The following is a 55,904-nucleotide window of genomic DNA, read 5'->3' as shown; positions in this document are numbered from 1 at the left end:
GAGCGGCCGTGGGCCCACCAGGTCGCGGCCGCGTCCGCGGCACACACCGGACGGCACGTGGCGATCGCGACCGGCACGGCGTCCGGGAAGTCGCTGGCCTTCCTGTTGCCGGTGCTGGCCGCCCCGCCGCGCTCGACCGCGCTCTACCTGGCCCCGACCAAGGCGCTGGCCCACGACCAGCTGCGCTCGGCCACCGAGCTCGGCATCGACGGCTGGCGGGTGTCGACGCTGGACGGCGACTCCGACCCCGACGAGCGCCGCTACGCCCGCGACTTCGCCTCGTACGTGCTGACCAATCCCGACATGCTGCACCGGTCGATCCTGCCGAACCACGCCCGTTACTCCCGGCTGCTCGGCCGGCTGACCCACGTCGTGGTCGACGAGGCGCACCGCTACAAGGGGGTGTTCGGCGCGCACGTCTCGGCGGTGCTGCGCCGGCTGCGTCGGCTCGCGGCCTCCTACGGGGCGTCGCCGGTGTTCGTCTGCGCGTCGGCGACGATCAGCGAGCCGGACGCCGTGGCCGCCAGCCTCATCGGTGCCGACGACGTGGTGGCCGTGACCGACGACGGATCGCCCGCGCCCGCCCTCGACGTGGTGCTGCTCGAGCCGACCCCCTCCCTCACCGAGACCGCGGCCCGACTGCTGGCCGGCCTCACCGAGGACGGGCAGGCGATCGCCTTCACCACGTCGCGCGTGCAAGCGGAGCTGGTCGCGATCCGGGCGCGGGAGCTGTCCTCGGCGCCCGAGCGGATCGCCGCCTACCGCGGCGGCTACCTCGCCGAGGACCGCCGCGACCTGGAGGCCGCGCTCTCAAGCGGACGGCTGCGGGGGGTGGCGTCCACGAACGCGCTCGAGCTGGGCATCGACATCGCCGGCATGGACGCCGTGGTCACCGCCGGCTTCCCGGGCACCCTGGCCGCCTTCTGGCAGCAGGTCGGCCGCGCCGGCCGGGCCGGGCGCGACGCCATCGCCGTGCTCGCGGCGCGCGAGGACCCGCTCGACGCCTACCTCGTCGCACATCCCGAGCTGCTGTTCGACCGGCCGGTCGAGCGCACGGTGGTACCCACCGACAACGCCTACGTGCTGGGCCCGCACCTGTGCGCCGCGGCCCAGGAGCGGCCGCTGACCGAGGAGGACGCCCAGTGGTTCGGCCCGTCGACGGTCGCGCTGGCCGAGCGGCTGGCCGCCCAGGGCGCGTTGCGGCGCCGCACGCGCGGGTGGTTCTGGACGCACGCCGCACGGGCCGTCGACGCGATCGACCTGCGCTCCATGCAGGGCAAGGCGGTCGAGGTCGTGGAGGCCGCGACGGGCCGCGTGATCGGGCAGGTCGACCCGTCGGCCGCCGACCGGATCCTCCACCCCGAGGCGATCTACGTGCACCAGGGCGAGACGTGGTTCGTCGACGAGCTCGACCTGGGCGACCGGGTGGCGCTGGCGCACCGGTCGAACCCCGACTGGTTCACCCAGGCGCAGTCGGTGGCCTCGGTGCGCGTGCTCGCCGAGACCGCCTCCCGGCCGTTGGGCCTGGGCACCCTGCACGTCGGCTCGGTGGAACTCTCGAACCAGGTGGTCGCCTACCTGCGCCGCGACGCCGAGTCCGGCGAGGTGTGGGACTCCACCCCGCTGGAGTTCCCCGAGCGACGGATGGTCACGCGGGCCACGTGGTGGACCGTCCCCGACCGGGTGCTGGCCTCCCTCGTCGATGTGACCGGGACGGCGCTGCTCGACCTCGGCGGGGCAGCCCACGCCGCGGAGCACTGCGCGATCGGCCTGCTGCCCGCGTTCGTACCCTGCGACCGGTGGGACATCGGAGGGCTGTCGACCGTGCTGCACCCCGACACCGGGGAGCTGACGGTGTTCGTGCACGACGGGCTGCCCGGCGGATCGGGCATCGCCGACCGCGGGTACGAGCTGGCCGAGCCGTGGTGGGGCGCGACCCTGCAACGGCTGCTCCGTTGCCCGTGCGAGGAGGGCTGCCCCGCCTGCGTCGTGTCCCCCAAGTGCGGGAACGGGAACAACCCCCTCGACAAGGCCGGCGCCGCCGGGCTGGTCGCGCTGCTGGTGGGGCCAGGGACCCGTTGAGCCTCCCCGAACGGTGGCCTCCTGGCGTGTACCCTTGCCCGAGTGTCGGAGGGCATGTCCCGCAACTTCCTTGCGCGCTTGTGGCGCTGGTGCGCCATCGTGGTCATGGTGGCGGCGACCAGCGCTGCGATCGTGCTCGCCCTGGAGGCCACGACCGCCAAGTCCTACGGCTGGTGGACCACGGAGTACCTCCTGCGCCTCGGCCCGGACACCCTGCTCCTCAGCACCGCGCTCGTGGCCGTCGTCGTCCTGGGCTGTTCGGCCTGACCGGCCGCCTGCGCTGGGCGGTATCCCTCGCGGCGATGGTGGGCGTCCTGGTGGCGGCGGTGAACCACTTCAAGATTCGCTTCCGGGGCGAGCCCCTGTACCCGTCGGACTTCGCCTACGTCGGCGAGGCCGAACTGCTGATCAGCTCAGTCGGGGTCTGGACGGCCGTGGGAGCCCTCGGCGCTCTCCTCCTGGTGGGAGTCCTGGCCTGGGGCGGGGTCCTGCTGCTCGGCCGCCTCTTGAGGATCCCACCGGCCGCCGGGACCGACGTCCCACGGTGGGTCTGGGCGCTCCGTGCGGGCACCGTGCTCGTCGCCGCCGCCCTCTGCCTCCTCGTGGCCGGATTCAACTCCGCGGGGAACCCCGTCAAGCAGGCCTACGAGCGCGCCGGCGCCGGCTGGGTCGCCTGGAGCCAGAACGAGAACTACCGCCTCAACGGTTTCCTCGGCGGCTTCCTGTTCAACATGCCGTCGGCCCCCATGCCCATGCCCCAGGGGTACACGCGCGAGGTGGTGCTCGAGAGCTACCCACCCGGTGCGGAGCCGCCCCCCGACCTGGAACGGGATCTTCGCCTGTTGCAGTACGACCTCGCCGTGGGGAACGCCTGGGCGACCGACCTCGCCCTCTCCGTCCCCGAACCCTGATCGACGGACCTCCCGCCTACCCCGGAGCCCCCGTCACCACGCCCGCGTTGGCCCGCGCCGGGAACCAGTGGTCGGCACCGGCCAGGCGGAGTGCCGCACGCACCTCGACCGTCACCACGAACTCCACCTCGTCGCCTGAAACTCGGCACGCCACGACCTCGGCGCCGTTGCCCCTGGCCGACGACCGGGCCGCCGCGCACGCGTCCGCGTTGTCGGCCTGCGCCCGCGCCCCGGCCAGGGCGGCCAGGTCCGCCGCCCCACGGACCCGCTCGCCCGTGGCCCGCGCGACCCCGGCCAGCACCAGCAGGGCGGCGACGCCCGCCACGACGAGGACCGCCACCGTCACCAGCAGCGTCGCGCTCCCCCGCTGGTCGCGCTTGCCTCCCCGGGTCACCGCTCCTCCAGGACCTGCGCCCGGGCCACCAGCGGCCAGCTCATCGAGCCCAGCCTCAGGTGCCAGGTCACCTCGACCACGGACGCCCCGCCCTCACGCCGGCCCACCACCTGCGCCCCCGCCGGGGCGTCGGCCGTGGCACGCGCCACCGCGGCCGCGTCACCGCGGGCGGACTGCCGGGCCACCTCGTTCGCCGTCACCTGGCACTGGCCCAGCACGAAGGCCGCCCCGCCGACGAGGATCGCCAACGCCAGCGCCCCCGCCAGGAACAACGTCGCGAAGGCCGTCTCCACGGTCACCATGCCGCGATCACCCCTGTGCATCGGTCCTCCTTCCACGACCCGTGGGGCCGGACGCCGCGCGCCCGGCCCCACAGCCCCTCCCCGGGCCTAGAACTTGATCGGGATCGGCAGCTGGAAGGCGCTGGTGATCCAGCCCAGCAACGCCTTGAACAGCCCGCTCAGGAGCGCCTGGAACGTGTCGGTGTTGATCGCCACGACGATCGCGCCGATGAGCACGATCACCACGATGACGCCGAGCGCGTACTCGACGGTGGCCATGCCGCGCTCGCGCAGCCGGTCACGGGTGGGGAGCGGGGTCGCCTCGACGGGGGCGATGAGCTTGTCGGCCATGGTGCTTCCTTTCGTCACGTGCCGCCCGAGTGCGGCTCGACCCAGACCTTGGGCGTCGGCGCCCGGGCCGGTGCACCGGATTCCGGGCCCTGTGGACAACGCCCGGGGGCGATGCCTGCCTGTGGATGAACTCACGGGAGGAAGGCGGTGACGAGCGAGCCGAACAGGGGCACGACGCCGAGCGCGATGAAGGCGGGGAGGAAGCACACCATCAGCGGCACCACGCTCTTCACGCCGGCGGCCCGCGCGCGCACGAGGTCCTCGGCGGCTGCCTCCCTGCGCGCGTCGGCGGCGTGTTGCCGGAGCAGGCCGGCCAGGCCCAGCCCCGAACGCACCGACCTGGCCAGGTCGCGCCCGACCTCGCGGTACCCCGCCACCGACGACAGCGACGCCCATGCCTCGGCCTCGTCGAGGCCCAGTTCGATCCGCTGCAGCACCCCGCGCAACTCGTCGGCCACCGGCCCCGTCAACACCGAGGCCACGACACGCAGGGCCGTCCGGGTCGGGCGTCCGGCATCGAGGCAGACGGCGAGCAGGTCACACACCTGGGGCACCGAGGCCCGCAGGGCCCGGTCACGGTCCACGGCCGCGCGCCGTGGCAGCACCGCACGGAGCCCGTCCAGCACCCCGGCCGCCCATGCCGACCACCGGTCCCGCCGCTCGGGCCCCAGCCGGGCCAGCGACGGCACCGGCACCGCCCACCACACCGCCAACGCCGCCGCGACGGCCGCCAGCCCCACCATCACCGGCCGCCCGAACGCTCGGCCACGGTGTCGATCCACACCACGCCGGCACAGGCCAGGGCGACGCCCACCTCCAGGGACGCCCACCCCAGCGGGGACGCCGTGAGGAACGCCACCGGGTCCCCGCCCAATGCGAAGCCCAGACCCAACCCGACCAGCGGCAGGCCCGCCATCACCCGCCCACCCAGCCTGGCCGCCGACAGCTCGGCGTCGACCACCCGGGCCACGTCCTGCTCCGCCGCCAGCCGGGCGGCCGCCGCGTCGACGGCCCCCACCAGGGACGCCCCGGTCCGCACCGAGACCTCCCAGGCGGCCGCTAGGTCCGACAGCCCCTCGTGGCCGGCCGGCCCGAGCGAGCGGCGCAACGCCGCCGGCACCTCGCCGCCCGCACTGAACTCGGCCGCGGCAACCTGCAACACGGGGGCATCCTGGGCCGCCTCGACCAGGGCCGTGCCCGGCACGCGCCCGACGCGCAGGAGCCCCGCCACCAGCTCGCCGGCGTGGACCACCTCCGCCCGCCGCCGGGCTCGGGCCGCCCGCGCCGCGCGCCGGACGGCCAGCAGCACCACGCAGCCCACAACCTGGGCGACCGCGAGCGCGACCGCCGCTCCCCACGGCCCGCCGAGCACCCCGGCCGCCACGACGACGGCCGCCGTCGCGAGCGCCGCCAGCCCGACCCGCGGAGCCGCACGCCGGGGCCGCACCACGGCCGGCCGGCTCGCCAGGCGCCCCAGGCCCTCGGACGCCCCGGGCACCAGCCACCACGCCGCCAGCCCCGCGCACAGGGCGGCCACCCACGCCATCACGGCAGCCACCCCGCCACCCGGGGCCACGCCGGCCCGCGTTCCTCGCGCCCGTCGGCCGTCCAGGACACGGCCGGGGTGGCGGTGACCAGCCCGTCGGTGCCGGCCGCCAGGACGGCGACCTGTTCCACGAAGCGCCGGCCCGACCGGTCCCGCCGCACGTGCACGACCGCATCGAGGCCCGCCGCGGCCTGCGCGTGCAGGGCGTGCCGGGACAACCCGCCCAGCGCCCCGAGCGCCTCCAGCCGGGCGGGCACCGCGCCCGCGCTGTTGGCGTGCACCGTGCCGCACCCGCCCTCGTGCCCGGTGTTGAGGGCCGCGAGCAGGTCGGCGAGCTCGGCGCCGCGGACCTCGCCGACGACCAGCCGGTCGGGGCGCATGCGCAGCGCGTTGCGGACGAGGTCGGTCAGCGTCACCGACCCGACCCGCTCGGCGTTCGCCGTGCGGCCCTCGAGGTGCACCACGTGGGGGTGGTCGGGCGCGAGCTCGCGGGAGTCCTCGACCACGACGATCCGCTCGTCGGCCGGCACCTCCCCCAGCATCGTGGCGAGCAAGGTCGTCTTGCCCGACCCCGTCCCGCCCGAGACCAGGCAGGCGGCGCGGCCGGCCACCATGCCCCGCACCAGGTCGGCCCCCAGCGGCGTGAGGGATCCCCGCGCCACCCAGTCGTCCAGCGTCAGGCGCACGCGCGCCGGCACGCGCAGCGACACGCAGGTACGGCCGGCGATGCAGGCCAGCACGGCGTGCACGCGGGTGCCGTCGGGCAGGCGCGCGTCCACGAAGGGCGAGGCATCGTCCAGGCGGCGACCCACCAGTGCCGCAAGCCGCACCGCCAGCCGGCGCACGGCCTCGTCGTCGGCGAACCGCACCCCGCACAGCTCGAGGCCCCGCCCGCGGTCGAGCCACACCTCCTCGGGGCCGTTGACCAGCACGTCCGTCACCCCGGGCAGGCGCAGCAGCTCGTCGAGCGGCCCGGCCCCCTCCGACTCGCGGCGCAGCGCGTCCACCGTGTCCAGCACCGAGGTGTCGCTGACGACGTAGCCCAGCCAGCCGAGCGCCTCGGCCACCTCGGCCGGCCGCGCCACCTGCCCCAGGGCGCTCAGCCGGGCCCGCACCTCGTCCAGGTCAACCGACATCGCTCGCCTCCTGCCACACCCGGTCGAGCACCCGAGCCACGGCCCTCCCCCAGCGGGAGCGCCCGCACCCCGGCTGCTCGCCCGCCTCGGCGTCGGCGGCCACGCGACGGTCGGTCGGCACGTCCCCCCAGCAGGGCAGCCCCACGGCGTCGGCGACGACCGTGGCGGGCGGCCCGCCGGGGGCGCGGCGCACGACCACGCCCGCACCGCTCCCCTCCAGACCGGCCGCGACCCGCGCCGCGGCGGCCACGGCCCGCACGCCGCCGCCGGCCAGCAGGACCGTCGCCTCGGCGCCCCGCACCGCCTGCCGCACGGCGGGGAGCGGGACGCGACCGGGATCCAGCAGCACGAGCTCGTGGTGGCGGCCCAGCGAGCCCAGGACCGCACGCACCGACTCGACCGTGAGCGCCCCTTCGTCCGGCCCCCGCCCCATGGCGACCACCGTGACGCCCTCGACGACGGGCAGCACGCCCCGCACGTCGCCGACCTCGCCGCGCGCCCCGAGCAGGCGCGGCCAGCGCCACCCCGGCGCCCGTTCCGCACCCAGCACCAGGTCGAGGCCGCCGCCCAGCGGGTCGAGGTCCACCAGCGCACAGGTCAGGCCGCGGCGCACCGCGGCCAGGGCCAGCCCCGCCGCCAGCGTGGACGCCCCCACCCCGCCGGACCCGCCCACGACCGCCACCGTCCGGGAGTCCGGCCCCGCGTCGGCGGCCAGCACACCGCCCAGCCAGGCCGAGCCCTGCGGCAACGGGATCACCTCCGCCCCCAGCGGCATCGACCACGTGCCCAGCTCGACCGGGTCGAACCCGACCAGATAGACGTGCGGTCGCCGGTGGGGGCCGGTCGAGGCGAGGGCCGCGGCCCGATCGCCCCCGACCAGCACGATCCGCGCGGACGGCCAGCGCGCCAGGGCGCCGTCCACGTCCACGACGCGCACGCGCAACCCCAGCGCCGCGGCGGTCGCCTCCACGGCGTCCCGCAGCGGCCCGTCGGCGGTCACCAGCAGCACCTCGTCGTCCCTGTCCACGCCCGGACCTTGGGCCGCGACGCCCGACCCCGCGCACCCGATCCGACCGCTGTGGACAAGTCGTGGCGTCCATCCACAGCCGCCGACACCCCTTGACATACGATCGGGCCCATGACCGCTTCCACCCAGCCCGCGTTCCCGCAGGCCGCGCTCGAGTGGCTGGCCGCGGCGTCCGACGGTCACCCCCTGCCCACCCCGCGCGTGCTGCTGCTCGGCCGGTCCGCGGCCCCCCTGGGTGCCGCCCTCACCCGGACCGGCGCGGACCTGGTGGCCTGCGACACGAGCCGGGCCGGCGTCCGGGCCCTGCTGAACCGCGCCCCGCGCGCCCTGCCCACGGTGGCGGCGGCGGAGCACCTCCCGTTCGCGGCGATGGCGTTCGACGTCGTCCACGTCCACCAGTCGCTGCACGACCTCGCCGAGGGCGCGCTGGCCTCCATCGCCCGCGCCCTCGCCCCGCACGGGCACCTCGCGGTCAGCTACACGGTGCGCGACGACTCGGTCCCGTGGGTGCGCCGGCTCACCGCCCTCCTGCGCGACGTCGACCCGCAGGCCATGGCGGGCGCCTACGGCACCGAGAGCATCGACCGGCTCGAGGGGTCCACCTTCTTCGGCGAGGTCGAGCAACGCAGCCACCGACTCTGGGTGCCCATCAGCCGGGTCGACCTGCTCGGCATGGTGGCGCGCCGGTTCCCCGACCTGGAGCAGGACCGGCTGAGCCGGCTCATGGCGGACGTGGGCGAGCTCTACGAGTCGTCAGCGCGCGTCCCCGAGCCGCTGCTGCTGCCCTATCGCGTGGCCTGCTGGCGCGCCCGCGTCGACCACTCCGAGTTCACCTCGCAACTGGACGCCCCCACGGAAGGCCTGCGCATCCGATTGTGACGCCCGCTAGCATGACCGGTAGCCGACGGGGAGGAAGTGGAATGGCAGAGCCGCAGATCGGTGAGGTCATCAAGGACATCACCGCGGACGTCCAGACCATCATCAAGGGCGAGATCGAACTCGCCAAGGCCGAGATGATGCCGCAGGTCAAGCGCGCCGGCATCGGGGCGGGCATGTTCGGAGCCGCCGGCTACTTCGCGATCCAGGCCGCGACCCTGCTCTTCATCTGCGGCGGCCTCGCGCTGAGCGCGCTCTACCAGGGCGTCGTCCCGATCATCTGGGCGTTCACCCTGGGCTTCCTGACGATGGCCGTGATCCTGTTGGTCGTCGCCGGCATCCTCGTGCTCATCGGCAAGAACAAGGTCAAGGTCAGCGCCCCCGAGCGCACGATCGCCGAGGCCAACCGCAGCATCGAGGCCGTCACCGGGGCGGTCGACCAGGCCAACGCCAACGTGCGCGCCATCGTCGCCGGCGCGCCGCGCACCACGCCCGAGGTCAGGCCCTGAGCCGGTAGACCCGCGCGTCCCACGGCGCCAGGGTCTGGAGGTCGGTCCCGGGGTGGACCGACGCCACCAGCAGTTCCGCGTCCTCGATCGAGGGCAGCTCGGCCATGGGCACCCTCGCGGCGTGCGAGGACATGTTCGCCACCACCAGCAGCCGCTCGTCGCCGAGCGTGCGCGTGAACACCCACAGCTTCTCGTCCTCGGGCAGCAGCAGCTCGAACGCGCCCATGCGCACGACCTCCAGCTCGCGCCGCAGCGCGATCAGCCGCCGGTAGTGGGCGTACACGCCGTCGGGGTCGGCCACGTCGTCGGCCACGTTGACGGACGCCGTGGTGGCGTTGAGCGGGAGCCACGGCGTCCCGGTCGTGAAGCCGCCCTCGGGCGTCCAGGGCATCGGCGTCCGGGCGTTGTCGCGCCCCATCGCTCCCAGCCCGGCGAGCACCTGCTCCTCCGGGACCCCGGCCTCGAGCGCCTGCCGGTGCAAGCCCACGGCCTCGATGTCGCGGTACTGGTCGATCCGGGTGAACCCGGCGTTCGTCATGCCGATCTCCTGACCCTGGTAGACGTACGGCGTCCCCTGGTGCAGGTGCAGCACCGTCGCGAGTGCCTTCGCCGAGGCCACCCGGTGCTCGGGTGAGTCGTCGCCGAACCGGCTGACCGACCGGGGCTGGTCGTGGTTCTCGAAGTACAGCGAGTTCCAGCCGTCCTCGGCGAGGCCCTCCTGCCAGCGGGCGAGGTTCTTCTTCAGGTCGGGCAGGTGCAGCGGGATCGGGGTGAGCTTGCCCCCCGCGTGGTCGAGCGAGACGTGCTCGAAGGTGAACACCATGCCGAGCCGGTCGTGCTCGCGCGCGGTGTACTCGCGGGCGTGCTCGAGGTCGCAGGCGACCATCTCGCCCACCGTGAACAGGCGCTTCTCGGTGATGCCGACCTCGCGGTTCATCTCCTCGAGGAACTCCACCAGGCGCGGGCCGTTGGCCACGCGCTCGATCTCGAAGCTGTAGGGGTCGCCCGGGTTCACGGCGCCGTCGGCGAGCGGGTGGGTCTTGCTGATCAGGTTGATCACGTCCATGCGGAAGCCGTCGACGCCCCGGTCGACCCACCAGCGCATCATCGCGTACACGGCCTGCCGGACCTCGGGGTTCTCCCAGTTGAGGTCGGGCTGCTTGCGGCTGAACAGGTGCAGGTAGTACTCCCCCGACGCCTCGTCGAACGCCCAGCCCGAGCCGCCGAAGAACGAGCCCCAGTTGGTGGGCTCGGCCCCGGGCGTGCCCGGCTCGAACCCGTCCCGCGCGGGGCGCCAGAAGTACCAGTCCCGCTTCGGCGAGGCCGGGTCGCGGGACTCGACGAACCACGCGTGCTCGTCGGAGGTGTGGTTCACCACCAGGTCCATCACGAGCTTCATCCCGCGCGCGTGGACGGCCTCGGTCAGCTCGTCGACGTCGGCCAGCGTGCCGAACATCGGGTCGATCGCCTGGTAGTCGGCGATGTCGTAGCCGTTGTCGTCCTGGGGGGAGGCGAAGATCGGCGAGAGCCACACCACGTCGACGCCGAGCCCGGCGATGTGGTCGAGGTGGTCGATGATGCCCCGGACGTCGCCGTACCCGTCCCCGTCGCTGTCGGCGAAGGAGCGTGGGTACACCTGGTAGACGACGGAGCTGGACCACCACGGAGTCGACGGGTTCATGACGCCATCTTGGTGTTCCGCGACGAAAATAGCCAGTGACAAGGCCCACCACGCGGGCATGACACAATCACGGGGACACGTCCCCCTGCAGGAGGTCCGCCACGTCCCGCCGCCAGCCCCGCACCCGGTCCACGTTCCGGGTCACCGGCGTGCAGTACCACGCACCGCGCAACGACCTCGCGGGGTCGCTCGCGCTGGGGCAGCGGATCGTGCGGGAGGCGGCGGCCGCTGGGGCCGACCTGGTCCTGTTCCCCGAGATGTGGTCCACGGGCTACGCGCTCCCGATCGACACGTCGTTCGCCACCCCGGTCGACGGGCCGTGGGTGGCCGGCTTCCGCGAGACGGCCGCCGAGCTGGGCGTGGGGGTCGCCGTCAGCCTCCTGGCCGAGCACCCGGGCGGGCCGACGAACACCACCCTGGTCATCGGACGCCGGGGCGAGCTCCTGCTCCGCCACGACAAGGTGCACACCCTGCGCTACGACGCCGAGGCGGCGCTGACCGCCGGGACGGGGTTCGCGACCGCCACCTTCGACGGCGTCGAACTGGGGGTGATGACCTGCTTCGACCGCGAGTTCCCCGAGAGCGCCCGCGAGTTGATGCTGGCCGGCGCCGAGGTCGTGCTCGTGCCCAACGCGACCGCGTGGAACCCCGTGCGCGCCCACCAGCTCGAGGCGCGCGCCTTCGAGAACATGATCGCGATCGCCTCGTCGAACTATCCCGGCGACGGGTGGGGCCAGTCCTCGGCCTACACCCCGATCGTGTTCGACCTGGACGGACGCCCCCTCGACCCGCTGCTCGCCAAGGCCGACGCGCGCCCGCAACTGGTGCCGTTCCGGTTCGACATGGAGGCCATCCGCGACTGGCGGGAGCGGGAGGTCTGGGGGGCGAGCCACCGGCGTCCGGACGCCTACACGCGCCTCGCCTGAGCCCGGCTCACTGGCCGGTGTCGAGCCCCGCCCGGTGCAGGAACCGCTCGGGGACCAGCTCCATGCGGCGGGGGTCCCACGGCCGGGACCAGCCGGCGAGGTCCAGCAGCCCGTCGATGAGGTGGCCGGTGAAGCCCCAGATGAACAGCTCGCCGACGACGAACGCCGGCCCCTGGTAGCCCATGGGCAGGCGCCACGTGAGCCGGTTCGCCGGGTCGACGAGGTCGCCCACGCTGATGGTGTGCACCGCACCGATCTCGACGGTGTCGACGACCTCGAGCGGGTGCGGCTCGCGCCACCACGCGATCACCGGGGTGACGTCGTAGCCCGTCACCGCCACGTGCGCCGGCGGCAGGACCCCGAGCAGCTCGACGGTAGCCGCGTCGATGCCCACCTCCTCGCGGGCCTCGCGCAGGGCGGCCGCCTCGCTCGAGGGGTCGGACTCCTCCACGCCTCCGCCCGGGAACGCGCACTGGCCGGCGTGCTTGCGCAGGGTGGCCGACTTCTCGATGAGCACCAGGTCGAGGTCCTCGGGTCGGGCCCGCTCGGGCCCCGAGAACAGGATCAGCACCGCGGCCTTGCGGCCCCGGCGCGCGGGGCGTCCGCGCACGACGCGCGCGCCCCCGCCGGGCTCGGCGAGCCTCACGGCGAGGTCGGACAGGACGGTCGGGATGCGGGTCACACGCCCACCCCCAGGTGCTCCTGCGCGCCGTCGACGAGCTGCTGGGTCGAGGTGATGCCTCCGACCTCGCGGTACGCGATGCGACCGTCGGCGTCGACGTAGAGGGTGATGGGGATGCCCTGGAACCGAAGCGGGCCCGCCGTGCGCTTCAGCGGGTCGGTGGCGTGCGGGTAGGTCCAACCGGCCATCGCGGCGAACTCCAGCGCCAGCGCGGGGTCGGGGTCGGCGTAGTCGATGCCCAGGACGAGGACGTCGTCTCCGGCGCGCGCGGCGAACTCCTTCAGGAAGGGTGCCTCCAGCCGGCAGGGGGCGCACCACTGGGCCCAGATGTTGACCACCATCGGGGTACCGCGGAGCGCGGCGAGGTTCACCTGCCGCCCCGAGCCGAGGCAGCCGAGCAGCAGGTCGGGCAGGCCGTCGGCCACCGGCGCGGCCTCCGCCGGGGTCTCGGGGCAGTCCGCGATCCCGGCCGCCTCGCGCTGGGCGACCAACCCTGGGTCGACCCGCACCGCGGGCGCCGGGTCGCTGGACACCCCGCAGCCGGCGAGCAGCGCGGACGCGGCCAGGAAGGCCACGACCCTCCTCATGCGCGCGGCTCCCGGACGAGTTTCGCCGCCACCTCGGGGTCGGTCGGGCCCTCGCCGTACGCGGGGCACAGGCCGGCCAACGGGCAGGCACCGCACGCGGGGCGCCGCGCGTGGCAGCGGCGTCGGCCGTGCCAGATGACGCGGTGGCAGAGCATGACCCAGTCGGCGGGGTCGAACAGGTCGCCGACCGCCCGCTCGACGGCGTCGGGGTTCTTCGAGGAGACCCAGCCGAAGCGGTTCGACAGTCGGACGACGTGGGTGTCGGGCGTGATGCCGGGCACCCCGAAGGCGTTGCCGAGCACCACGTTGGCGGTCTTGCGGCCCACGCCGGGCAGGGTCACCAGCTCGGACAGCGTGCCGGGCACCTCGCCGCCGAACTTGTCGACCAGTGCGGCGCCGAGGCCGATCAGGTGGCCCGTCTTGGCGCGGAAGAAGCCCGTGGGCCGGATCAGCTCCTCCATCTCGGCCGGGTCCGCGGTGGCGTAGGCCGCGGCGTCCGGGTACCGCGCGAAGAGCGCGGGCGTCACCGCGTTGACGCGGCGGTCGGTCGACTGGGCCGAGAGGACGGTGGCGACGAGCAGCTCCAGCGGGGAGGTGAAGTCGAGCTCGCACCGGGCCTCGGGGTAGAGCTCGGCGAGGGCGGCGTCGATCGCCTGGGGCTGCTGCATGGGCTCAGGCGGGCTCGACCGTCAGCTCGACCTCGACGGGGGCGTCCAGCGGCAGCACCGGCACCCCGACCGCGCTGCGCACGTGCTGGCCGGCATCGCCGAAGACCGCGACGAACAGCTGGCTGGCGCCGTTGGCGACCTGCGGCTGGCCGGTGAAGTCAGGCGTGCACGCCACGAAGACGGTGGCCTTCACGATGCGGGCGATGCTGTCGAGCCCCCCGGTCACGGACGCCGCCGCGGCCAGGGCGTTGAGGGCCGCGGTCCGCGCGGCGTCGGCGGCCTGCTCCAGCGTCAGGTCGGCTCCCACCTTGCCGGTGGCGACGAGCGTGCCCGCGACGGTGGGCAGCTGGCCCGAGGTCATCACCAGGCCGGCGGAAGCCGTGGCCGGGACGTAGGCGGCCACGGGGGCGGCGACGGGCGGGAGCTCGAGGCCCAGTTCGGCCAGGCGCTGGGAGGGGGTGGTCACTGGGCCTCCGGCAGCGGGCGCTTGAAGTAGGCCACCACGTTCTGCGGGTTGGGGCCGGGCACGATGGAGACGAGTTCCCAGCCGTCGGCGCCCCAGTTGTCGAGGATCTGCTTGGTCGCGTGCACCAGGACCGGTGCGGTGGCGTATTCCCACTTGGTCATGGGCACACCCTACCCATCGGGGGTGTCGGGGTCAGTCGTCCTTCTTCTTGCCGCAGAGCACCGACTGCCACGACGAGATGTCGGTGCGCTGGCGGAGCAACTGGCGGCGCTCACGCTCGGTCATGCCACCCCACACGCCCCACTCGATGCGATTGTCGAGGGCTTCGGCGAGGCACTGGGAACGGACGGAGCAGCCCATGCAGACCGCACGCGCACGCTTCTGGTCGGCGCCCTCGGGGAACAGCTTGTCCTGCATCCCGCGGCACTTCGCCTGCAGCGTCCAGTCGTCGGTCTCGATGAGCGTCATTGCCCGACCTTCTTCCCTTGCCACACGGGGTGACCCTCACCGCGTCACAACATGGTAGAGGGAGGTGTGCAACTTTCACAACGGTGTTGCCGCCAACTGCCATCGTCGCAGCCGCCCCGCGAGGGCGCTCGCGGGGCTTGACAGGTTGATCACGTACTCTGGACCCCATGCGTGCGCCAACCGTGGGTCGCAAACTGTATTCGGCCTTGATGTTCCTCCTCGTCAGCGTCCTCGGCGGGGTCCTCGTGGCCGGTGTCGCCGTGCCCGCGGCAGGAGTGACCGCCGAACTCGCCAAGGTCAGCGCCAACGCGCTGCAGGCGCTGCCGAAGGACATCGAGACGCCTCCCCCCGCCGAGGGGTCGACGGTGCTCATGGCCGACGGGACGGTCCTGACCAACTTCTTCGACGAGAACCGTGCCTACGTGCCGCTGTCGGAGATCTCCGACACCATGAAGCAGGCCCAGATGGCCGTGGAGGACCAGCGCTTCTACCTCCACGGCGCCCTGGACCTCCGCGGCACGCTGCGCGCCCTCGTGCGCACCTCCAGCGGCAACCTGCAGGGCGGGTCGACCCTCACCCAGCAGTACGTGAAGCTGGCCCTGCTCGACAAGGCCGTGGCCGACAACGACGCCGAGGGCATCGCCGCCGCCTACGACCGCACCTTCGCCCGCAAGCTGCTCGAGCTCCGCTATGCGATCGCGCTGGAGGAGAAGCTCAGCAAGGACGAGATCCTCGAGCGCTACCTGAACCTGTCTTACTACGGCGCCGGCGCCTACGGTGTCGAGGCTGCCGCCAAGCGCTACTTCAACGTCTCGGCCAAGGACCTCGACCTGACCCAGTCGGCGATGCTCGCGGGCCTCGTCCGCAACCCGGCCACGTCCGACCCCATCCGTTACCCCAAGATCGCGCTCGAGCGCCGCAACAACGTCCTCGACGCCATGCTGGGCCAGGCCGACACCCCTGACGTGTGGCACTTCATCCCGCCCGTGACGAAGGCCCAGGTGGCGGCGGCGAAGGAGACCGGCTTCGACCCGGCCCAGGTCACCGAGACCCCGCACGGCTGCGTGGCCTCCGAGTTCCAGAACCTGTGCAACGTCGTGCTGAACGTGCTCAAGTCCATGCCGAGCCTCGGGCCCGACCCCGCCGCCCGCGAGCGCCTGATCAAGCGTGGCGGCCTCACGATCCAGACCGAGATCGACGGCCGCACCCAGCGCGCGGCGCAGGAGGCCGTCTCCGAGTACGTCCACCCCACCGACCCCGCGATCGGCCTGATGGTCATGATCGAGCCGGGCACCGGCCTCATCAAGGGCATGGCCCAGAGCCGGCCCAACATCGGCACCAACCCCGGTGAGACCTACCTGAACTACACCGTCGAGCGGGACCTGGGCGGTGCCGCCGGCTTCTTCGGCGGGTCCACCTACAAGATGTTCGTGCTCGCCGCCGCGATCGCCAAGGGCTACCCCACGAGCCGCACCTACGACGCACCCAAGGTCAAGGATTGGCACAACGAGGTGTTCAGGAGCTGCTCCGGCCCGTTCACCTTCAAGGGTGAGAAGAACTCGTGGCGGGTCACCAACGCCGGGGGCGGCGGGGAGTTCGACATGTACTCGGGCACCAAGAACTCGGTGAACAACTACTTCGTCGCGCTAGAGCAGGACGTCGGCATCTGTGACTCGATCAAGATGGCCGAGACCCTGGGCCTGAAGATCCAGTACGCCCCGAAGAAGGGTGGCGGGTACCAGACGATCGAGGACGTGTCGCACAACCCGTCGTTCACCCTGGGCACCGCCGAGTCGTCGCCGATCTCGCTGGCCAACGCCTACGCGACCCTGGCCGCCCGCGGCATGCGCTGCGACCCGATCCTGCTGAAGTCGGTCGTGAACAAGGCCGGCAAGGAGTTCGAGGTCCCGCAGGCGAACTGCCAGCAGGTCATCCCGCAGGAGATCGCCGACCGCATCAACGACGTCATGAAGGGCCCCTTCAACGGTGGTACGGCGTCGCGGTCGCGGATCCCAGGCTACGACCTCGCAGGCAAGACCGGTACGGACGGGCGCAACACCAAGGCGATCTGGCTGGTGGGCTACACCCCGAACCTGGCCGGCGCCGCGATGATCGGCATCGACCGCGAGCACGAGCGCTTCAAGGGGATCAAGGACGAGGACCGCCGCCTCCAGGGCGTCCGGATCCGCGACAACACGTACACGCTGAGCGGCAGCTCGGGCCGCGAGGCCGGCCAAGGCATCTGGCTGCCTGCGATGCGGGCCGCGCTGGAGGGCATGCCGCGCGACAAGTTCGTGCCGCCGACGAAGTACACCCCGCCGACGGTCGACGTGCCGAGCTGCTCCCGCATGGGCCTGAACGAGTGCCGCGCGGTGCTGCAGGAGGCCGGCTTCGGAACCTCGATCAGCCGGCAGGAGAACGCCAAGCCCGCCGGCACCTTCCTCGGCATCTCGCCGCGGGACCGCGCGCCGCAGTTCAGCACCATCCGCCTGCTGGTCTCGTCCGGCCCGGCCCCCAAGCCCGAGCACAAGCCGGAGCCGACGCCCGACCCGACCAGCGCCCCGCCCTCGTCGGAGCCGCCCAGCGAGCCCCCGCCGGCTGAGCCGCCCAGGGGCCGCGGGTGATCGGCCGCCTCGCCGCCGGCGCGGCGGCCGTCGGCGCGGGCTGCCTCGCGTACGGCATCGGGATCGAGCGCACCGCGTTCCAGGTGCGACGCTTCCCGGTGGCGGTCCTGCCCCCGGGGGCCGACCCGATCCGGCTGCTGCACGTGTCCGACATCCACCTGCTCCCCCGGCAGACCCGCAAGCGGGACTTCCTCCGCGGGCTCGCGGGCCTGCAGCCCGACGTGGTCGTGACCACCGGGGACAACATCTCCTCGTCCGACGCGGTCGAGCCGCTCATCGACTCCCTCGGACGCCTCGTCGAGGTCCCGGGCGTGTTCGTGTTCGGCTCCAACGACTTCGAGCTGCCCCGGTTCAACCTGCCGGTGAAGTACCTGCTCGGGTCGTCCAAGCCGAGCAAGCGCACCCCCGACCCCCTGCCGACGGACGCCCTCCGCGCGGCCCTCGAGGGCATCGGGTGGACCTACCTGGAGGAGCGCCGGGCCGAGCTCGAGGTGAACGGCCAGAAGCTGCGCTTCCGCGGCACCGGCGACGCCCACCACGGTCGGGACGACTACCCGGCCGTCGTGGGGCCGGCGTCCGATGACGCGGTCGAGATCGGCGTCACGCACGCCCCCTACCTCCGGATCCTCGACGCCATGACCGCCGACGGGGTGGGGCTGGTCCTGGCCGGCCACACGCACGGCGGCCAGGTCTGCATCCCGGGCCGCGGGGCGATCGTCACCAACTGCGACCTGCCGCCCGAGAAGGCGAAGGGCCTCTTCGAGCACAGCGCCGGCGGGCGGACCGCGCAGGTCCACGTCTCCGCCGGGGTCGGCATGTCGCCGTTCGCCCCCTACCGGTTCGCGTGTCCGCCCGAGGTCACCCTCCTGACCCTGACGCCGCGCTCGGACGCGATGTGAGATTCCACCCGGCGTGGGATATGCTCTTCCTCGGCCCTCGAGGCCATCGGGGTGTGGCGCAGCTTGGTAGCGCGCATCGTTCGGGACGATGAGGTCGCAGGTTCAAATCCTGTCACCCCGACCACGAAGGGCCGGATCCACGCAGGTGGATCCGGCCCTTCGGCGTCGTCGTCCGCTCAGCGGATCGGGATCGGCTCGTACATCGCGGGCTCGTCCTCGGGGAACAGGGCGGTCGGGCCCCAGACCCAGTCGGTGAACGCCCACTCGTGCGGGTCGAGGCCGTCGAAGACGGCGTTGCGCGCGAGGCGCTCCTCGTCACGCAGGTGCCACAGCTCGCCCCAGACCCGGCCGGTGGTCAGGATCCGGCGGCAGTGCTCGGGGCGCACCGCGTTGTAGGCGGCCAGGGTGGCGTCCCAGTCGACGGTGCCGTCCTCGCCGCGGTCGCGCCACATCAGCGGCAGGCCCTTCTGCACCTGCTCGCAGGTCTCGGCGAAGGCGGAGTCCATCTCGTCGGGGGTCCCCCAGTCGTCCTGGCCGGCGAGGGCCTTGGGCGACTCGAAGACCGCGACCTGGTTGAACATCTCGCCCGCGCGCAGGGCGTACTGCACGAAGTGGCAGCCGGGGCCGACGTAGACCTGGACGGCGTCGGGGTCGATGTCGTTCTCGGCGGCGAGCTCGATCGGCACGGCGCCGCGGTAGGCGACGTAGGCCGAGCTGACGGGCTCGTCCTGCACGATCGAGGCGCGCGCGACCGAGTGGATGCCGTCGGCGGCGATCACCACGTCGGCCTCGTCGGTAGAACCGTCGTCGAACGTGACCCGGGCGCCGCCGTCGACGTTGACGTACGCGACGGCCTTCATGCCGCCGTGCAGCTCGACGCCCTGGCGCTGTGCGGCGCGCAGGAAGATGCCGTGCAGGTCGGAGCGGTGGATCACCATGTAGGGCGTCCCGTAGCGCTCCTCCACCCGGCGCAGGTCGAGGTGGATGAGCTCGCGGCCGTCCACGGCGTCCTTCATGACCATGCGGTCGGGGACGACGCCGAGGCGCTTGGCCTCGTCGAGCAGGCCCAGGTCTTCCAGGATCCGGGTGCAGTTCGAGGCGATCTGCATGCCGGCCCCGACCTCGCCGAACTCGCGCTGGCGCTCGTACAGCTTGACCGTGAGGCCCTTCTGGGTGAGGGCGGTGGCCGCGGCGAGTCCGCCGATGCCGCCCCCGATGATGAGCACGTCGGCGCGCTTGCCGGACGTGAACTCCTGGACCTCGGTGCCCTCACGGCGGGCGTTGACGTCCATCGTCTCGTTGGACTGAACCTCTTCGCACGTCGGGCGGGCTGGCGATCCTCGCCGAGCTCACCGACGAGGAGGTCCTGGCCCTCTACGCGCAGGCGCCTGAGGGACCAAGGGCTGTCCGAGCGCGGCGTGCTCGCGCTCGGGCACGCCATTCACGACCCCGACGGGGTCGCGATCGCCTCCCTGGGCATCGCGATGCCGGCCAGCCGGTTCGAGCCGCCGATGGTGCGTCCGATGGTCGCGACGTTGCGCAAGGCCGCCCGCGAGATCCAGGGACGCCTCGCCGAGGAGGCCTAGCCGGCCGCCTTCTCCAGGGCGTCGAGGAGGACGGTGAGCTCCTGCGTCCGGCGCTCGAGCGGGGCGAACAACCCGTCGGCCCAGTCGAAGAAGGAGTTCAGGTTGAGCTCGGCCCGGGTCACGGTCATCGAGAAGTTGGCCAGCACGAGGCGCCAGTTCTCGATCGCGCGCACGCCGCCCACCGAGCCGTAGCCGACCAGGGCGGCGGTCTTGCCGACCTACTCCTGCCCGAGGCTGTCGACGGCGTTCTTGAGCGCCCCCGGGACGCCGTGGTTGTACTCGGGCGTCACGAAGATGTACGCGTCGCACGCGTCGATGGCGTCGCTCCACGCCTGCACGCGCTCGTCGTCGTAGGACTTCTTCGCCCTCATCGGGTGCGTGTTGGTGGTCAACAGCGGCACGTCGAACGCCTTGAGGTCGATGAGCTCGTAGGTCGCCTCCCGACCGGCGGCCCCCTTGGCCACCCAGTTCGCCACGGCCTCGCCCGCGCGCCCGTCGCGCACCGAGCCCAGCACGATCCCCACCTTCATGCGTGTTCCCCCTCGTCAGTCAGCCGATGACCGCCACGGCGTCCGCGTCGGTCCTCACCCCGACCGTGGCCGACCCGATCTTCTCCGGCAGGCGAAGCTCCGCCTTCTGGCCGCTGGGGAGCAGGACGGTGACGGAGACGTAGCCACGGCGTCCGCGCTGTTCACGCACCGCGACCTGCAGCCCGTTCGGGTCGACCGACAGGCTCTCGGGGCCGAGCGCGACGACGTGGCGGGCTGCGAGCTCGCCGAGGCCGAGGGCGTCCGCGTCGACCTGGGTGAGGAACGTCGAGTAGCCGAGGAAGGTGGCCACGTCGGCGCTCGCCGGGCGCCGCCACAGGGCGTCGGGTGTGTCGAGCTGCAGCAGCTGGCCGTCGGCGAGGATCGCGACGCGGTCGGCGAGGGCAAAGGCCTCGTCCTGGTCGTGCGTGACGTGGACGGCGGTCGTGCCGGTGCGGCGCAGCACCTCGCCGAGCACCTCGACCAGGTGCTCGCGCAGGCCCCGGTCGAGGGCCGAGAGCGGCTCGTCGAGCAGGAGCAGGCGGGGGGCGGGGGCGAGCGCGCGGGCCAGGGCGACGCGCTGGGCCTGGCCGCCCGAGAGCTCGGTGACCTTGCGGTCCTGGTAGCCGGGCAGGCCGACGAGCTCGAGGAACCGGTCGACCACCTCGGGTCGGCGCCCGCGGGGCAGCTTGTGCAGGCCGTAGGCGACGTTCTTGCCGACGGTGAGGCTCGGGAACAGCGCCGGCTCCTGGAACATCATCCCGAAGTTGCGCTTGTGGGTGGGGGTGCCGGCGAGGTCGCGGCCGTCCCAGGTGATGCGGCCCTCGGCCAGCGGCTCGAGGCCGGCGATCGCGCGCAGCAGCGAGCTCTTCCCCGAGCCCGAGGCGCCGAGCAGGGCGACCACCTCGCCGGGCGCCACGTGCAGGGACACGCCGTCGACCGCGGTGACCGTGCGCACCTCGCCCGGGGCCGGCCGCTTGGGCGGGACCCACGTGACCACGGGTCGCTTGCTCGGCGTCGTGTAGCGCTGGTCGTTGCCGGTGACGCGGTAGCGCACCACCACGTCCTCGACGCCCAGCCCGGCGCCTGCCTCGTTCACCATGTCGTGGCCTCCTCCGGCCTCATCCTCTCAGCCAACCCCATCACGACCGCGCAGCCGACCGCCAGCAGCACCGCGGCCGCCATGCCCATGCCCTGGTTCTCCAGGCCGGGGCGTCCGATCAGCCGGAACACCACCACGGGCAGGGTCGGCTCGTCGGGCCGGGCCAGGAACGACGTCGCCCCGAACTCGCCCAGGCTCGTCGCGAACGCGAACCCGGTCGCCAGCCCGAGGCCGCGGGCCACGAACGCGAGGTCGACGTCGCGCAGCACCTTGCCCGGGGACGCCCCCAGCACCGCCGCCCCCTCCCGCAGTCGGGGGTCGATGGCGCGCAGCACCGGCAGCAGGACGCGCACCACCAGCGGCAGCGCCACGATCGCCTGGGCGATCGGGACCAGCGCCATCGAGCTGCGCAGGTCCAGCGGCGGACGGTTGAGGGTGATCAGGTAGCCGAAGCCGACCGTCACCGCGCTCACGCCCAGGGGCAGCATGAAGGCGGCGTCCAGCAGGCCGAGCCCGCGGCGTCCGAGTTCGTTGCGGGGGCTGCGGGAGACGACGAGGCTGACGAGCAGGCCCAGCGCCAGGGCCAGCAGCGTGGCCACGGTGGCGGTGCGCAGGGAGTTGCCGACGGCGTCCCAGACCGGGACCGACAGCGTGCCGCCGCCGGTGGTGGCGAGGTTGCGGTAGTGGTCCAGGCCGAGGCCGGACGCCGTGGTCAGCGAGCGGAGCACCAGCGTCGAGATCGGGAACAGCAGCAGGCCCACCACGACCGCCGCGGTGAGCGCGGTCGGGAGTGCGTCGCGCCGCGGCGACCACGGCGTCTCGTTCGATGAGTCGGTGCGCAGCCGCTGCGCGCGGGCCTGCGTCGCCTGGAGCCGATTGGCGACGACGAGGCTCGCGCCCACCACGACGAGCTGCACGATCGACAGTGCCGCGGCGCCGCCGAGGTCGAGCAGTTGGGCGGTGAGGAACCAGATCTCGGTCTCGATCGTGCCGTAGCCGGCGCCGCCCAGCACCATCACGACGCCGTACGCCGACGCGCAGAACAGGAACACCAGGGCGGCCGCGGAGAAGATCGCCGGGGCCAGGGCGGGGAGGGTGACGGTGAGGAAGACACGGGCGGGCGAGGCGCCGAGCACGGACGCCGCCTGCTCGGTCCGCGGGTCGAGGGAGGCCCACAGGGCGCCCACCGTGCGGACGACGAGCGCGTAGTTGAAGAACACCAGGCTGGCGACGATGATCGCGAAGCTCTCGTCGAGGCCGAGGTGGCCCAGCGGCCCGGTCGAGATGACCAGGCTCTTGAACGCGACGCCGACCACCACGCTGGGCAGCACGAACGGGATCGTCACGATCGCGCGGACCAGCCAGCGCCCCGGGAACCGGGTGCGGTAAAGCACCCAGGCCCCCGGGACGCCGAGCAGGACCGACATGACGGTGCCGGCGGCCGCCTGCGCGAGGGTCGTGGTGATGACGCGCCACGTCCGCGGTTCGGAGAAGACCTGCTGGAAGCCCTCGAGCGAGAAGGCGCCGTCGGGGAAGAACCCTCGGGCCACCAGCGTGGCGACCGGCCAGGCGAAGAACACGCCGAGGAACGCCAGCGGGACCGCCCCCGCCAGCGTCCACCCGACGCGCCTGGTCACCTTGGCCGACCCAGCCGACTCAGCCGACGACGGTCGAGGTCCAGGTGCGGATCCAGCTGTCGCGCTGCCCCGCGATCTCGGGGGCCGGGACCGTGAAGGGGCTGTCGCTCAGCGGGGCGAACTGCACCCACTCGGCGGGCAGCTCGGTGCTGCGGACGGCCGGGTACATGTACATCTCGCCGGGGATGTCGGCCTGGACCTCGGGGCTGAGCAGGAACTCGATGAACTCCCCCGCGCCCTCGGGGTTGGCCGCGCCCTCGATGACGCCCGCGTACTCGACCTGGCGGAAACAGGTGCCCAGCAGGCTCTGGGTCGGGGCCTTGCCGTCGACGACCTCGAAGGCCGGCGAGGTGGAGTAGCTCAGCACGAGCGGGCGGGGGCCCTTGCCGGCGGAGCCGGAGAACTGGACGGAGTAGGCCTCGGTCCAGTCCTTGGCGACGAGCACGCCGTTGTCCTTCAGCTGCTTCCAGTAGTCGACCCAGCCCTCGCCCTTGGCGCCGACCGTCGCGGTCAGGAAGGCCAGCCCGGGCGAGCTGGAGGCCGGGTTCGAGACGACCAGGAGGTCCTTGTACTCGGGCTTGACCAGGTCGTCGAGCGTGGCGGGGATCGCCTTGCCGTTCGCCTCGAACCACGCGGTGTCGGCGTTGAGGCACACGTCGCCGAAGTCGATCGGGGTGAGGCGGTGGCTGTCGTCGGCCTTGAGCGCCTCGGCGTCGGCGGCCGGGATCGTCGTGGCCTCGTAGGGCGCCACCACGCCCTCGTCGAGCGCGCGCCCGGCGAAGGTGTTGTCGATGCCGAACACGACGTCGCCCAGCGGGGAGTCCTTGGTCAGCACGAGCTGGTTGGTCACGGTGCCGGCGTCGCCGGGGGCCACGAAGGTCACGTCGAGGCCGGAGTCGGCCTCGAACTTCGCGATCAGCTCCTCGCCCAGGTTGAACGAGTCGTGCGTGACGACCGTGAGCTTGCCGTTGCTCGCGGGCGCCTGGCTGGTGGCCGCCGGGGTCTGGCCCGGGGCGTCCGGCGTGTTGGCCGGGGTCGCGGTCGGCGACGCCACACAGGACGCCAGCGCCAGGCTCCCGACCGCCGCCGCGGCGACGGCGAGGGTGGTACGACGGATGGTCGGCATGGTTGTTCCTCCTTCTCGGAGGGGACGGCCACGGTGGCCGAATGAGATCTCGACTCCCTACGCCGGTGCTAACCGGATCAGGTTCGAGGGTCTGCGGTGCTCCGCACTCTCAGCGCCCCCTCGGGCGCTCCCCTGTCTGGGGGCAAGAATACCCCGGACGCCGAAGGCACGGCCCTGATCACCCAGGGCTCGGACCGAACTCATGCACCGGCATGAGTCTGTCCCGGAATCAGGTCAATCCCGATGCCTGTGCCATGCCACGGCATGAGTTCGGTCCGCACGAGACAAGGGATACCGGACCCGGGCCGGGGGCTGGGGGCTGGGGGCTGGGGGGCGACTTGCTAGCGGGCGCCGACCAGTCCGTCCACGGCGGCGAAGATCCGCTCACGCACCTCGTCGACGGAACCGATGGCGTCGACATCGAGCACGATGCCCCGATCGCGGTACAGCGCGATCACGTCGGCCGTCTGGGCGTGGTAGACCTCGATCCGGTGGCGGATCGAGTCGGCGTTGTCGTCGTCGCGGCCCTGCTCCTGCGCGCGTTTCAGCATGCGCGCCACCAGCACCTCGGGGTCGGCGACCAGCGCGATCACGGCGTCCAGTGCGGTGCCGGTCTCGGCCAGCGCGATGTCGAGCGCCTCCACCTGGGCGGCCGTCCGGGGGTACCCGTCGAGCAGCCAGCCGCGCCGGCAGTCAGGCTCGATGATGCGCTGGAACACCAGCGACGTGGTGAGCACGTCGGGCACGAAATCGCCGCGGGCGATGATCTCGACGACGCGATCCCCCAGGGGGGTGTGGCGCTTGATGTTGTCGCGGAAGATGTCACCGCTCGAAATCGCCGGGATCGCATAGCGTTCCGCAAGGGCCGACGCCTGTGTTCCCTTGCCCGCACCCGGCGGGCCGGTGATCAACAGCCTCATCACAGCACGCTATCGCGGTGACGCCGGCGGTGCGATGAAAATCAGCGACCCGTGCCGGCGTAGACGACGGCCTGGCCGTCGGCGTCCAGGCCGAAGGCGGTGTGCACGGCGCGGACGGCCTTGTCGAGGTCCTCGACGTCGACCAGCACCGAGATGCGGATCTCGGAGGTGGAGATCATCTCGATGTTGATGCCCGCCTCGGCCAGCGCGCGGAACGCGGTGGCGGAGACGCCCGGGTGCGAGCGCATGCCGACGCCCACGACCGACACCTTGCCGATCTTGTCGTTGTAGATCAGCTCGGTGAAGCCGATGGTCGGCTGGGCCGCGCGGAGGGCGTCCATGGCCTTGTTGCCGTCGGACTGCGGCAGCGTGAACGAGATGGCGGTGGTGCCGCCCTCGACCGACACGTTCTGCACGATCATGTCGATGTTGATGTCGGCCGCCGCGACGGTGGTGAACACCTCGGCGGCCGCACCCACGCGGTCGGGCACGCCGACGACGGTGATCTTGGCCTCGTGGCGGTCGTGCGCGATGCCGGTGATGATGGGGTTCTCCACGGAATCCTCCTCGTCGATGTGCTTGACCCAGGTGCCCGGCTTGTCGGAGAACGACGACCGGACGTGCACCGGGACGTTCTCGCGGCGGGCGTACTCGACGCAGCGCAGGTGCAGGATCTTGGCGCCGTTGGCGGCCATCTCCAGCATCTCCTCGTACCGGATCTCGGGGATGCGCTGCGCACCCGGCACGATGCGGGGGTCGGCGGTGAAGACACCGTCGACGTCGGAGTAGATCTCGCAGTAGTCGGCGCCGAGGGCTGCGGCGAGCGCCACCGCGGTGGTGTCGGACGCCCCGCGGCCCAGCGTGGTCACGTCCTTCGTCGTCTGCGAGACGCCCTGGAAGCCGGCGACGATGACGACGTCACCCTCCTCCAGCGCGGTGTGGATGCGGCCGGGCGTGATGTCGATGATGCGGGCGTCGCCGTGCTTCTCGGTGGTGATGACGCCGGCCTGGCTGCCGGTGAACGAGCGGGCGGTGTGGCCGAGGTCGTTGATCGCCATCGCCAGCAGGGCCGCGCTCATGCGCTCACCCGCGGTCAGCAGCATGTCGAGCTCGCGCGGCCGCGGGCTGGGGCTGACCTCCTGGGCCAGGTCGAGCAGCTCGTCGGTGGTGTCGCCCATGGCGGACACGATCACGACGATGTCGTTGCCCTGCTCCTTGGCGTCGACGATCCGCTTGGCGACGCGCTTGATGCTGGCGGCGTCCGCCACCGACGAACCGCCGAACTTCTGTACGACACGCATGGGTGACCCCCTGTGCTCTTCCGAAAAACGACCGCGGACAACTCTGCCACGTCGCTGCTGGCTTGGGCGGGCGTCCCAGCGGCCGGGCGGCGCCTGCGCGGGCCGGTCGTGACAGGATGGGGGCGAACAGGAGGGCTGCATGACCCACGAACCGGTCCCCCAGCGGCTGTCGGACGCCGAGCGGGACGCCGCCGCCGCGATGCTGCGCGAGCACTTCGAGGCCGGACGCCTCGACGCGACCGAGTTCGACGAGCGGCTCTCGGCCGCCCTCGCCGCCCGCTACGCCACCGACTTCGCCCCGCTGTTCGGCGACCTGCCCGACCCCCGTCCCGGTGTGGGCCGGGGCCTGGCCGTCCCGCCCCCGCCCGCCCCGGCGTCCGGGTTCGGCGGAACCTTCCCGGTCCAGAAGCCGGACGCCGGCGTCCCGGCCCCGTCGGGGGGCACCGACTGGATCGGCGTCGCGCGCGGGGTGATCTGGCCCGCCGCGATCGTGCTGGCCATCTTCACCGGCAACTGGGGGCTGTTCATCATCATCGCGATCATCGGCAGCATCGCGCTGGGCCAGATCGCCAACAACCAGCGCAAGCCGCCGCCCTACCTGCCCGGACCGCCTCAGTAGGCTGGCCCCCATGCGTGGGGAGTACAAGGTTCCGGGCGGCAAGCTGGTCGCCGCCGAGGTGGAGGTGGCCGACGGCCGGATCGCGTCGGCGTTCGTGCAGGGCGACTTCTTCCTCGAGCCCGATGAGGCGCTGGAGGACATCAACGCCGCCCTCGTCGGCCTGCCCGAGACGACCTCGGCCACCGGGTTGGGCGACGCCATCGAGGCGGCCCTGCCCGAGGGGGTCGAGATGATCGGCTTCACCCCGGCCGCCGTGGGCATCGCCGTGCGGCGCGCGCTCGGCCACGCGACCAGCTGGGCCGACCACACCTTCGACCTGATCGGCCCGGTCACCATGGACCCGGCCATGCACGTCGCCCTCGACGAGGTGCTCACCAAGGAGGTGGCCGCCGGACGCCGCGGGCCCACCCTGCGCTTCTGGGACTGGGACTCGGCGCTCGTGGTCATGGGCAGCTTCCAGAGCTACGTCAACGAGATCGACCAGGAGGGCGCGGACCGGCACGGCATCCGCGTGGTGCGGCGCATCTCGGGGGGCGGGGCCATGTTCATGGAGCCCGGCAACTGCATCACCTACTCGCTGCACGCCCCGACCTCACTGGTGGAGGGGCTGAGCTTCGAGCAGAGTTACGCGTTCCTCGACGACTGGGTGATGACGGCCCTGGCCGACGTGGGCATCCAGGCGCGCTACGTGCCGCTGAACGACATCGCCTCCGAGAAGGGCAAGATCGCGGGCGCCGCACAGAAGCGGTTCGCGTCCGGTGCGGTGCTGCACCACGTGACGATGGCCTACGACATCGACGCCGACAAGATGCTCGACGTGCTGCGGATCGGCCGGGAGAAGATGTCCGACAAGGGCACCAAGTCGTCCAACAAGCGGGTCGACCCGATGCGCTCGCAGACCGGCCTCCCCCGCGACGAGATCATCGCCCGCTTCATGGCCTCGTTCGCGGCGACCCACGCCACGCGTCCGGGCAGCTACACCGACGCCGAGCTCGAGGCCGCGCGCGAGCTGATGGAGACCAAGTTCCTCACCGAGGCCTGGACGCACCGGGTCCCCTGAGCGCGCAGGCCAGCTGAGCACAGGAAGGGGGGCGCCCCCTCACGGGCGCCCCCCTTCGCTGTGGCTGCGTCAGTTGCGACGCGGGTTGGCCGGGTCGTCCGGGCCGTCGAGGACCTCCTCGATCGGGCCGCGGCCGTCACGGTCGCTGTCCAGCAGCGGGCCGTCGTCGTAGGCGCGGTCGCGGTCGTAGGTCACGTCGCGGTCGTGGGCGGCGTCGCCGCCGTGCGGGTCGAGGCCCACGTCGCCGCGGCGGTCGCCGACGGAGCCGTCGGGCCCGTCCAGGACCTCGCCCACCGGTCCACGTTCGTCACCGTCACGGTCGAACATCGAACGGTCGTCGGCGACACCGCGGTCGCCGAGCACGCTCTCGTCCTCCCAGCGGCGGGTGCGGAGCTGGTCGGCGCCCAGCGCGGCAGCGCTGCCGACGCCGTAGTAGGAGTACAGCTCGTCCTCCTGGGCGCGGTCGAGGTGCCCGTCCTCGTCGACGTTCGGGGCGTCCTTGATCCGGTCCTTGTCGTGCGCGAGCACGAGGCGGTCGTCGCCCTCGAAGCGGGATCCCTCAAGAGGGACGAAGCTGGTGCGCAGCCCGAAGAAGCCGGTGTTCACGGTGACCCACATGGGCTGGCCGGTCTGGTCGTCCAGGTAGACCTCGCCGACGTTGCCGATGCGGTCCCCGGACTGGTCGTAAGCCACAGCACCACGGATCCGGTCGATGTCCATCTCGTTGTACATGTTGCATCCTTCCGTTGGGATGCATCCAGCCTTGCGGGAGGGCACAGGGCGCCGCCTCACCCCCACGGGGGAACCGGACTCAGGCGTCCGGGTCCGCGCTCTCCTCGACGTTGTCGTCGTGCTCGCGGCCCGCCCCGGGAGGCCCGTCGGGGTTCTGCTGGGCGTGCGCCCGGCGGCCGGTGGGGTCGTCGACGTCCTGCGCGCTGCGCAGGGCCATGTCGGGGTCCGCGTTACCCGGATCCTCGATGGTCTCGGTCACCTCGTCGGCGGGGATGTCGCTGCTCATGCGGCCAGTCTCCCCCAGCGAGGTGCCCCCGACAAGGTCGAACGCGGAGGACGCCTCAGGCCTTGACGAGCGCGAACGACAGGCCCAGTTCCTCGTCGGTCACGACGGTGCCGGTCGGCTCCCCCTCGACGATCGAGGTGGCCAGCACCTCGTCGGCCACGAGACCGGACGCCTCGCGCAGGGCCTCGCCGAGCTCGCCGCCGGCCGCCCAGGTCAGGGAGATCCGGTCGGAGACCTCGAGGCCCAGCCGCTTGCGGGCGTCCTGCACCATGCGGACGACCTCGCGGACCATGCCCGCGCGCACCAGCTCGGGGGTCAGCTCGAGGTCGAGGGCGACGGTCTCGCCCTGCTCGTTGACGACCGACCAGCCCTCGCGCGGGCGCTCGGACACGATCACCTCGTCGGCGGTCACCACGGTGCCGCCCTCCCAGTCCACGGTGGCCTCGCCGGTGACGGACAGGGAGGCGGCCAGAGCCGCGGCGTCCGCGTCGGCGATCGCCTGCGCGACCTTCGGGGTGTCCTTTCCGAACCGCTTGCCCAGCGCGCGGAAGTTGCCCTTGGCGGAGTGGTCGACCAGGTCCCCCGCCGAGGCGAACGACTCCACCGCCCCGACGTTCAGCTCGGCGGCGATCTCGGCCACGAGCTCGTCGGTCAGCCGCGCGAAGGACGCCGAGGGCACCAGCACGCGGCGCAGCGGCTGGCGGGTCTTGACCTGCGCCTCGGAGCGGGCGCCGCGACCGAGCTCGACCAGGCGCCGGGTCAGGCGCATGGACGCCACCAGCTCGGGGTCGGAGGCCTCGGCGTCCACGGTCGGCCACGAGGCGAGGTGCACCGACTCGGGCGCGCCCGGGACGGCGGCGACCACGAGGTCCTGCCACACGCGCTCGGTGATGAACGGCGCCATCGGGGCCATGAGGCGGGTGACGGTGTCGATGGTCTCGTGGAGGGTCCACAGGGCCGAGGGCTCGCCGTCCCAGAAGCGGCGCCGCGAGCGGCGCACGTACCAGTTGGAGAGGTCGTCGACGAACTCCGACAGGAGGGTGCCGGCGCGCTGGGTGTCGAAGACCTCCAGCGCCTCGGTCACGTCGCGGACCAGGTCGTTGCGCACGGCGACGAGCCAGCGGTCCATGACGGGGCGCTCGGCCACCGCCGGGGCCGCGCCGTTGGGCGTCCAGTTGTTGGTGCGGGCGTACAGCGACTGGAAGCTGACCGCGTTCCAGAACGTCAGCAGCACCTTGCGGACGGTCTCCTGGATCGTCGTGTGGCCCACGCGCCGCGAGGCCCACGGCGAGCCGCCGGCGACCATGAACCAGCGCACGGCGTCGGCCCCGTGCTGGTCCATGAGCGGGATCGGCTCGAGGATGTTGCCCAGGTGCTTGGACATCTTGCGGCCGTCCTCGGCCAGGATGTGGCCCAGGCAGAGCACGTTCTTGAAGTCGGACTGGTCGAAGACCAGCGTGCTGACGGCCATCTGGGAGTAGAACCAGCCACGGGTCTGGTCGATGGCCTCGCAGATGAAGTCGGCCGGGAACGCCTGCTCGAAGCGTTCCTTGCTGCCCTCGACCCACGGGTAGCCCCACTGGCCGAACGGCATCGAGCCCGAGTCGTACCAGGCGTCGATGACCTCGGGCACGCGGTGCGAGGGCTTGCCGCAGGTCGGGCAGCCGAACGTGATGTCGTCGACGAACGGGCGGTGCGGGTCGAGCTCGTCGAGGTCTTGGCCGGCGAGCTTGCCCAGCTCGGCGAGAGAACCCACACAGACCTGGTGGTCGTCCTCGCAGCGCCAGATGGGCAGCGGGGTGCCCCAGTAGCGCTTGCGGCTCAACGCCCAGTCGACGTTGTTGTTCAGCCAGTCGCCGTAGCGCCCGTGCTTGATGTGGTCGGGGTACCAGTTGGTCTTCTCGTTCTCGCGGACCAGCGCGTCCTTGATCGCGGTCGTGCGGATGTACCACGACGGCTGCGCGTAGTAGAGCAGCGTGGTGTGGCAACGCCAGCAGTGCGGGTAGCTGTGGTCGTAGTCGAGCACGCGGAACATCAGCCCGCGCTGCTGCAGGTCGGCGACGAGCGCCTTGTCGGCGGTCTTGAAGAACTGCCCACCCACCATCGGAACGTCGGGCGCGAAGGTGCCGTCGGGGCGGATCGGGTTCACCATCGGCAGCCCGTAGGCGCGGCAGGTGATCATGTCGTCCTCACCGAAGGCGGGCGCCTGGTGCACGAGGCCGGTGCCGTCCTCAACCGTGACGTACTCGGCGTTGACGACGTAGTGCGTGCCGCCGACGACGTCGGGGAACTCGACCAGCTCGAACGGACGCTGGTAGCGCCAGCCCTCCATCTCCTTGCCGGAGAAGGACGGGCCCAGCTTCCAGTCCTCGCCGAGCACCTTCTCGGCGAGCGGCTCGGCGATGACGAGCGTGTCGTCGTCCTTCGAGGCGACCACGTAGGTGACGTCGGGGTGCGCGGCGACGGCGGTGTTGGAGACGAGCGTCCAAGGCGTGGTCGTCCAGACGAGCAGGTCGGCCTTGCCCTCGAGCGGGCCGCTGGTCAGCGGGAAGCGGACGTAGACCGACGGGTCGGTGACGTCCTCGTAGCCCTGGGCGAGCTCGTGGTCGGACAGCGTCGTGCCGCAGCGGGGGCAGTAGGGGGCGACGCGGTAGTCCTCGACCAGCAGGCCGGCGTCGTGGATCTGCTTGAGGCTCCACCACACCGACTGCACGAACTCGGGGCTCATGGTCCAGTAGGCCTCGTCCATGTTCACCCAGTAGCCCATGCGCTCGGTGAGACCGGTCCAGGCGTCGACGTGGCGGGTGACCGACGCGCGGCAGCGCTCGTTGAACGCCTCGACGCCGTAGGCCTCGATGTCGGCCTTGCCGGAGAAGCCGAGCTCCTTCTCGACGGCGAGCTCGACGGGCAGTCCGTGGCAGTCCCACCCGGCCTTCCGGTCGACGCGGAAGCCCTGCATCGTCTTGAAACGCGGGAACACGTCCTTGAAAGCGCGCGCCTCGATGTGGTGGGTGCCCGGCATGCCGTTGGCGGTGGGCGGGCCCTCGTAGAACGTCCAACGGGGGCCGTCGGCGGTCTGCGCCAGCGACTTGCTGAAAGTGTCGTTGTCGCGCCAGAACGCGAGCACGTCGTGCTCCAGCGCCGGCAGGTCGACCTGCGGCGCGACGGCGTTGTACCCGGGCTGGGTGGTCATGTGGTCCCTCTTCGTCTCGTCCCGTTGGCTGAGCCTGTCGAAGCTCCAGCCTGTCGAAGCCGAAGGGACGAGGCGAACCCCGCGGTACCACCCTTCTTGGGTCGTCGACTCTCAGTTGCCTGAGCTTGTCGCTGCCTGAGCTTGTCGAAGGCCCCACTCTTGCTCGCCGCGGCCGGTTCTAGTGAGGCCTCCGCTCGTGGTTGAGCTTCGAGACCCGTTCTTCCGGCAGCTCCGGGGTGATGGCCCCATCGACGCCGTGCGACGCGCGTCAGTGTACATGGGTGCGCTGGCAGGATGGTCGCGTGGACCTCCTGCTCTGGGCACTGCTCACCATCGGCGCGCTGGTCGTGGTCGGGTCGTACTTCCTGGTGCGCAAGCTGCCCCGCGACATCCGCCCGGTGGCCATCGTGCCGCTGGTGGTGGTGTTCGTCGGGTTCATCATCGGCGCGCTCGCGCTGGCGGGGGTGTTCGGCTGACGATCGAGGCGGCCGCGTGCCCGAGGCGTCCGCCGTTTGCGTCACGCCCTTGGGGTGCCGCGGCACTCAGGCGGCGTGATCCTCCTCGCGGTCAGCCCGCCGCACCCGCCCGTGGCTGCTCGTGGATGGCCCGCGCGACCTGGTCGAGGAACTTGTCGGGGCACACCCGCAGTCCGAGGACGGGAATCTGGAAGCTCCGCATCGCGCGGTTGCCGAGGGCCAGGTCGTTGAACCGGAGGGCGTCATCGATCCCCGCCGTGCCCTGGAAGTGCTGGGCGCCCTGGATCTCGACGTGCAGGTTGAACTTGTCCCAGAAGACATCGAGGTACACGCGGCCGTGCGTGCCCGATCGCAGGACCTGGCGCGACGGCTCAGGCAGCCCCCGACGTCGACACAGCGCAGCGAAGTCGAGTTCCGACAGTGACTGCGCCCCGTTGCAGACGTCGGCGATGACGCCGTCGAGCACGGATCGCCGATGGGCGTACCCGGTGCGCTCCCAGCGGGCGAGCACGGCCGTGGGGTGGACGAGTCGTTGTTGCACCGCCATGGCCACGATCGTCGCCGCCTGCCGATCGGTGGACGCCCACTGCGCGGCCCGCACGACGGCCAGGTCGGCCCGTGTCCGGCGCAGGCCGATCTCCACAAAGTCGCCTATGTCTCACGCACTTGGTGGTGCCTGACGCCGGCGATCGCGCGCACCCGGCGGTTGTGGGCGACGGTGACGTCGAGGAGTTCCTCGTTCCAGTTCTTCAACCCCCAGGCGAACAGCGACGTCACACCGTCGAGCACGGCACTGGCCCCCGATTCCCACAGTGCCCGCCACCACAGCCCCCGCCCGGTGGGTGCATCGCTGGTGATCGACACCGTGTGCTTGCCCGCCGGGTGCCACAGGCCCCCCTCGATCGCGCTGCGCACCTGGCCGCGCGTGAGAGCGGCCCGATGGAGCATCGCGTACGTGACGACGCCATCGTGCGGGGCGGCCAACCGGGTCGCCAACTCGTGGCGACGCCGTGTCTCGATCCGGGCGGCGGCCGCTCGCTCGGCGCGTGTCATGGGAGATGTGATGACCCTCGATTCCATGCTGGGATCATCGGCAGTTGGCGGTGATTCCCGTCACCGAATCCTCCCCGTCCACAGGGCCAATTCGGAGGAGGAAAGTTGTCCACACGTGGCATGTCCTGCTGGCGGCGCCCCGCGCCCGAGGCGTCCGTGGATTGGATCACGCCAGACTCGCGCCGCGGCACACAGGGAGCGTGACGCAAACGGCGGACAACCCTCCGGGGCCCGCGATCAGGGGGTCAGCACGACCTTGCCCAGCACCTCGCCCGCCCCCAGCGCCGCCATCGCGGCCGGCAACGCGTCGAAACCCACCACCCGGTCGATCGGCGGTCGCATGCCGGTGCGCTCCATCAGAGACAGGACGCCCTCCAGTTCGGAGCGCGTGCCCATGGTCGAACCGATCACCCGCAACTGGAGGAAGAACACGCGGTTCAGGTCGGCCGGCGGGTTCGGACCCGACGTCGCCCCGCACACCACGACCGTCCCGCCGGGGCGCAGCGACTTCAGCGAGTGCGACCACGTCGCCTCGCCGACCGTCTCGACGACGAGGTCGACCCGTTCGGGCAGCCGCGCACCCGGCTCGAACACCTCATCGGCCCCCAGGGCCAACCCGAACTCGCGCTTGGCCTCGGAGCGCGCCGTCGCCCACACCCGGTGCCCGAGGGCTTTCGCGACCTGGATCGCCGCCGACGCCACCCCACCCGAGGTGCCCTGGACCAGCACGGTGCCCGGCTTCCACAGCCCCGAGTCGCGGGTGAGCATCCGGAACGCGGTCAGGTAGGCGGTCGGCACGCAGGCGGCCTCCTCCCACGACAGCCCCGCGGGCTTGTCGACGAGGTTCGCCTCGGGAACCGCAACCCACTCTGCGAACGTGCCTTGGTGCTGCTCCGACAGCAAGGAACGACGCGGGTCGAGGGTCTCATCACCCGACCATCCGGCCGACGAGATCACCGCGTGCACCAGCACCTCGCGTCCGTCGGCGGTGGTGCCCACGGCGTCCGTACCCAGGATCATCGGCATGCGCTCGGCCTGCAGCCCCACCCCCCGCAGCGACCACACGTCGTGGTGGTTCACCGACGCCGCACGCACCCGCACGTTCACCCAGCCGTCACCGGGAGTCGGGTCGGGCCGCTCCCCCACCACGAGTGCGGCGAGGGGATCGGCCGGATTGGCAGCTTCGACAAAGGCGGCGCGCATGGCCCCAGCGTAGGGTAGGTGGCTATCACCCACGGTCACCCTGGTAGGCCTCGCTCTGGAGAGCGTGCAGTTCCGCGAAGCGACCCCCGGTTCTCAGGAGGTCGACGGGCGTCCCCTGTTCCACGACGCGGCCGCGGTCGAGGACCACCACGCGATCGGCCATCCTGGCCGCGAGTAGCCGGTGGGTCACGAACACGACGGTGCACTCATCGCCCAACGCGCGACGCGCCTCCCCGGTCGCGAGCGATTCGACGAAGACGCGCTCGGCCTCCGGGTCGAGTGCAGAACTCGGCTCGTCGAAACACATCAGCATCGACCCCTGACGAACCAGACCCCGTGCCAACGCGAGCCGCTGCCACTGACCCTGGGAGAGATCGACGCCCCCAACCCAGCCTGTGCCGAGTTGTTGCTCCCAGCCACCGAGCAGCCCGTCCACCAGCGTGGCCGCCCCACCCAGACGCGCGGCGTCCCTCAGGTGTGCGCCATCGTCGATCCGTTCGACATCCCCGAAGCCAACCGCGTCGCGGGGCGTCAACTCGTAGCGCACGAAGTCCTGGCTGACCATCGATACGCGCTGCCGCTCGGAGGCAGGGGAACCTCCGACCTGCACGGCGCCGGACGTCGGCCGCAGCAGGCCGAGCATGAGGTTGACCAACGTGGACTTGCCCGAGCCGTTGTCCCCCAGGAGGACCACAACCTCGCCCGGCGCCAGTGTCAGGGTGACGTTGCTCAGCGCGTCGGACGACGCCCCCGGGTACCGATAGGAGGCGTGGTCGACCACAACGCCGGCCGCCATGCGGTTGGCCGGCACCCGGGCGGGCTGCGCCTCGGCGGCCGCGCGGTCCACCAGCCACAGGTAGCGGTCCATGCTGCGGATCGACCGGAGGGCCATCGTGCTGGTGAACTTGAGCATCGGGGCCACCCCGGCCAGGCGGGTCACCAGCAGGAAGGCCTGCGCGACGGCGCCCGCGGAGATGAGGCCGACGCTGGCATCGCGGATGGTGAGGACCATCGCTGCCCCCGCCGCGACGAAGAACAGGATCGACTCGGCACCTTCGAGGAGTGCCACCCTCACCCCCGTCCGCTCGGTCGGCAGCCGCCAGGCCTGCGTCACCTCTCCCAGGCGGCGCCGCAGGAGCGCGTGCATGTCGTGGACGGCGGCATCCTCGGCCGCAGAGGGGTCCGCCATTGCATCGGCGAGTTCCTCCCGCATCCGTCCCGGACGCGCCGAGTCCTGCTCAGCTCGCTGCTCCGCCCGTGCCACCCAGCGCGTGCTGAGCAGGGCCGCAGCCCCGGCGAGCAGGGGGATCGCCATCCACCACGAGGCGGTCACCGCGACCAAGATGGTCCCCATAGCGAACACCAGGTTGTTCACGACGTACAGCAGCCGGTTGATCCCCAGCCCGAGGGCGCCCTGCTCCTCGGTCAAGAGCCTGATCCGGTCGTTCACCTCGTCGTCCTGCAGGTGCTCGATCGTGGGCAACCGACCGAGGACACCCAGGATCTTCTGGTCGAATCGGAAGCCCAGACGCTCCATGAGGCGGACGCGAGCACCGACGCCCACGGCCATGAACGCCTCACCCAGACCCGCCGCGACTGCGAAGCCGAGTGCGCCCAGCACGGCACTCGTTGGGTGGTCGGAGACCAGACCGCCGACCAGCAGGCCGAGGAACACCGGGCGGCTCAACTCCAGGACTCGCCCGAGCGTTTCGACGAAGGCCAGCAGGAATGTGGCCGGAGACTCCGCCCACGCCTCGGTGACCAGCAGACGGATCGCCCTCATGACGTTCCGCCTGCGACCAAACCATCCCGCTGGGCGACGAACATCTTCGCGTAGGTCCCGCCCAGCGCCATCAGTTCGTCGTGGGTGCCCGACTCCGCGATTCGCCCCTCGTCCAGCACCACGATGCGGTCATGGTTCCGGATGCTTCCGAGCCTGTGGGTGATGGTCAATGAGGTACGACCGCGCGTACTGCTACGGAAACGCTGGAACAAGGCGTGCTCAGTGGGGAGGTCGAGGCTGGCGGTGGGTTCGTCCAGGATCAACAGACCCGCGTCCGGGTGTGTCTTGAGAAGAGATCGTGCCAAGGCCACGCGCTGCCATTGCCCCCCGGACAACTCCGTCCCGCCGTCGATTCCAGTCACGAGGGGCGTGTCCACACCTTGGGGGAGGTCCTGGACGAACTCCACCACCCCTGCGTCCTCGAGAGCCACCTCCAGTGCCGCAGGCTCGTGCTCGCGACCACCATGGACATTCTCCGCCAGCGTCAGGGGGAATCTTCCGTATCGTTGCCACACGACCGCAGCCGCGGGAGCTCCGGGCTCCGCACCGATGGCGACCCGTCCGCCCACCGGCTCCAGCAGGCCGGTCAGAACCCTGACGAGGGTGGACTTGCCCGCGCCGTTCACTCCCACGAGCGCGACCGCCTCCCCCGGTGCAATTTGGAGGGTCAGGCCATCCAAGACTGGGACCCCATCGTCATAGGCGGCCACGAGATCCTCGATCAGGATCTCGCCCGGCTGGCAGCTGGGATCGACAGGACGCTCCGGTTTCCGGGCGGCATCGACGGACTCGTCAAGGGCGTCCAGAGCTGCGACCGCCGCACCTCCCGCTCGCACCGAGAGACCGGAGTCCCCTTGGTTCCCGAACGAGGCCAGACTCGTGAGCCCGGCGACCACGGTCGCAACGGCACCGACCGAGATACGCCCCGCCCACGCATCCCACACGAGCAGGGCCAGTGCGCCCAGGTGCGCGACCATGACAGCCAGTGCGCTCCCACCCACCGCCCAGGCGCGTCCCCGCCGCATCGCCCAGACCTCTCGCATGGCTCGCAGCCACGTCTGCCGCCAACGCTCGGTCACCACCGCATGGATGCCGAACACCCTCAATTCCCGGGCCCCGGACCTCTCCACCACGAGGGTGCGGAGGTAGGCGGCCCGAGCCCGGTCCGTCCCGGTGACGTCGAGCAGGTCGTCGTCGACCGAGTCCGACCACCGGGCCGAGAGCTTGGCCGACCACAAAAAGGCGGCGGCGATGATGACCCCGACCCACCATCGCCACGTACCCACGATGATGAGGCCACCGGCGGCAGTCAGCCACATGGTCGCCACGAACACGAGACTTCCCAATGAGTCGCGAACCATCCAGCCGTCAACCGCCTCCCTGACCGCCCGGACGCGCTGGGACACCTCGGGGGATCGCAGCGCCACGGCGGCTCTCGGACGGCCCAGCAGGGAACCGATCCGGTCGTGCAGGGCCACGAGGAAGGCGGACTCCCAACGCATCACGCTCCAAGCCGTCGCGGCGTCCAGCACACTCGATGCCGCGAGCACGGCCGCATAGAGGACAGCAGCTTGGATGGCGCGTTCATATCGGCCTGCCTGGAGTTCACTGATCGTCGCACCCAGGAGCCACATGATTCCGACCGAGGCCACCGCCCCCGCCACCAGCAAGACGGGCGTGAGGACTGCCAGGGGGCGAGCAGATCGCGCGGCGAAGAAGAAGATCCGCAGCACCAGATCACCCTTCCTGAGTCAGGAGTTCAACGTTCTCTCGAACAACTTCCCACTCAGGCCGAAGGGCTGACAGCATCGCCAACTGGTCACACATCCACGCACGCCGCAAGCGCTCGTCCATCTCGCGGGACTTCACTTCCAAAGACAGCAGCTCAAAGGTCTCCACCAATGGATCTGTCAGATACGCAACTTCCACTCCCGACAGCAGGTCGGCCATCTCGTCCACGAGTCCAGCATTTCCAGCAGCCTGTGCGGCATGCAGTAACCTCTCATGACGTTCCGGCTGCATTCGATAGGAGTTCAAATACAGGGTCATCGCCTCATGAAACTCTCCTGCGAGGAACTTCAGGCGTGCTGAAACGGCGATCAATGCTGCAGTATCAGCACACTCGTCAAGACCGCGGGCGATCAGTTGCGACGCGTCGTCCATCCGGCCCGCATCTACCAAGAAGTCAGCGACTCGGACCCAGTGATCAGCAAACTGGGGCTCGAGATTCGCTGCAAGACGAAGCCGCGTCTCACCTTCCCTCACGAGATCCGGCTCAGCCGCCCAAGTCAATACCCTCCCGAAGTTCGACTCAAATATTGCCCGCGCGTGGGGTGGCAGGGAATCTCCTACCTGACTCTCGAACCACGAATAAAGACTGCGACACTCGTCGAATCTCCCGGTTGCGGCGAAGAAGAGACCCAGAGCATTGACCCACGACTCAAGTTCCAGCGGGTCGGCGTCATGCCCTAGGGCCATGGCGATTTCATACAATTCAGTTGCGTAACCCTCAATGTGGGCGCGAGGTTCCCGGAGCAGCGGGCCAAGTCGTTGATTGATCACCACCAAGTCAGCCAAGGCCGCCGCCCTCATCCGTGGAAGCTGAGGGTCCACACTCCGTGCAATCTGCGCGGCTTCAAGGTCACGGCCCAAGACACGAAGGAGCACCATGAGCCGCCCGAACAGGACCTCGTCGTTCAGCGTTTCCGCATTGATTCTGCTCAGCAGCCTGTCCAACCACTTCTCGGTCAACCAAGGGTTACCCGAGTCCACAGACGACAAGAGATGAACCAAGGCCTCACTGACGTCACCTAGCAGCCAGCGGGGCGTCGGCTCCGAGTTTCGCTCTGGGTTGATGACCCGCACCCGGTACCGACCGGGCATCGCCGCGAACATTTTGGCAGCGAAGAGGGCGTCCCCTTGGTCCCTAATTTGAAACTCTTGGTTCTCCGCCAAGAATTCCGGAGCAATCTTGACGGCTAATTGACAAAGGCGAGCCTCTTGTTTAGCTACACCACTATATCTCAAAGACTTCCCGGGCTCCCAAGTGTCTATGTAGCCCGGAAGTAGAAAGCTCAGACCCGTCGCGGCAACTGAAGGATGCACGTCGGGATGGTGACCCAGCCATTCCCTCAAGTAATTGAACATTGGATTTCGATGCCCGCGGGGCTGGGATCTACCTCCCAGCCCCGCATCGCTCGTGCTACTTGCAGTGCCTGTAGACCTCACCCTTGGAACAGGAGCTCAAGGGGGATGCAGTGCGAATCGTCACGGTATTCTCCATTCAATCAAGCGGCCACGGGGGTATGGCCTCCCCGGGACTCTACGCAACTGTTGCGACCCACGCCCCCTCCAATAGACTGATTTACGATGCCACCAAAGGACTAGTCAGGGGCTGGCGACTCAGCGTAACCGCGGTCGGATCACAGACCGAGCAGGCGCTCGATCACGACGGCGACCCCGTCGGCGTCGTTGGTCAGCGCGATCTCGTCGGCGGCCTCGATCGCGCCGGGCACGCCGTTGCCCATCGCGACGCCCAGGCCCGCCCAGGCCAGCATCTCGACGTCGTTGAGGTTGTCGCCGAACGCCACCACCCCGGACGCCTCGATCCCCCGATCGGCGGCGAACCGGGCCAGCGCCGTCGCCTTCGATACCCCGGCCCGCCCGACCTCGAGGAACGGTGCCCCCGAGGTCGTCGGGTGCACGCCCGGCACATGCAAATCACGCGCCACCTCGAGCATGAACTCCGGTTCGACCCGGTGGTCGGGGTGCCTGATCACGAGCTTCACCGACGGCTCGGCCAGCACCTCGTCGAGGTGCGCGAACCGGTGGACCACCGGCCACAGGGCGTTTTCGTGGCCCGGGTCCTGGTGGCCGGTGTAGCCGTGCTGGGCGACGTAGGTGTTGCCGGCGTCCCGCACCGACACCACGTGGGCGTCGGGGAAGCGCTCCAGCAGGGCCAGCGCGATCGTGCGCTGGGCGTCGAGGTCGATGACCTCCTCGAACAGCACCGCCCGCGAGGCCAGGTCGACGGCCACCGACCCGTTCGACCCGACGACCGGGCCCTCCAACGCCGTCCCGGCCACGATCGCGCCGATCGAGTACGGCTGCCGTCCCGAGATGGCCAGCACCTCCACCCCGGACGCCCTCGCCGCAGTGAACGCCGCCCGGGTGCGGGGGCTGATCCGGTGGCTGCTGTTGAGCAGCGTCCCGTCGACGTCGGTCGCGATCAGCTTCACCACGTCAGGCTCACACCCCCACCTGTCGGCGTCCGGCAAAGGCGCGGCCCAGGGTGACCTCGTCGGCGAACTCCAGGTCGCCACCCACCGGCAGCCCGGACGCCAGCCGTGACACCGTGATGCCGGTGGGGGCCAGCAGCCGGGTCAGGTAGGTGGCGGTGGCCTCGCCCTCGACGTTGGGGTCGGTCGCGAGGATCACCTCGGTGACGACCGGTCCAGACAGGCGACGCAGGAGTTCGGCGACGTGCAGGTCCTCGGGGCCGACGTGGTCGATGGGGCTGATCGCCCCACCCAGCACGTGGTACAGCCCCCGGAATTCGCGGGTGCGCTCGATGGCGGCGACGTCCTTGGATTCCTCGACCACGCAGATCGTCGCCTGGTCGCGTCGGGGGTCGCGGCAGATGCGACACGTGGTGTCCTCCGACACGTTGAAGCAGATGTCGCAGAACCGCACCTTCTCGGCGACCTCGCGGAGGGCGTCCGCGAGGCGCTCGACCTCCTCGCGGTCGGCGTTCAGCAGGTGGAACGCGATGCGTTGCGCGCTCTTGGGCCCCACGCCGGGGAGCCGGCCCAACTCGTCGATCAGCGCCTGGATCGGACCTTCGTACACGCCGACCGCGCCGTCAGAAGGGCAGGCCGGGGATCTGGGGCATGGCGGCGGCCGCCAGCGCCTGGACCTGGTTGTTGGCGTCGCGCACGGCCGCCACGACCAGGTCACCGAGGGTCTCGGTGTCGTCGGGGTCGACTGCCTTCGGGTCGATGCGCACCTCAGTGAGCTCACCGGAGCCGGTCATCGTGACCCGGACCAGGTCGCCGCCGGCGCTGCCGGTCACGGTCTTGGTGGCCAGTTCGGCCTGCGCGTTCTGCATCTGGGCCTGCATGGCCTGGGCCTGGGCGAGCAACGAGTTCATGTCGAACCCGCCACCCTCGGTGCCGAACAGGGACATCGACGCCCTCCTCTCGTCGCGGCCCATCGTAGGTCATCCCGCCCTCACCCCCGGGGGTACGCCTACCCCCTCACTCTTCAAGAGTGAAAAACCCTGACGGTGCGGCCGATTTACTTCTCTCCCTGAAGGAACCAAAATCTCTCCCCACCAAGGGCGGTCACGCAGTTGTGGCCGCGTCACGCCTTGTCATGGACGTAACCCGGAGGGAACCACCGTGGACCAGACCCCACGCCGACGCTCACGCCTCCTCGCGTGCGGTGCGGCTCTCGCCCTGCTCCCAGCTCTCGCGCCACCGGCCTACGCGGCCGACGAGGTGAAGCTGGACCAGACGAAGAAGACCTTCATCGTCCAGATGAAGGGCGACCCCGTCGCCACCTACGACGGCGGCGTCCAGGGCATCCCCGCCACCAAGCCGGCCACCGGCAAGAAGGTGAACGCCAAGTCGGGCAACGCGAAGAAGCTCGAGGCCCACAATCGCAACGAGCAGCGCAAGGCCCTGCGCGACGCCAACGTCAAGGAGTCGGCCAAGACGCACGAGTTCACCGTCGCCTTCAACGGCTTCACCGCCAAGCTGACCGAGGCCGAGGCCGCGGTACTGAAGAAGGCGGCCGGCGTGGCCAACGTCTGGGAGGACGAGGTCCGCTACGCCGACACCGTCACGACCCCCGACTACCTCGGGCTCTCCGGCAAGAACGGCGTCTGGGCCAAGCAGTTCGGCGGTGACGCCAAGGCGGGCACCGGCATCGTGGTCGGCGTCCTCGACACCGGCATCGACCCCGACAACCCCAGCTTCGCCGCTCTGCCCGGCGCCAAGATGCCGGCCGGTGACTGGGCCTGCGAGACCGAGAACGACCCAACCTTCAAGTGCACCACCAAGATCGTGGGGGCTCGCTACTACGGCACCGAGTACGAGAACGACATTCGGTACGACTTCAACAGCCCCCGGGACACGAACGGCCACGGCTCCCACACCGCGGGCACCGCCGCCGGCAACCACGGCGTCGCGATGTCCATCCAGGGCAACACCATGGGCTCCGGGTCCGGGATGGCCCCAGCCGCACACGTCGCCGTCTACAAGGCCCTGTGGCAGACCGAAGACGGACGCGGCTCCGGCACGAGCTCCGGCCTGGTCCAGGCCATCGACGACGCAGTGGCCGACGGCGTCGACGTGATCAACTACTCCGTCTCGGGCTCCTCTGAGTACGTCGTGACCGCCGACGAGCTCGCCTTCATGGCGGCCGCCGAGGCGGGCGTCTTCGTCTCCACCTCGGCCGGGAACTCGGGCGACAGCGTCGGCGTCTCGTCGGTCGCGCACAACTCGCCGTGGACCATGACCGTTGCGGCCAGCTCGCACGACCGTGGCGTCGAGAACACGCTCACCACGGGTGACGGCACCACCTACGACGGCGTCGGCTACGGCGGCCCCACCGCCCAGCTCCCGATGGTGCTCGCCAGCACCATTCCCGCCGCCGGCTACACCGCCGCCCAGGCCGACCTCTGCGGCCCCGGCACGGTCGATGACGCCGGCGCCGCCGGCAAGATGGTCGTCTGCACCCGTGGAGAGCACCCCTTCGTGGACAAGGGCGCCGAGGTCGCGGCCTCGGGTGGCGCGGCGATCGTCGTTGCGAACTCCCCGACCGGCGCGAGCACCCTGCTGCCGATCATCTACTCGATCCCCGGCTTCCACCTGACCGCCGAGGACGGTGAGGCCCTGAAGGCGTACGTGTCCGATCAGGACGCCCCCACCGGCGCCATCAACGCCTCCAAGTACGTCGAGGTCGACGCCCCGTCGATGGCGAGCTTCTCGTCCTTCGGCCCGGCCCTGGCCGGCGGCGGCGACCTGCTCAAGCCCGACATCACCGCCCCCGGCGTGGACGTCATCGCGGCCTACAGCCAGGACCCCGACTCGGGTGACCCCCGCTTCGAGTCCCTGCAGGGCACCTCGATGTCGGCCCCGCACATCGCCGGCCTGGGCGCGCTGCTCAAGCAGAGGTTCCCGACCTGGAGCCCGATGGCCATCAAGTCGGCCATGATGACCACCGCCCGCCAGACGACGGACGAGGGCAAGGCGATCCTGACCGCCACCGGCGCGAAGGCCACCCCACTCAACTACGGCGCGGGTGAGGTCGTCCCGGCCAAGTCCTACAACCCGGGTCTGGTCTACGACTCCAACATCACCGACTGGGACATCTACGCCTGTGGGATCGGGCAGTTGCAGCTGGTCGGCGGTGCCGAGGTCTGCGCCCAGCTGCCCGCCAAGGACCCGAGTGACCTGAACTACCCGAGCATCAGCATCGGTGAGCTGACCGGCACCCAGACGATCACCCGCACGGTCAAGAACGTGAACAAGTCGGCCATGCAGTACCGCGCAAAGGTGGAGGCGCCCAAGGGCACCACGGTGAAGGTCGTCCCCGACAAGATCACCGTTCGCCCCGGCGGTAGCGCCACCTTCAAGGTGACGATCACCCGCACCGACGCGGCCCTCGGCAAGTACACCTTTGGTTCCCTCACCTGGGTGCCGAACTCGCCGAAGTACGAGACCGTGCGCAGCCCGATCGCGGTCAAGCCGATGGCCGTCTCGGCCCCCGTCGAGGTCACCGGCACCGGAACCAGCGGGGCGACTGACATCACCGTCACCCCGGGGTTCACCGGCACACTCAAGACCGACGTGGACGGCCTGATCCCCTCCGACGTCGTTGCGCAGAGCGTCGTCCGGGAGGACGGCACCCCTCTCGACGGCTACTTCTTCTGGGAGGTGACCAAGGACACCAAGGTCTCGCGCTTCGCCACCTACGATGAGGAGGTCGCCGCCAAGGACATCGACCTGTACGTGTACCGGTTCAACCCGGCCGACAGCACGGTCTCCCTGGTCGACCTGAGCGGCAACGAGGGCTCCTCCGAGGAGCTCACGCTGCGGCTGGCCCCGGGCATCTACGTGGTGTCCATCGACCTCTACAGCCCGGAGCCGTCGGTCAGCGTCCCGGTCCACACATGGGACGTCACGGACGCCGACGCAGACAACCTGACCGTACAGCCGGCGTCCGCGTCGGTCACCATGGCCCAGCCGGTGACCTTCACCGCGGCCTGGTCCGGCCTGACCGCGGGCCAGCGCTACCTGGGTCAGGTCAACTTCCTCGAGGGCGACACCCCGGCGGGCAGCACGCTCGTCACCGTCAACCCGTGAGGTAGTCGCACAACGCACCACCAAGGGCCCCCTCCCGGCACGTCCGGGAGGGGGCTCCCCCTTTCCCGCACCGCATCGCACCTAGACTGGGACGCCTAGAGGAGGTCGCCATGCACCGACGCACACGTCTCCGGGCCGCGGCCGGCGCGCTCGCGCTGGGCCTGCTCCTCGGCGGCTGCGCCACGAGACCCTCGGAGGAACCGATGACCACCGCGACGCCCCGCGAGCCCCGCCCGACCGTCCCCGGCAAGACGCCATCCCCGCAGCCGACCACGCTGCCCCTGCCCTCGGACGGACCGACACCGCCCGCCGCGCCGGCCACGCCGGTGCCCGATGACGTGCTGGAGCTCCCGGGTGTCAGGGAGGCGATCGCGGCCGTGGCCGAACGCCGCGGCGTGGCCCCCGACGAGGTGAGCGTCGTGGAGTACGCCGACGTCACCTGGCCCGACGGCAGCATCGGGTGCCCGCAGCCGGGGATGATGTACACGCAGGCCCTCGTGCCGGGCCGCCGCCTGCTGCTCGAGGTGCAGGGCGAGGTCGCCAGCTACCACTCCGGCGGAGGCCCCGCCTTCGGGTACTGCGCCAACCCACGACCCGCACTCCCGGCCGCGCCCGACACGCGCCCCCGCTGACGCGGGCGCGCACGAGCGGTCAGAGCTCGGGCTCCTCCTCGCCGATCAGCTCGGCACCCAGGTGCTTGGCCAGCAACTCGTCGGCGCCCGCACCATCGTCGTCGAGGTCGATGTCGTCGGGCGACTCCTGGGCCTCGGCCTCCTCGTCGATCGGGCCGACCTGCGTGGCCTGGATGTTGGCCCGCGCCTGCTCGGCGCCCGGGGACGGCGGCGCCGCGGCCGGGGGCTGCTGCTGCACCGGCTCGGGAGCCGGGGCGCTCTGGTAGGCCGGCGCCGGCGGGGGCGGCGGTTCGTTGCCCGCGATCGCCCGGATCGTCGGCGCCACCCCCAGCACCTCGAGGACCGACTCGCGCACCACCTGGTCGCTGCCGCCGCGCGAGAAGCTCTCCTGAGCGCCGGGGTTGTTGAACGCCAGCGTCAGCACGCCGTCGGTGAAGTCGTGCACCTGCGCGTTCTCGCGCACCACGATCCAGGTGACGCGGCGGCGCTTCTTGATCGCGTCGAGCACCTCGGGCCAGCGCCCGCGCACCTGCGCGGTGGTGAGCACCGCCGGGTCACCGGCGCCGGACGCCGCGGGTGCGGCCGGGGGCACCGGCTGCGGAGGCGGCGGGGCCTGCCGCTGCGGCTCGGGCCGCGGCGCGGGAGCCGGGGGCTGGGGCGGCGCCTGCCACGGGTCGGGCTGGGCGGGGGCCTCGGGCCGTGACCGGGGACCCGGCTCGGGCTGCGGCGACGGGGCCGGCGCGGGATCCGGGGCCGGGGCCGGGGCGTCCGACCGTTCGGGCCGGGGCGCGTGCGACTCGGCGCCGGCCGCCATCTGCAGGCGGCGCTCGATGCGGTCCAAACGTGCGTGGACCCCGCGCTCGTCGACGTCGGCACCCGGCAGCAGCACGCGGGCGCACATCAGCTCGAGGTGCAGGCGCGGGGCGGTCGTGCCGCGCATGTCGGTGAGGCCCTTGGCGATCACCTCGGCCGCGCGGGCCAGCTCGCCCGGACCCATGCCGTTGGCCTGCGTGGTGAGCCGCTCGCCCTGGTCGGCGGCCACGTCGACCAGGCCGGTGGCGAGGGCGTCGGGCACGGCGGCGATGACGATGAGGTCGCGGAGGCGGCGCAGGAGGTCCTCGGCGAAGCGGCGCGGGTCCTGGCCGACCTCGATGACCTTGTCGATGCACGCGAACACGCCGTGGGAGTCGCCGGCGGCGAAGGCGTCCATGATCTCGTCGAGGAGGCTGTCGGGCGTGTAGCCCAGCAGCCGCGTGGCCTGCTGGTAGCTGACGCCCGACTCGGCCGCGCCACCGAGCAGCTGGTCGAGCACCGACAGCGAGTCACGCACCGACCCGGCGCCGGCGCGCACCACCAGCGGCAGCACGGCGTCGTCGACCGACACGCCCTCGGCGGTGCACAGCTCGGACAGGTAGGCGGTCAGCGTGCGCGGCGGCACCAGCCGGAACGGGTAGTGGTGCGTGCGCGAGCGGATCGTGCCGATGACCTTCTCGGGCTCGGTCGTGGCGAAGATGAACTTCACGTGGGGCGGAGGCTCCTCCACCACCTTCAGCAGGGCGTTGAAGCCCTGCGGCGTGACCATGTGCGCCTCGTCGATGATGTAGATCTTGTAGCGGCTGTGCACGGGGGCGAAGAACGCCCGCTCGCGCAGGTCGCGCGCCTCGTCCACGCCACCGTGCGAGGCGGCGTCGATCTCGATCACGTCGATGCTGCCCGCCCCGCCGCGCGCCAGGTCGCGGCAGCTCTGGCAGGTGCCGCACGGCGTCGGCGTGGGGCCCTGCTCACAGTTCAGGCAGCGGGCGAGAATGCGCGCGCTGGTGGTCTTGCCGCAGCCACGCGGGCCGCTGAACAGGTAGGCGTGGTTGACGCGGTTGTTCGTGAGGGCCCGCTGCAGCGGCACGGTCACGTGCTCCTGCCCGATCACCTGGTCGAAGGTGTCGGGGCGGTAGCGGCGGTACAGGGCCAGCGGGGCGTCCGGACGCGCGGGTGGGGTCGGTGCCTTGGCGGCGGGCGGCGGGGCCAACTCGACCGGTTCGGACGCCGCGGGCTCGGCGACCAGCGCCATGGCCTCGGCGTCCGCCTCGTCGGACTCCTCCGGATCGATCGGGATCTCGTCGTACTCGTCGAGCGGGACGTCCATCTCGGGGTCGTCGACCGGCGTCGGCTCGGTGGGCAGGATCAACTCGTCGGGCTCGGTGCCGAAGAGGTCGGGCCCATCCTGCTCGTAGGCCGGCAGGCCGTCATCGACGACGTCGCCCTCGTCGTCGTCGAACAGGCCACCCATCACGTCTTGTCCCACGCTCCGCACCCTACTGGGTCGCCCCGACAAACCGCCGGGCCGGTGGGGATGACGACCGGGGACGTGAAAGGGCCCCCGCGCACCTGACAGAGCTCACTGACCCTTGCTGCCTTCCGGCCCTGGGGGAGTTGGGCGAGGTACCACCGCGCGGGGACCCGACATCCAGCATATCAGGGCACGGCGATGCCGAAACGCGAGGTCGCCAGCACCGGGAGCCGCCCGCGGGACTCCTCGATCGTCGAGGCGTCCACGTCGACGACGACCAGCTCGGGCGCCTCGCCGCCCTCGGCCAGCACCTCGCCGAGGGGGCTGACCGCGACGCTGTGGCCGATGCCCGTCGGCGACCCCTTCTTCACCTCCATGCCCACGGTCGCGGGGTCGGCCTGTCCGGCGGCGAGGATGAAGCAGGTGCTGTCCAGCGCCCGCGCGACGCACAGCGCGCGGAACTGCTCGGCCTTGCGCGGTCCGTTCGCCCACGAGGTCGGCACGAGGATGACCTCGGCCCCGGCGTTGGCGAGGTGCTTGAACAGCTCGGGGAAGCGCACGTCGTAGCAGGTCGCCAACCCGAACCGCACGCCGCCGACCTCGACCACAACCGGGGTGTCCCCGGCCTCCATGTGGCGGGACTCCTCGAAGCCCCACGCGTCGAAGAGGTGGATCTTGTCGTAGGTCGCAACCAGCTCCCCCACCGCGTCGACCACCAGGAGCGTGTTGCGGGCCTTGCCGTCCGCGCCCGGCGTGAACATGCCGACCACGACGGCGATGCCGTGCTCCCGCGCGGCATCCCGGACGCCGCGGGCCCACTCCCCGTCCACCGGCTGCGCCACGGCGGCCGACCGCGTCGTGAAGCTGGCCATGGTGGCCTCGGGGAACACGACGAGCTCCGCGCCGGCGTCCTTCGCGCGGGCGACGTGCTCGCGGACGAGGTCGAGGTTGGCGTCCGGCTCGGTGCTCGCGACGATCTGGGCCAGGGCGATGCGCATGCCCCCATTCGACGGGGTCGGGGCGCCCACGTCAACGACCGGCACCCGATTGGGCCGCACCGCGGGGATCGGTTACCATGTCCGACGGAGGATTCGCCTAGAGGCCTATGGCGCTCGGTTGGAAACCGGGTTGGGTTCACGCCCTCACGAGTTCGAATCTCGTATCCTCCGCCAGTTGGGTTCCCGCCCTGACCGAGCGGGCCTGCGCTGGCGCTACCATCAGACATGGACCAGTCGGTGAGGGCGCCGCGGCAGGCCGCCCGGCCGCACGTGCTGATCATCGTGCAGAACCTGCCCGTCCCCTTTGACCGTCGCGTCTGGCTCGAGTGCCAGGCACTGGCGTCCCACGGCTACGAGGTCAGCGTCATCTGCCCCAAGGGCCCCGGCGACCCAGCGCGCCAGGTGATCGACGGCGTGCATCTCTACAAGTACGCACCGCCACCGCAGGCCGAGGGGCTGCCGGGGTACGCAATCGAGTTCGCCTACTGCTGGCTGCGCACCGCGATCCTGAGTCTCGTGGTCCGCGCGCGTCGGCCCTTCACCATCCTGCAGGCCTGCAACCCACCCGACACGTACTGGCTGCTCGCCCGACTGTGGCGACCCGCCGGCGTCCGGTTCATCTTCGACCACCACGACCTCAACCCGGAGCTGTACCTGTCCAGGTTCGGGCAGCCCACCGGCGCTAAGGGAAAGGCGCTGTACCGGGGCCTGCTGTGGCTGGAACGCATGACCTTCCGGGCGGCGGACCGCGTGATCTCCACCAACGAGTCGTACCGACGGATCGCCATCGAGCGCGGTGGGCTGGCACCGCACCTGGTGACGGTCGTGAGGAGCGGCCCCGACACCCACGCCATGCGCCCCCTGCGCGTCGAGACGACGGGCGACAAACCCCACGAGCTGGTCTACCTCGGCATCATGGGCCCACAGGACGGGGTCGACCAGTTGCTCCTCGTGATGGACGAACTGCGCCGCCGCGGACGCCGTGACGTGCACGCGACGCTCATGGGGTTCGGCGACTGCCTCGAGGACCTGCGCAGGCAGTGCAGCGACATGGGGCTCGACCCGTGGGTGACCTTCACCGGACGCGTCGACCGTGACGAGATCGCCTCCCGGCTAAGCGCCGCGGACATCGGCCTGAGCCCTGACCTGAAGACGCCGCTGAACGACGTGTCGACGATGAACAAGACCATGGAGTACATGGCCTACGGCCTGCCGTCGGTGTCCTTCGACCTCGTCGAGACGCGCGTCTCGGGCGGCGACAGCGTCCTCTACGTGCCCAGTGGTGACATCGGGGCGTTCGCGGACGCCGTCGAGCGTCTCCTCGACGACCCCGGGCTGCGCGAGGAGATGGGCCTGCGCGCCCGCCGGCGCGTGGTCGCGGAGCTCGACTGGCGGCCGCAGTCGCGGGCCTACGTCGGGGTCTACGACGAGCTGACCGGCTTCCGGGGGACGGGGGACTCCTCGGCCCGGGCTGCGGCGGAGCCTGCCCCGGCCGACGAGCCGCCGGCAGGCGTCGACGCGTTGGGCCGACCGTACGTGGACCTGCGCGACACCGACGGCCTGCGCACCTTCCTCATCCGTCGGGGCCGGCCCGCATGAGCGGTGCGGGCCGGGGCGGGCACGTCACGGTGCTGACCTTCCACGGCATCGGGGAGCCCGGGCCCGACGTCCCTGCGGACGAGCGTCCCTACTGGTGCCCGGACGCGCTGTGGCCCTCGCTGGTCGACGAGGTCGCCGATCTCCGCGCGTCGGGCGTTCCGGTCGAGGTGACCTTCGACGACGGCAACGCCAGCGACGTCCGGCATGCGCTGCCGGAGCTGCTCCGGCGGGGCCTGACGGCCACCTTCCACGCGTGCGCGGGACGCACCGGCCTGCCCGGCTACCTCAGCGCCGTCGACCTCCGGGCACTGCGCGAGGCCGGCATGGGGATCGGCAGCCACGGCTGGGCGCACGTCGATCTGCGGCGGGCCGGGGCGGACGAGCTGGCGCGCGAGGCGGACGCGTCGCGGCGCGCCCTGCAGGACGCCTCGGGCGGTCCGGTGGAACGGTTCGCCATCCCGTTCGGCAGCTACGACCGGCGCGTGCTACGGGCGCTGCGCGGGTACCGGACCGTGTACACCAGCGACGCGGCCCCGGCCCGGGCCGGCGCCTGGCTGCAGCCGCGCCACTCCTACACCCGGGGTTGGACCACCGGGACGGTGACCGCCCTTGCCACGGGCGCTCCGCCGGCCGCCGCGCGGGTCCGGCGGTCGGTCGTCACCACCCTCAAACGGTTTCGCTGAGGGGCTCGAGAGCCCGGCGGGGGTTGCGTTGGCCGGCGTCGCGGAGCACACCGGTGGAGCGGGACGGATCCCGCGTGACGTGCCAGCCGCCGCCGGCGAGACCGGCCAGCAGGAAGGTGATGCCCGCCACGAGGCGGAAGCTGAGGGCGTCAAACGTGACATAGCTGGCGAGGATGCCGAACAGCCCGGCGGCCACCGCCAGCGCCAGATCGCGGGCGCGGTCGTCCGCGAGCCGTGACCGGGCCACCAGCGCCAGCGCGAGGTGGGTGGCGACGAGCAGACCGAAGGCTGCCGTCCCGACGATGCCCAGCTCGAGGAGGAACATGAGGGCCTGGTTGTCGATCGTCCGGAAGTAGAAGGGCACCCAGGTGAACAGGCCCTGGCCGAACAGCGGACGCTCCGAGACCGCCCGGGCCACGATGTCGTAGTCAGCCGTCCGCCCTGCGACGCTCGGATCGTCGGCGAGATTCGTGAACAGAGACTGGATCGTGCCCAGCAGCCCCGGCAGGGCGGCGCGGGCGACGACCGCGGCCACGGGCAGGATGACGAGCGCGGCGAGGCGCCGGCGGGGTGGCCACCCGAGGAACAGCACCAGGAGGGCCACGGCCATCACGACGACCGCCGACCGCGACACCGACATCAGGGCGACCACCCCGATCATCGCGCTCTGGGCCCAGCCCATGACGGTTCGACGGTGCAGGGCGCGGTGGAGAGCGAGCGGCAGCAGGGCGGACATCACGACGCCCAGCTCGATGGGGTGTCCGGCCGTGACCACGACCCGGTTGACCACCGACCGGGTGAAGGTGTTCTGCTCGAGGATCGTCGACAGCCCGGGGATCCGGTACCAGGCCGCCACGTTGTCGCCCGTGAAGTACTGGTAGACGCCGAGCACCGCGACCACCGTGGCGCACCCGACCACCCAGCCGACGACCCGCTCGAGGTCACGCCACGACCGGACGGCCTCGGCCGTGAGCAGCAGGACGCCCATCCATCCCGCCAGGGCCAGGAGACCGCGGGCGCCCGCGCTGTCCAGCGCCACGCTGAGCTGATCGAGCGGCACCGAACGCCACAGGCGATCGGATCGCTGGTGGATGTCGGCCGGCTGGTACCAGCCGTACTGGTTTCCGCTCAGGAGGCTGGCCAACACAGCCAGGGTGAACAGGGCGACGGTGGCGCGCGTCGGCGTCCAGCCCTTGCGGCCGTTCAGCCCTCCGACGGTCAGGCAGACCCAGACGACGAGACCGGTGATCGCCACGAGGTTCGCCGGCGTCCCGGGCGCTCCGATCTGCGGCACCACGAGCCGGCTGGGCAACAGCAGGAGAAGCGTGACGTAGGCCATGGGTACGAGAATCGCCGGCAGGTGGCTGCCCCGGCGCACCATACGCTCCAGCAGCGCGCCGACGCGGCCGCGGCGCGACCGCGACGTGGCGGACGGCTCGTCCGCGTCAGTCGGCCGGGACACGCGGCTCCGCCTTGCCGGCCCTGGCCGCCGGACGGAGCCGGCGCCGGTCGACCAGGAATGCCACGAGGAGGGTCAGCAGGCCGCCGATCGCCACGGTGGCGGCGGCCCCCTGGAGTTTGTTGCCCCCCATGGGCGCTGCTGCGTCGTTGAGCCCCGCGGTGCGGAAGTGGGCCCGCTGGCGGTCGGGCACCGACTCCTCGTCCTGAACGCGGTCGAGTTCGTCGGTGAGTCGCTCGATCAGGGCGTCCCGGGTCTCGATGACGCCGTCCGGGTCGCCACCGGAGACGGTGACCGTGATGATCGGATCGCCGGGGTCGACGCCCACCTGGTAACCCGCGGTGTAGCCGTCCTCGACCATGGCGCGCCGGAACGCCTGGGTGTTGGGCGCGATCGCAACGTGCCCGGCGAGCACGTTGAGCCCGTTGGGCAGGTACAGGAAGGGGCTGTTCGGCAGCTCGCCGCCCTGGGCGCCGGGCGGCAGCAGGAGCAGCAGGCGGGCGCTCGTCTGGTACGACTGGGGTGAGCGGGTGTAGACCAGGTAGGCCGCGCCGAGGGTGAGGGCCAGCCCGATCAGGACGATCAGCCAGCGTCGCAGCACGACCCGGATGCCGTCGGCCAGGTCCATGGCAGCCCCCCCCCTCGCGCTGCTGAGCGGATGTTGCCCGGAAGCCTAACACCGCCCCCAACCGCCTGTCGGGACGTAACGAGGCTGTCACCTCCGAGACAACGACGCCACCGCGTCCGTAAAGGCGCCGAGGCGCTCGGTGGCCTCCCGGGCGCCGGCACGGACCTGCGCGGTGAGTTCGGGGAGACGGTGCAGGTACGCGAGCGTCTCCGTCACCGCGGGGCCGGTGTCGAGGCGGGTGAGGTCCACCAGGACGGGGTATCCGAGGCTGCCGAACAGACCGGCGAACTTGCGGCTGTACGCAACCGGCACGCACGGCACCCCGCTGCTGAACGCCGCGATGGTGGCGTGCATGCGGGACCCGACGAACGCGTCCAGGGTCGCGATGTACGACTTGGCCTCGACCGGGCTCGCGAAGGCGGGCGCGAGCACGCAGCGTGACGGGCCCTCGCCAGGCTCGGGCGCGGGGTCTATCCCAGGCCCTAGCTGCAGGTCGGCCAGCAGGGCCCGCGCCGCCGCCACGTCATCCTCGTCGTCGGCGTCCCCGCGCGACAGGACGTGCGACACGAGGTGCACCTGCGCCCCGTCGGCGAGCAGGGCCTCGACGAGCCCGCGGCAGTACGCGCGGTAGTCGGCGACCAGGCCGAACTGGTTCCGCCCGGTGTACCCGCCGTTCCACAGCAGCCCCGACACGTTGAGGCCGATCCGCGGACGCCGCGCGCCCGGGGAGGCGTCCCCCACGCGGCGGGGGCTCGCGTCCGGGAGGGTGTCCGCGTCGGGACGGGCGTCCCAGGGAAGGGCCATCGCCACATCGGTCGCGACCACGACGTCGCGTGGTGTCACCTGCGCGAGAAAGTCCCGCGAGAGTTCGTCGCGCGTCACCACCAGCGCCGCACCCTGGAGCACGTGGCGCACCCAGGGCAGCGTCGCGCGGTGCCGGAACGGCCCGTACGTCTGGGGGGCGAGCACCAGCGGTGTGCCGCTGCGGAGGGCGAGTTCCTTGTCCAGCAGTTTGCGGGCGATGCGGCGGGTGCCGTACAGGTCGGAGAAACTGTCTCCCCCGGTGAAGTCCCAGATCATCGAGCACCGGCGCATCTCACGCAGGGTCCGCAGCCACGCCGCGGGTTGCTTGCGGCGGAACGGGACGGCCGTGAGCCGCTCAGCCGCAAGCCCCAGATCGGCGGCCATCCGGGCCAGCGCGGCGTCCGAGTTGTCGGAGAAGAGCGTGATGTCGGTCTCGCCGGGAGCGGCGGCGTCCGCGAGCGCGACCGCGCCGTACGCCAGCGCGGCCAACCCCAGGTTGGCCGAGTCGCACTGGACGCCCATGAGACCGACCCGCAGACGACCCGGCCGAACTTCGGCACCCCCACGGGTGGAGGCGTCCCGGCCCCAGTGGAGGTCGCCGCGCGAGCCGCGGCGAGCGCCGACGGCTGCCGCCAGGCTCAACCCCGCGTACGCGAGCCCCGCGGGAGCGAGGCGCGGTTCGGCGCGCACGACGTCGGTCAGCCACGACCAGCGGGCGGCCGGCCGCACCTGACCCCCGACCAGCCCGGACGCCGCCGCCGCCCGCATGGCGGCGTTCCCGCGCCGCACCCGGACCAGCCGCCGGAGCAGGGCGCCGGTGCTGCGCGGTGTCTCGACCGGGACCTCCACCGCCGCCACGAGGACGCGCTCGTGAGGAGCGAAGAGCGAGTCCAGGAACAGGTCGTCGGCGACCATGAGCGGGAAGGTGTCGAACCGCGAACGCCCCTCCTCCGACAGGGCGATGAGGCCGCGCCCGAACAGGCCGTCGCGGAAGACGGGCAGGCGGGCCTGGATGAGGTGGTAGGCCCGCACCAGTGTCGGACGCCCGTCGAGCACGAGACGGCGGGCCGGCACGGCCGCCAGCGCTCCTGAGGCGAGGGCATCCACCAGCGCCTGCACCGTGCCGGGGGGAACCGCGATGTCGGCGTCGAGGTAGAGGCGGGGGAACGACGTGGCGACCGCGTCCCCGGCGTTGAGGGCCGCAGCCTTGCCCGCCTCGGGCACTTCGACGACGGTGGCGCCGTGGCGGCGGGCGACGTCCGCGGTGTCGTCGGTGCAGCCGTTGGCGACGACGATGATCTCTGCCGTGTCGCCGGCGTCCGCACGCAGGGCGTCTAGGGTGGGCCCGATTACCGCCGCCTCGTCGTGCGCCGCGAGAACGATGCTGGCCATGGCTGCCCCTCTCGCCCGTGTGCACGGCAGTCTAGGAGCCTGCTGAACAAGGCGTCTATCTGACGGCGGGTTGGACGTGGGTGGCGGGTGGGACGCCGCCGCGGCTGTCGAGCCGCGAGTGTGAGTCAGCGCAGTTGAGTGCGACAGCGGGGTCGTCGCGCTTGTCTGAGGGTCGTGGTGGACCCGTGTGGTTTGGTGTTCAAGCTCGTTCCGGGGCTGGTCAGGCGATCGCCCAGCCGGTGTTGCCGAAGCTGAGGCCGAGGTTCAGGAGGCGGCGGAGGTTGATCGCCGCGACTCGTTGGTGGAGCCAGTTGTCGTTCTTCGTGACGCCTCGGTAG

The 55,904-nt window shown here is 71.6% G+C and carries 55 protein-coding genes, 2 tRNA genes, 1 other RNA gene and 1 riboswitch (1 of these 59 running past the window's edge); of the genes, 18 read left to right on the top strand and 40 right to left on the bottom strand.

The features are described 5' to 3' along the window. The 3 genes in view from H5397_RS10145 to H5397_RS10135 are tightly spaced (at most 54 nt apart) and all read left to right on the top strand, a layout consistent with a single transcriptional unit that may run on beyond the window. A protein-coding gene (locus tag H5397_RS10145; protein ID WP_309224330.1) for a DEAD/DEAH box helicase crosses the window boundary here: on the top strand, positions 1-2,082 show its 3' portion. It extends 138 nt beyond the left edge of the window; the window shows 2,082 of its 2,220 coding nt (coding positions 139-2,220); the start codon falls outside the window, past its left edge; the stop codon is at positions 2,080-2,082. A 54-nt stretch (positions 2,083-2,136) separates the two neighbouring features. After that, positions 2,137-2,349, top strand: coding sequence for a hypothetical protein (locus H5397_RS10140; RefSeq protein WP_220492170.1), 213 nt, complete (start codon positions 2,137-2,139; stop codon positions 2,347-2,349). Between the two features lie 35 nt (positions 2,350-2,384). Continuing rightward, complete coding sequence (locus H5397_RS10135; RefSeq protein ID WP_182817139.1) at positions 2,385-2,993, top strand: hypothetical protein; 609 nt, start codon at positions 2,385-2,387, stop codon at positions 2,991-2,993. A 16-nt stretch (positions 2,994-3,009) separates the two neighbouring features. On the opposite strand, the gene H5397_RS10130 is transcribed toward H5397_RS10135, so the two are convergent. The 7 genes from H5397_RS10130 to ssd all read right to left on the bottom strand — a co-directional run bounded on the left by H5397_RS10130 (position 3,010) and on the right by ssd (position 7,728). Then, positions 3,010-3,387: an Rv3654c family TadE-like protein gene (locus H5397_RS10130; protein WP_182817137.1), complete on the bottom strand. Its 378-nt coding sequence runs from the start codon at positions 3,385-3,387 to the stop codon at positions 3,010-3,012. Further along, a complete protein-coding gene (locus H5397_RS10125; protein WP_182817135.1) occupies positions 3,384-3,710 on the bottom strand; it encodes a hypothetical protein in 327 nt (108 codons plus the stop codon). The genes H5397_RS10130 and H5397_RS10125 overlap by 4 nt, the downstream gene beginning before the upstream one ends. Positions 3,711-3,776: 66 nt before the next feature. After that, positions 3,777-4,019 (bottom strand): DUF4244 domain-containing protein, encoded by a 243-nt coding sequence (locus tag H5397_RS10120; RefSeq protein WP_182817133.1) that lies wholly within the window; start codon positions 4,017-4,019, stop codon positions 3,777-3,779. Between the two features lie 131 nt (positions 4,020-4,150). Continuing rightward, positions 4,151-4,762: a type II secretion system F family protein gene (locus H5397_RS10115; RefSeq protein WP_182817131.1), complete on the bottom strand. Its 612-nt coding sequence runs from the start codon at positions 4,760-4,762 to the stop codon at positions 4,151-4,153. Then, the gene (locus H5397_RS10110) at positions 4,762-5,577 is read right to left on the bottom strand and encodes a type II secretion system F family protein (RefSeq protein ID WP_182817130.1); all 816 of its coding nucleotides are present in this window, start codon (positions 5,575-5,577) and stop codon (positions 4,762-4,764) included. Before H5397_RS10110 ends, H5397_RS10115 begins: the two co-directional genes overlap by 1 nt. Next, a complete protein-coding gene (locus tag H5397_RS10105) occupies positions 5,565-6,701 on the bottom strand; it encodes a TadA family conjugal transfer-associated ATPase (protein ID WP_182817128.1) in 1,137 nt (378 codons plus the stop codon). The genes H5397_RS10110 and H5397_RS10105 overlap by 13 nt, the downstream gene beginning before the upstream one ends. Next, positions 6,691-7,728, bottom strand: a complete 1,038-nt coding sequence (ssd, locus tag H5397_RS10100) for a septum site-determining protein Ssd (RefSeq protein WP_182817126.1) — start codon at positions 7,726-7,728, stop codon at positions 6,691-6,693. Before ssd ends, H5397_RS10105 begins: the two co-directional genes overlap by 11 nt. 111 nt (positions 7,729-7,839) lie before the next feature. Between ssd and H5397_RS10095 the strand changes: the two genes are divergently transcribed. After that, positions 7,840-8,607, top strand: a complete 768-nt coding sequence (locus H5397_RS10095; RefSeq protein ID WP_182817124.1) for a class I SAM-dependent methyltransferase — start codon at positions 7,840-7,842, stop codon at positions 8,605-8,607. Positions 8,608-8,648: 41 nt separating this feature from the next. Then, on the top strand, positions 8,649-9,113 hold the full coding sequence (locus H5397_RS10090; RefSeq protein ID WP_182817122.1) for a phage holin family protein: 465 nt from the start codon (positions 8,649-8,651) through the stop codon (positions 9,111-9,113). On the opposite strand, the gene H5397_RS10085 is transcribed toward H5397_RS10090, so the two are convergent. Then, positions 9,103-10,794: an alpha-glucosidase gene (locus H5397_RS10085; RefSeq protein WP_182817120.1), complete on the bottom strand. Its 1,692-nt coding sequence runs from the start codon at positions 10,792-10,794 to the stop codon at positions 9,103-9,105. The genes H5397_RS10090 and H5397_RS10085 overlap by 11 nt on opposite strands. A gap of 149 nt (positions 10,795-10,943) precedes the next feature. On the opposite strand from H5397_RS10085, the gene H5397_RS10080 reads away from it, so the two are divergent. Next, the gene (locus H5397_RS10080) at positions 10,944-11,720 is read left to right on the top strand and encodes a carbon-nitrogen hydrolase family protein (RefSeq protein WP_182817118.1); all 777 of its coding nucleotides are present in this window, start codon (positions 10,944-10,946) and stop codon (positions 11,718-11,720) included. 7 nt (positions 11,721-11,727) lie between these two features. Here the strand turns inward: H5397_RS10080 and H5397_RS10075 are convergent, their stop codons facing one another. Genes H5397_RS10075 through H5397_RS10050 form a run of 6 tightly spaced genes read right to left on the bottom strand, consistent with a single transcriptional unit; the run spans position 11,728 to position 14,540 of the window. Further along, positions 11,728-12,402, bottom strand: a complete 675-nt coding sequence (locus tag H5397_RS10075) for a CoA pyrophosphatase (RefSeq protein ID WP_182817116.1) — start codon at positions 12,400-12,402, stop codon at positions 11,728-11,730. Beyond that, positions 12,399-12,989, bottom strand: a complete 591-nt coding sequence (locus H5397_RS10070; protein WP_220492169.1) for a TlpA disulfide reductase family protein — start codon at positions 12,987-12,989, stop codon at positions 12,399-12,401. Before H5397_RS10070 ends, H5397_RS10075 begins: the two co-directional genes overlap by 4 nt. Beyond that, complete coding sequence (gene nth, locus H5397_RS10065) at positions 12,986-13,657, bottom strand: endonuclease III (RefSeq protein WP_182817115.1); 672 nt, start codon at positions 13,655-13,657, stop codon at positions 12,986-12,988. The genes H5397_RS10070 and nth overlap by 4 nt, the downstream gene beginning before the upstream one ends. A gap of 4 nt (positions 13,658-13,661) precedes the next feature. After that, positions 13,662-14,123, bottom strand: coding sequence for a RidA family protein (locus tag H5397_RS10060; RefSeq protein ID WP_182817113.1), 462 nt, complete (start codon positions 14,121-14,123; stop codon positions 13,662-13,664). Beyond that, positions 14,120-14,284: a DUF4177 domain-containing protein gene (locus tag H5397_RS10055; protein WP_182817111.1), complete on the bottom strand. Its 165-nt coding sequence runs from the start codon at positions 14,282-14,284 to the stop codon at positions 14,120-14,122. The genes H5397_RS10060 and H5397_RS10055 overlap by 4 nt, the downstream gene beginning before the upstream one ends. Positions 14,285-14,315: 31 nt before the next feature. Further along, entirely contained in the window at positions 14,316-14,540 is a 225-nt protein-coding gene (locus H5397_RS10050) for a WhiB family transcriptional regulator (RefSeq protein WP_375539360.1), read from the bottom strand. Positions 14,541-14,800: 260 nt separating this feature from the next. On the opposite strand from H5397_RS10050, the gene H5397_RS10045 reads away from it, so the two are divergent. From H5397_RS10045 to H5397_RS10035, 3 genes are all read left to right on the top strand, one after another. After that, positions 14,801-17,215, top strand: coding sequence for a transglycosylase domain-containing protein (locus tag H5397_RS10045; RefSeq protein ID WP_182817107.1), 2,415 nt, complete (start codon positions 14,801-14,803; stop codon positions 17,213-17,215). Further along, complete coding sequence (locus H5397_RS10040; protein ID WP_182817105.1) at positions 17,212-18,114, top strand: metallophosphoesterase; 903 nt, start codon at positions 17,212-17,214, stop codon at positions 18,112-18,114. Before H5397_RS10045 ends, H5397_RS10040 begins: the two co-directional genes overlap by 4 nt. A 47-nt stretch (positions 18,115-18,161) precedes the next feature. Then, positions 18,162-18,238: transfer RNA gene (locus H5397_RS10035), tRNA-Pro, on the top strand. 52 nt (positions 18,239-18,290) lie between these two features. Here the strand turns inward: H5397_RS10035 and H5397_RS10030 are convergent. Then, on the bottom strand, positions 18,291-19,406 hold the full coding sequence (locus H5397_RS10030) for an FAD-dependent oxidoreductase (RefSeq protein ID WP_182817103.1): 1,116 nt from the start codon (positions 19,404-19,406) through the stop codon (positions 18,291-18,293). Positions 19,407-19,532: 126 nt separating this feature from the next. On the opposite strand from H5397_RS10030, the gene H5397_RS10025 reads away from it, so the two are divergent. Continuing rightward, entirely contained in the window at positions 19,533-19,700 is a 168-nt protein-coding gene (locus tag H5397_RS10025; protein WP_182817101.1) for a hypothetical protein, read from the top strand. On the opposite strand, the gene H5397_RS17670 is transcribed toward H5397_RS10025, so the two are convergent. The 7 genes from H5397_RS17670 to H5397_RS09995 form a co-directional block, all read right to left on the bottom strand. Then, a complete protein-coding gene (locus H5397_RS17670) occupies positions 19,697-19,873 on the bottom strand; it encodes a hypothetical protein (protein WP_220492168.1) in 177 nt (58 codons plus the stop codon). The two genes, H5397_RS10025 and H5397_RS17670, sit on opposite strands and share 4 nt — an antisense overlap. A 45-nt stretch (positions 19,874-19,918) precedes the next feature. Next, positions 19,919-20,230, bottom strand: a complete 312-nt coding sequence (locus H5397_RS17665) for an NADPH-dependent FMN reductase (protein ID WP_220492167.1) — start codon at positions 20,228-20,230, stop codon at positions 19,919-19,921. A 19-nt stretch (positions 20,231-20,249) separates the two neighbouring features. Then, the gene (locus H5397_RS10015) at positions 20,250-21,329 is read right to left on the bottom strand and encodes an ABC transporter ATP-binding protein (RefSeq protein ID WP_182817100.1); all 1,080 of its coding nucleotides are present in this window, start codon (positions 21,327-21,329) and stop codon (positions 20,250-20,252) included. After that, on the bottom strand, positions 21,323-22,966 hold the full coding sequence (locus H5397_RS10010) for an iron ABC transporter permease (RefSeq protein WP_182817098.1): 1,644 nt from the start codon (positions 22,964-22,966) through the stop codon (positions 21,323-21,325). Before H5397_RS10010 ends, H5397_RS10015 begins: the two co-directional genes overlap by 7 nt. A 19-nt stretch (positions 22,967-22,985) precedes the next feature. Further along, complete coding sequence (locus H5397_RS10005; protein ID WP_182817095.1) at positions 22,986-24,092, bottom strand: thiamine ABC transporter substrate binding subunit; 1,107 nt, start codon at positions 24,090-24,092, stop codon at positions 22,986-22,988. Between the two features lie 37 nt (positions 24,093-24,129). Beyond that, positions 24,130-24,236: riboswitch (TPP riboswitch) on the bottom strand. Positions 24,237-24,433: 197 nt separating this feature from the next. Then, the gene (locus tag H5397_RS10000; protein ID WP_182817093.1) at positions 24,434-25,012 is read right to left on the bottom strand and encodes an adenylate kinase; all 579 of its coding nucleotides are present in this window, start codon (positions 25,010-25,012) and stop codon (positions 24,434-24,436) included. A gap of 41 nt (positions 25,013-25,053) precedes the next feature. Further along, positions 25,054-26,313 (bottom strand): aspartate kinase, encoded by a 1,260-nt coding sequence (locus H5397_RS09995; protein WP_182817091.1) that lies wholly within the window; start codon positions 26,311-26,313, stop codon positions 25,054-25,056. Between the two features lie 139 nt (positions 26,314-26,452). On the opposite strand from H5397_RS09995, the gene H5397_RS09990 reads away from it, so the two are divergent. Together H5397_RS09990 and H5397_RS09985 are read left to right on the top strand one after the other, a co-directional pair. Next, positions 26,453-26,932, top strand: a complete 480-nt coding sequence (locus H5397_RS09990; protein WP_182817090.1) for a DUF1707 domain-containing protein — start codon at positions 26,453-26,455, stop codon at positions 26,930-26,932. A gap of 10 nt (positions 26,933-26,942) precedes the next feature. Beyond that, on the top strand, positions 26,943-27,992 hold the full coding sequence (locus tag H5397_RS09985) for a biotin/lipoate A/B protein ligase family protein (RefSeq protein ID WP_182817088.1): 1,050 nt from the start codon (positions 26,943-26,945) through the stop codon (positions 27,990-27,992). 69 nt (positions 27,993-28,061) lie between these two features. Here H5397_RS09985 and H5397_RS17660 read toward each other — a convergent pair whose 3' ends face one another. The 3 genes from H5397_RS17660 to ileS form a co-directional block, all read right to left on the bottom strand. Beyond that, entirely contained in the window at positions 28,062-28,724 is a 663-nt protein-coding gene (locus tag H5397_RS17660) for a PRC-barrel domain-containing protein (protein WP_220492166.1), read from the bottom strand. A gap of 79 nt (positions 28,725-28,803) precedes the next feature. Beyond that, positions 28,804-29,010 (bottom strand): hypothetical protein, encoded by a 207-nt coding sequence (locus H5397_RS09975; protein WP_182817086.1) that lies wholly within the window; start codon positions 29,008-29,010, stop codon positions 28,804-28,806. Between the two features lie 55 nt (positions 29,011-29,065). Beyond that, on the bottom strand, positions 29,066-32,203 hold the full coding sequence (gene ileS / locus H5397_RS09970; RefSeq protein ID WP_182817084.1) for an isoleucine--tRNA ligase: 3,138 nt from the start codon (positions 32,201-32,203) through the stop codon (positions 29,066-29,068). Between the two features lie 302 nt (positions 32,204-32,505). Here ileS and H5397_RS09965 point away from each other — a divergent pair, with 302 nt between their 5' ends. Next, complete coding sequence (locus H5397_RS09965) at positions 32,506-32,679, top strand: hypothetical protein (protein ID WP_182817082.1); 174 nt, start codon at positions 32,506-32,508, stop codon at positions 32,677-32,679. A gap of 91 nt (positions 32,680-32,770) precedes the next feature. Here the strand turns inward: H5397_RS09965 and H5397_RS09960 are convergent, their stop codons facing one another. The 9 genes from H5397_RS09960 to H5397_RS09920 form a co-directional block, all read right to left on the bottom strand. Further along, entirely contained in the window at positions 32,771-33,322 is a 552-nt protein-coding gene (locus H5397_RS09960) for a hypothetical protein (protein WP_182817081.1), read from the bottom strand. A gap of 8 nt (positions 33,323-33,330) precedes the next feature. After that, the gene (locus H5397_RS09955) at positions 33,331-33,732 is read right to left on the bottom strand and encodes a hypothetical protein (protein ID WP_182817079.1); all 402 of its coding nucleotides are present in this window, start codon (positions 33,730-33,732) and stop codon (positions 33,331-33,333) included. A gap of 237 nt (positions 33,733-33,969) precedes the next feature. Continuing rightward, positions 33,970-34,935: a zinc-binding dehydrogenase gene (locus tag H5397_RS09950; RefSeq protein ID WP_182817077.1), complete on the bottom strand. Its 966-nt coding sequence runs from the start codon at positions 34,933-34,935 to the stop codon at positions 33,970-33,972. 25 nt (positions 34,936-34,960) lie between these two features. Continuing rightward, on the bottom strand, positions 34,961-36,718 hold the full coding sequence (locus tag H5397_RS09945; protein ID WP_182817076.1) for an ABC transporter ATP-binding protein: 1,758 nt from the start codon (positions 36,716-36,718) through the stop codon (positions 34,961-34,963). Beyond that, positions 36,715-38,451: an ABC transporter ATP-binding protein gene (locus H5397_RS09940; RefSeq protein ID WP_182817074.1), complete on the bottom strand. Its 1,737-nt coding sequence runs from the start codon at positions 38,449-38,451 to the stop codon at positions 36,715-36,717. Before H5397_RS09940 ends, H5397_RS09945 begins: the two co-directional genes overlap by 4 nt. A gap of 4 nt (positions 38,452-38,455) precedes the next feature. Then, a complete protein-coding gene (locus H5397_RS09935) occupies positions 38,456-39,865 on the bottom strand; it encodes a hypothetical protein (RefSeq protein ID WP_182817072.1) in 1,410 nt (469 codons plus the stop codon). Positions 39,866-40,140: 275 nt separating this feature from the next. Then, positions 40,141-40,956, bottom strand: a complete 816-nt coding sequence (locus tag H5397_RS09930; protein WP_182817070.1) for a Cof-type HAD-IIB family hydrolase — start codon at positions 40,954-40,956, stop codon at positions 40,141-40,143. A gap of 10 nt (positions 40,957-40,966) precedes the next feature. After that, positions 40,967-41,566, bottom strand: coding sequence for a recombination mediator RecR (gene recR / locus H5397_RS09925; protein WP_182817069.1), 600 nt, complete (start codon positions 41,564-41,566; stop codon positions 40,967-40,969). Positions 41,567-41,579: 13 nt separating this feature from the next. Continuing rightward, entirely contained in the window at positions 41,580-41,903 is a 324-nt protein-coding gene (locus H5397_RS09920) for a YbaB/EbfC family nucleoid-associated protein (protein WP_182817067.1), read from the bottom strand. A gap of 214 nt (positions 41,904-42,117) precedes the next feature. Here H5397_RS09920 and H5397_RS09915 point away from each other — a divergent pair, with 214 nt between their 5' ends. Next, the gene (locus tag H5397_RS09915) at positions 42,118-45,087 is read left to right on the top strand and encodes a S8 family peptidase (RefSeq protein ID WP_182817065.1); all 2,970 of its coding nucleotides are present in this window, start codon (positions 42,118-42,120) and stop codon (positions 45,085-45,087) included. Positions 45,088-45,197: 110 nt separating this feature from the next. Continuing rightward, entirely contained in the window at positions 45,198-45,719 is a 522-nt protein-coding gene (locus H5397_RS09910; protein ID WP_182817063.1) for a hypothetical protein, read from the top strand. A 19-nt stretch (positions 45,720-45,738) separates the two neighbouring features. Here H5397_RS09910 and H5397_RS09905 read toward each other — a convergent pair whose 3' ends face one another. From H5397_RS09905 to H5397_RS09895, 3 genes are all read right to left on the bottom strand, one after another. Beyond that, positions 45,739-48,003 carry a DNA polymerase III subunit gamma and tau gene (locus tag H5397_RS09905; RefSeq protein WP_182817178.1) on the bottom strand — a complete coding sequence of 755 codons (2,265 nt, stop codon included), beginning with the start codon at positions 48,001-48,003 and terminating at the stop codon, positions 45,739-45,741. 78 nt (positions 48,004-48,081) lie between these two features. Next, positions 48,082-48,178: signal recognition particle sRNA small type (gene ffs, locus H5397_RS09900), an RNA gene on the bottom strand. Positions 48,179-48,188: 10 nt separating this feature from the next. After that, the gene (locus tag H5397_RS09895; RefSeq protein ID WP_182817061.1) at positions 48,189-49,001 is read right to left on the bottom strand and encodes a carbon-nitrogen hydrolase family protein; all 813 of its coding nucleotides are present in this window, start codon (positions 48,999-49,001) and stop codon (positions 48,189-48,191) included. Positions 49,002-49,087: 86 nt separating this feature from the next. Here H5397_RS09895 and H5397_RS09890 point away from each other — a divergent pair. The 3 genes from H5397_RS09890 to H5397_RS09880 all read left to right on the top strand — a co-directional run bounded on the left by H5397_RS09890 (position 49,088) and on the right by H5397_RS09880 (position 51,283). Continuing rightward, positions 49,088-49,175, top strand: a tRNA-Ser gene (locus H5397_RS09890). 51 nt (positions 49,176-49,226) lie between these two features. Beyond that, on the top strand, positions 49,227-50,600 hold the full coding sequence (locus H5397_RS09885) for a glycosyltransferase family 4 protein (protein ID WP_182817059.1): 1,374 nt from the start codon (positions 49,227-49,229) through the stop codon (positions 50,598-50,600). Then, the gene (locus tag H5397_RS09880; RefSeq protein ID WP_182817057.1) at positions 50,597-51,283 is read left to right on the top strand and encodes a polysaccharide deacetylase family protein; all 687 of its coding nucleotides are present in this window, start codon (positions 50,597-50,599) and stop codon (positions 51,281-51,283) included. The genes H5397_RS09885 and H5397_RS09880 overlap by 4 nt, the downstream gene beginning before the upstream one ends. On the opposite strand, the gene H5397_RS18860 is transcribed toward H5397_RS09880, so the two are convergent. The 3 genes from H5397_RS18860 to H5397_RS09865 all read right to left on the bottom strand — a co-directional run bounded on the left by H5397_RS18860 (position 51,267) and on the right by H5397_RS09865 (position 55,566). Further along, entirely contained in the window at positions 51,267-52,745 is a 1,479-nt protein-coding gene (locus H5397_RS18860; protein WP_182817055.1) for an O-antigen ligase, read from the bottom strand. The genes H5397_RS09880 and H5397_RS18860 overlap by 17 nt on opposite strands. Beyond that, the gene (locus H5397_RS09870; protein ID WP_182817053.1) at positions 52,729-53,370 is read right to left on the bottom strand and encodes a hypothetical protein; all 642 of its coding nucleotides are present in this window, start codon (positions 53,368-53,370) and stop codon (positions 52,729-52,731) included. The genes H5397_RS18860 and H5397_RS09870 overlap by 17 nt, the downstream gene beginning before the upstream one ends. An 87-nt stretch (positions 53,371-53,457) precedes the next feature. Beyond that, positions 53,458-55,566 carry a polysaccharide pyruvyl transferase family protein gene (locus H5397_RS09865; protein WP_182817052.1) on the bottom strand — a complete coding sequence of 703 codons (2,109 nt, stop codon included), beginning with the start codon at positions 55,564-55,566 and terminating at the stop codon, positions 53,458-53,460. Positions 55,567-55,904 lie beyond the last annotated feature (338 nt).

The organism is Propioniciclava sp. MC1683 (genome assembly GCF_014164675.1).
Classification (GTDB): Bacteria; Actinomycetota; Actinomycetes; order Propionibacteriales; family Propionibacteriaceae; genus Propioniciclava.
This window is presented reverse-complemented; position numbering and strand designations above follow the sequence as displayed.

Bases quoted from the DNA above. Each gene is read 5' to 3' on its own strand.
- H5397_RS09865 (WP_182817052.1), bottom strand. From the start codon at position 55,566: ATGGCCAGCATCGTTCTCGCGGCGCACGACGAGGCGGCGGTAATCGGG.
- H5397_RS09985 (WP_182817088.1), top strand. From the start codon at position 26,943: ATGCGTGGGGAGTACAAGGTTCCGGGCGGCAAGCTGGTCGCCGCCGAG.
- H5397_RS10125 (WP_182817135.1), bottom strand. From the start codon at position 3,710: ATGCACAGGGGTGATCGCGGCATGGTGACCGTGGAGACGGCCTTCGCG.
- H5397_RS10085 (WP_182817120.1), bottom strand. From the start codon at position 10,794: ATGAACCCGTCGACTCCGTGGTGGTCCAGCTCCGTCGTCTACCAGGTG.
- H5397_RS17660 (WP_220492166.1), bottom strand. From the start codon at position 28,724: ATGTACAACGAGATGGACATCGACCGGATCCGTGGTGCTGTGGCTTAC.
- H5397_RS09920 (WP_182817067.1), bottom strand. From the start codon at position 41,903: ATGTCCCTGTTCGGCACCGAGGGTGGCGGGTTCGACATGAACTCGTTG.
- H5397_RS10000 (WP_182817093.1), bottom strand. From the start codon at position 25,012: ATGAGGCTGTTGATCACCGGCCCGCCGGGTGCGGGCAAGGGAACACAG.
- H5397_RS09880 (WP_182817057.1), top strand. From the start codon at position 50,597: ATGAGCGGTGCGGGCCGGGGCGGGCACGTCACGGTGCTGACCTTCCAC.
- H5397_RS17665 (WP_220492167.1), bottom strand. From the start codon at position 20,230: ATGAAGGTGGGGATCGTGCTGGGCTCGGTGCGCGACGGGCGCGCGGGC.
- H5397_RS10005 (WP_182817095.1), bottom strand. From the start codon at position 24,092: ATGCCGACCATCCGTCGTACCACCCTCGCCGTCGCCGCGGCGGCGGTC.
- H5397_RS10055 (WP_182817111.1), bottom strand. From the start codon at position 14,284: ATGACCAAGTGGGAATACGCCACCGCACCGGTCCTGGTGCACGCGACC.
- nth (WP_182817115.1), bottom strand. From the start codon at position 13,657: ATGCAGCAGCCCCAGGCGATCGACGCCGCCCTCGCCGAGCTCTACCCC.
- H5397_RS09990 (WP_182817090.1), top strand. From the start codon at position 26,453: ATGACCCACGAACCGGTCCCCCAGCGGCTGTCGGACGCCGAGCGGGAC.
- H5397_RS09895 (WP_182817061.1), bottom strand. From the start codon at position 49,001: ATGCGCATCGCCCTGGCCCAGATCGTCGCGAGCACCGAGCCGGACGCC.
- H5397_RS09955 (WP_182817079.1), bottom strand. From the start codon at position 33,732: ATGACACGCGCCGAGCGAGCGGCCGCCGCCCGGATCGAGACACGGCGT.
- H5397_RS10120 (WP_182817133.1), bottom strand. From the start codon at position 4,019: ATGGCCGACAAGCTCATCGCCCCCGTCGAGGCGACCCCGCTCCCCACC.
- H5397_RS09950 (WP_182817077.1), bottom strand. From the start codon at position 34,935: ATGCGCGCCGCCTTTGTCGAAGCTGCCAATCCGGCCGATCCCCTCGCC.
- H5397_RS10135 (WP_182817139.1), top strand. From the start codon at position 2,385: ATGGTGGGCGTCCTGGTGGCGGCGGTGAACCACTTCAAGATTCGCTTC.
- H5397_RS10115 (WP_182817131.1), bottom strand. From the start codon at position 4,762: ATGGTGGGGCTGGCGGCCGTCGCGGCGGCGTTGGCGGTGTGGTGGGCG.
- H5397_RS09910 (WP_182817063.1), top strand. From the start codon at position 45,198: ATGCACCGACGCACACGTCTCCGGGCCGCGGCCGGCGCGCTCGCGCTG.
- H5397_RS09995 (WP_182817091.1), bottom strand. From the start codon at position 26,313: ATGCGTGTCGTACAGAAGTTCGGCGGTTCGTCGGTGGCGGACGCCGCC.
- H5397_RS09945 (WP_182817076.1), bottom strand. From the start codon at position 36,718: ATGAGGGCGATCCGTCTGCTGGTCACCGAGGCGTGGGCGGAGTCTCCG.
- H5397_RS10140 (WP_220492170.1), top strand. From the start codon at position 2,137: ATGTCCCGCAACTTCCTTGCGCGCTTGTGGCGCTGGTGCGCCATCGTG.
- H5397_RS10050 (WP_375539360.1), bottom strand. From the start codon at position 14,540: ATGCAGGACAAGCTGTTCCCCGAGGGCGCCGACCAGAAGCGTGCGCGT.
- H5397_RS10095 (WP_182817124.1), top strand. From the start codon at position 7,840: ATGACCGCTTCCACCCAGCCCGCGTTCCCGCAGGCCGCGCTCGAGTGG.
- H5397_RS10015 (WP_182817100.1), bottom strand. From the start codon at position 21,329: ATGGTGAACGAGGCAGGCGCCGGGCTGGGCGTCGAGGACGTGGTGGTG.
- H5397_RS10070 (WP_220492169.1), bottom strand. From the start codon at position 12,989: ATGAGGAGGGTCGTGGCCTTCCTGGCCGCGTCCGCGCTGCTCGCCGGC.
- H5397_RS09870 (WP_182817053.1), bottom strand. From the start codon at position 53,370: ATGGACCTGGCCGACGGCATCCGGGTCGTGCTGCGACGCTGGCTGATC.
- H5397_RS09905 (WP_182817178.1), bottom strand. From the start codon at position 48,003: ATGGGTGGCCTGTTCGACGACGACGAGGGCGACGTCGTCGATGACGGC.
- H5397_RS10090 (WP_182817122.1), top strand. From the start codon at position 8,649: ATGGCAGAGCCGCAGATCGGTGAGGTCATCAAGGACATCACCGCGGAC.
- H5397_RS10105 (WP_182817128.1), bottom strand. From the start codon at position 6,701: ATGTCGGTTGACCTGGACGAGGTGCGGGCCCGGCTGAGCGCCCTGGGG.
- H5397_RS09975 (WP_182817086.1), bottom strand. From the start codon at position 29,010: ATGAGCAGCGACATCCCCGCCGACGAGGTGACCGAGACCATCGAGGAT.
- H5397_RS09885 (WP_182817059.1), top strand. From the start codon at position 49,227: ATGGACCAGTCGGTGAGGGCGCCGCGGCAGGCCGCCCGGCCGCACGTG.
- H5397_RS10030 (WP_182817103.1), bottom strand. From the start codon at position 19,406: ATGGACGTCAACGCCCGCCGTGAGGGCACCGAGGTCCAGGAGTTCACG.
- H5397_RS10045 (WP_182817107.1), top strand. From the start codon at position 14,801: ATGTTCCTCCTCGTCAGCGTCCTCGGCGGGGTCCTCGTGGCCGGTGTC.
- ileS (WP_182817084.1), bottom strand. From the start codon at position 32,203: ATGACCACCCAGCCCGGGTACAACGCCGTCGCGCCGCAGGTCGACCTG.
- H5397_RS09935 (WP_182817072.1), bottom strand. From the start codon at position 39,865: ATGTTCAATTACTTGAGGGAATGGCTGGGTCACCATCCCGACGTGCAT.